Genomic DNA, 45770 nt, shown 5'->3' with positions numbered 1-45770 from the left:
GCGAAGACGAACTAAGCTCGCCTCTGTGCGAGCGCCATCGGCTTCCAGCATCGCCGACGCCAAAACGAACTAAGGCGGCCTCAGTGCCGCCGGACTGCTTTTGTGACCGAGCGTCACCGAGCGTCGCGTTCGAGAACGGTGCCGCCGTCGCCGACGGCGAGGGCGCGTGACCCGCCGACGGCGACGCCGTTGAGCGTCTCGGCCGTCGGAGTCACGGCGCGCTCCCAGTCTGCGGCGTCCGCTCGCTCGAAAACCGCGCCGTCCGCACCGCACGCGAGCCAGCGATCACCCCGACCGGCCACGGACCGGAGCGCGGTGTCAGCGACCCGTTCCGGCGTCCACGAGCCCGAATCCGTCCGGTAGACGACGCCGGCGTCGGTGCCGACGATGGGTCCCGCTCCCGTCGCGGCCACGTCGGTCAGCGTCCCGGAGACGTCATCGATACCCGACTCGGTGAACGACCGTCCGGCGTCGTCGGTCTCGAACACACGCTGGCTGGTATCGCAGACCCAGCCAGCGTCGCCCCCGAGGGCGAGGCCGGCGAGGCTCGACCCGCTCCCGGGCGTCACGGGCTCGCGCCAGGCGACGCTCCCGTCGCGGTAGTCGCCCCGGCGGACCCGCCCCGACCCGTCGCCGAGCAGGACGCGCTCGCCGTCCGGCCCGGTCGTCGCGGCCACGGCGACGAGGTTCGACGTGTCTCCGGCCGGGTCAGAGTGGTCGACGTGCCGCCCGGTCTCTGGGTCGATCCGGGCGACCGTCCCGCCGTCGCCCGTGATCCAGACGCCGCCGTCGCCGACCGCGTCGACCCCGCGGAGCGGCTGTGACTGGGCGCGCGGCCCATCGGAGAGCACCGTCTCCCAGCCCGCACCGGTGTCCGCGACGAGGGTGCCGTCCGCGCCGACGGCGTACGCGCCCGCATCGGTCGACGCCGCGTCGTGCAGGCGGGCGTCGGTCGGGACCGACGCGGCCGTCCACCGAGATTCGCCGGCAGACGCGGCGTCGGTGGCCGACGACGTGGCCGCGCCTGGCTCGGACTCCGCCGACGGAGGGCCACCCCTCACGGACTCAGCCGACGTGTCGGCCTCCGCGCCCGTGCCGGCCTCTCCGTCGGCGCTGAGGTACAGCGCGACGGGCGGGACGACGTACGCCGCGATGGCGACGGCGGCGAACCGGTTGTCGACGACGGTCAGCGTCCCGAACGCCGTCAGCGCCGCCGTGGCGACGGCGTGGACCCACGTCTTCGTGTATCGGCGCGCGAACGTCGCCGGCCCGTCTCGACCGTCCAGTTCCGTCATTGACAGGACCTTGCGGCTCCCCACGGTCAGGTCTTTCCCCGACGTGCGCAGGGCGTCACCTCAGATGACGTCGTCCGGGTCGTGGGCCTCCGCCATCCGCGTCGCCTCGGCGGCGTACTGGGCTTGCGAGTCCGCATCGTCGACGCGCCCGAGGTTCTCGGGGTCGGCGTCGACGGCGGCGGTCGTGTCGCGCACGTCGGAGAAGGAGGTCAAGGCGCGCTCTTTGCGGAAGTAGCGCTCGCCGTCGGTCGTGGCGTACGTGAGGATGATCAGGTTCTGCTCGTCGTCGGAGTACGTCCGCTCCACCAGCCAGACGCGGACGGTGTCGCCGTCGGCTTCCATGGCCCCGACTTCGGGCCGCGGGACCGTGAATACTTGGCCGGGACCGTCGCCGCCCCCCGACGTTTTACGGGGACGCACGGCGTACGGGGTTGCCATGGGATACCACCACATCGCCGTCGAGGACATCGAGACGACGCCAGAGCGGCCGTGCACGCGGCGGTCAGTCAGCGAGGCCGCCGGGCTGGAGAGCCTCGGGGCGAACGTCTACGACGTCGCGCCCGGCGAGCAGATTCCGCTGGCCTACCACACCCACGACGAGCAGGAGGAGGTGTTCTACGTCAGCTCGGGGACGCTCCACGTCGAGACGCCGGAGGAGACTTTCGAGGTGGGGGCCGAGGAGGTGTTCGTCGTCGAACCCGACAGCCCGCAGCGGGCGTTCGTGCCGGAGTCGGCCGACGAGCCGGCCCGCGCGTTCGTCGTCGGTGCGCCGGCGGTCGACGACGCCCACGCCTACGAGGACTGACGATGAGCGGCACAGACGACGCGCCGTCGGACGAGGTGGAGCCCGCGCGGGCCGAACGCCCCGAGTGGGACGACCAGTACGTCGACGCCGTCGCCGACCGACTCGCGTTCAACTACGACCTCGAACGGGACCACGACGCCGGGGGAGAGCGGTTCGACCTGTACGGCCGCCTCACCATCGAGAGCCAGAAGCAGGTGCTCCACCAGTCGCTGAACTGGGCCAACTACGAGACCGTCGAGCACCTGTTCGCCCGGCGCGTGGACGGCGTCTCGGAGGCCGACCTGGACGCCCTCGTCGACCTGGGCCACGACCTCGCGGAGGAGCGCATCGACGCCGACGAGGAGCACCACGGGACGGAGTTCACGTTCGTCCTCGTCGCACCCCGCATCCCCGAGTCGGTCCGGGAGTTCGTCAGCGGCTTCCGCGACCGCACGCTCCTGAAGTACGGCTACTACGGGGCCTACGAGGTCAACCTCGTCGTCGTCGCCCCCGACCGGGAGGACGCCGTCGCCAGCGCCGAGGCCGACGTGGCGGCGGCGTTCGAACTGTGGCGCGACCTCGACGCGGCCGAATCGCGCGGACTCCTCGGACGGCTCCGCACGTGGCTCGGCTGAGCCGGGGTATCGAGATCCGTCAGGAGGACGGGTATCGTGGCTGGGATTTATACGGATTGAGATCGAGGAATTCGTATGGACGGGGCCTCGCTCGGGCAACGTCGTGACTTTCGGGCACTGTTCGACGAGGTCGACGGCGTGGCGCTCTGGACGGCGACCGAACCCGGCGAATTCGACTACATCAGCGCTGGCTTCGAAGACATCTGGGGCATCCCGCCCGACGACGTCAAGGACGACGTCAGCAGCTTACTCGCCACCATTCACCCCGACGACCGGGACCGCGTTCGCGCAAACATGGAGGCATCGACGACCGAACTCCGTGACGCCGCCTACGAGGGGCGCATCGTTCGACCGGATGGGGAGGTCCGCTGGACGCTCACCCGGCAAGTTCTCCTGCGAGATGATGAGGGGAATGTCTCGGAAGTCGTCGGGATCTGCACCGACATCACGGAACAAAAGCGCCGCGAACAGGAACTCGAACTGCTGAACCGGATCGTCCGCCACGATATTCGCAACGATATGGCGGTCGTCCTCGGGTGGGTAGAGATACTGACGGACCACGTCGATGACGAGGGGGCGGAGTACCTACAGAAGATTCTCGCCAGCGGCGAACACGTCGTCGATCTGACCGAGACCGCGCGCGATTACGTCGAGACGGTCACGTCGAACGAGGACGTCGCAGTAGAGCCGATTTCACTCGATTCGATTCTCGAGACCGAACTGTCGCTTCGGAGGGAGTCCTACCCAGCTGCTGAGTTCGTACTGAACGGTTCGCTTCCAGAGGTCACGGTCGCTGCCGATAGCATGCTCAGTTCGGTCTTCCGGAACCTCCTCAACAACGCCGTCCAACACAACGACGAGGACACCCCCCATGTCGAGGTGTCGTGTGTGGTTCGTGACGAGGCGGTCAGGGTTCGAATAGCCGACAACGGGCCCGGAATCCCCGACGATCAGAAAGACATCGTCTTCGGCAAGGGAGAGCGGGGACTCGGGAGTCCCGGGACGGGAATTGGACTCTACCTCGTCGAGAGATTAGTTACCCAGTACGGTGGCGAGGTCTGGGCCGAAGACAACCAGCCGACGGGAACCGTCTTCGTCGTCGAACTGCTACGTGCAGACTGAGCCAGACGCGGCCTCTCCGTTCCACGTCGACGGCGTTCCTCGCTCGCGGTAAGCGAGAGCGCAGGCGTGACCGGTGGGTGCGCGTGGAACTTCGGGACACAGAGACGCATCAAGTGTCAGAGAACCCGCGTTGGTCATACGAAACGAGGTGTACGAGCGTCTAGAGCCGTAACGACGGCGACTCAGTCGTCGGCTGGCGTCGCGCCGGGTTCACGGCGGACCGACTTGATGTTGTTGTAGCCGATCCAGACCAGCGACAGCGCGAGACCGACGAGCACGAGCGCCAGGACGATCTGCGCGGCGACGGAGACGCGAGCCACGATGCCCGCTTCCGGCGCGAACCCACCCTGCACGAACTGCTGGTAGAGGTTCTGATAGAGCGCGAGGTACAGCAGCGCGATGACGGTGATGAGCGTCATCAGCGCCATCGGGACGCCGGTGCTGATGAGCTGTTTGTTGTCGTCCCAGTTGGCCAGCCACACCGTCGCGGTCAGCAGGGCCAGCGCGGCGAGCAACTGGTTCGCGCCGCCGAACAGGGGCCAGAGGCTCGCCCACGATCCGCTGGCGACGAGCGCGTACGCGACGAGGCACTGGATCGCGGCGTTGCTGTAGCGGTTGATGCCGACGGACTGGACCTGCCGGACGGCCGACGAGGAGGCGGTCGGCGTCCCGACGATCTCCTCGGCCATGTAGCGGCCGAGTCGAACCGCGGTGTCGGTCGAGGTCAGCAGGAAGCTCACGAGGACCAGCGCCATGAACACCGCGCCGATCTCGAGCGGGATACCGAAACTCGACAGCATCACCGCGCCGCCGCTGGCGAAGTTCGGGAGGGCGCGACCGATGCCGCCGCCGGCCGTGACGCCGGCGATGGCGACCGTGCCGAGCGCCACCGTCGCCAGCAGCCCCTCACCGAGCATGCCGCCGTAGCCGATGGGGCGGGCGTCGGACTCCTTGTTGAGTTGCTTCGCCGTGGTGCCCGAGGAGACCAGCGAGTGGAAACCGCTGATGGTCCCGCAGGCGATGGTCACGAACAGTAGTGGGAACAGCGGGAGCCCCGCGGTCCCCATGAAGCCGTAGTACGGTTCGAGCGAGATGGTCAGCGGTTCCGCCGAGGTCCCCAGTAGCGTGCCGACGATGACCGCGAGCAGCGCGCCGCCGACGCCCGCGTACAGCAGGAACGACGAGAGGAAGTCGCGCGGCTGGAGCAACATCCACACGGGCAGGACCGACGCGATGGCTGCATAGAGGAGGATGACCGGAATCCAGCCGGCGGTGTTCGCCCCGAGCGTGCCCGCCGCGGGCACGAGCGAGGCCAGTCCAGAGCCGAACAGGACGATGGTCTCCGGCGCGTACGACGACCCTTCCGCGGCCGGGAACAGCGCGATCGGGAAGTTGAGGCCGACCCAGACGCCACCGAACACCGCGGCGACGAACACGGCCGTCCCCGGGATGAACGGCAGGTCGAACTGATAGAGGTAGACGCCGAAGACGAGCGCGAGCGCGATGTAGACGAAACTGGCCGTCGCGGCCTGCGGATAGGCGTTGAACACGATGGCGACCACGAGCGCGAACACCGCGACGACGAGGATGATCGTCAGGAAGGCGAACCACAGCAGCATGTTCTTGCCGCGGTCGCCGACGTACTCGCCGATGATGTAGCCGATCGACTTGCCCTCGTGTCGCAGGCTGCCCGACAGCGACACGAAGTCGTGGACGCTCCCCAGCAGCGGGTTGCCGATGGCGATCCACAGCAGCGCCGGCACCCACCCCCAGACGACGCCGGCGGTGATCGGGCCGACGATGGGCGCGCCGCCGGCGATGCTGGAGTAGTGGTGGCCCAGCAACACCGGTTTCTTTGCCGGGACGTACTCCTGGCCGTCCTCGTACTTGTGCGCCGGTGTCTCGTTGCTGTCGTCGAGTTCGACGAACCGTGCGAGATACCGGGAGTACCCGACGTATCCCACCGTGAACGTTAGCAGCGTTGCGATGACGAGCCAGATGACTTGTACCATGGTAGTGAACCTCACATATCGTTGCGTCCAATACTCACTTAATAATTGCTGACGATTATTTATAACAGACTCTGAATACTCAGGCCCGATCCCTGGGTCGGACCCGAGTCAGGGGTCGAAAAGAGTCGTGTCCGCGACTGAACCGAGATTACTCTCACGAGGGAAACGGTCCCTACCCCTGTTCCGGCGGCGCGGCCGTCACGTCGATGTCGAGTTCGGCAGCGATCTCGTCGAGGAGGCCACCCTTGATCTCGGCGACGCGCTGTTCGATGACGGCGACGATCGGCTGGTCGAACTCCCGTTCGATGCGGTCCAGTCGGTCGCGCTCGGTCCGGTGGCGCTCCCGCAGGAACGTCGCGCCGGTCCCGCTCTCCTCGGGGTCAGGTTCGGGTGCGACCTTGTTGACGACGAGACCGCCGACGCTCAGCCCCGCCGATTCGAGGTCGTCGACGGCGCGGTGGGACTCCTCGATGGAGAGTTCGTCGGGGTTCAACACGAGGAAGAAGGCGGCGTCCTCCCGGAGCGTCTCGCCGGCGAACGCGAACTGCTCCTTGCGCTCTGCCAGGCGCGCCAGGATGGGGTCGTCGGCGAGTTTCGCGCGGGCTTCCTTGTCGCCGATGGCCGCCTTCTCGAACAGGTCGACGCTCTCGGCGCGCTTCTCGCGGAGGCGCTCGACCCACGATTCGAGGAATTCGGGGAGCGACAGCAGGCGCAGGGTCCCGCCGGTCGGCGAGGTGTCGAAGACGACGCGGTCGTAGTCCTCGCTCGACCGCATCACGTCGATGAGGCGGTCGAACAGCGCCGCCTCGTAGGCCCCGGGCGTTCGGTGGGCGAGTTCGATCTGGCGGTCGATCTCGTTGACGATGGCCGGGCTCACCTGATCTGACATCGTCGCCTTGATCTCGCGCATGTGGCGGTCGATCTCGGCCTCGGGGTCGATCTCCATCGCCCAGAGCCCGTCGTGGCCGGAAACCGCGGTCGGCTCGTCGCCGAACTGCTGGTCGAACACGTCCGACGTGCTGTGGGCGGGGTCAGTCGACACCAGCAGGGTTTCCAGTCCCGCGCGAGCGCAGTTCAGCCCGTAGGCGGCCGAGACGGTGGTCTTGCCGACCCCGCCCTTGCCGCCGAAGAAGACGAACCTGTTCATCTCAGAAGTGGTACTGCTGGCCCTTGCGTTCGAGCAGCGACTGTCGGTCCCACATTCGACGCTCCCACTGGGTGAACTCGTCGGTGAGATAGGGCAGGAGTTCGGCGGTGTAGTACGAGACGGGGCTGGGGATGCCGAAGGCGTCGGCGAAGCAGGCGAACATGAACACGTCCGCCGTGTCCTCGGCCTCCTTCTCGATCTTCTCGACCGACGGGTGCTCGATCATCCCGTGGTACAGCCCGTGCAGCCACTCTTCGAGCGCGTCGAGGTACGCATCGATGCGTTTGTCCACGTCCATGGGCGGTCAGCACGCGCACCCGGTGGAGCTCGGCGAGCGCTCGAAGCGCATCGTCTCGCCACAGGTCGGACACGCGGGCGGGCCGTCGCCGTCGGCGTCGACGTCGCGGATCCGCTCGTCGCAGTCGTCACACCAGTACGCCCCCTTCGAGGCCGTGCCCGTTCCCTCGCCGCGGTCGGCCGACTCGGTGGACGCCCGCAGCACGTCTTTGACGGTCTGTAGCACGCTCATGCGTGAACGGTCGCCCGGAATTCCCATAAACGTTCGTCCAAGACCGGGCCGCGAGAACCGACTCCCCGTCGTCGCCTTTAGGCGGCCGCCGCGCGAAGGGAGCCCATGTACGACGAAGTCGCGGCCCTCCCGCTGACCGTCGAGGACTGCAGTTTCGAGCGCCGAGAGCGCGCCACGTCGAGCGGCTTCGACCGGGCGACGACCACGATTTCTCTCGAAGGCAACGGCCTGGCGGGTCGCGGCGAGGACGTGACCTACGCCACGGCGGCCCACGACGCGCTTGCGGGTCACGAGGTGTCGCTGTCGGGCGAGTACACGCTCGACACGTTCTCGACGGCGCTCGACGAGGCCGACCTCTGGCCGGAGCCGCCCGAAGAGGAGCGGTTTCGCCACTACCGGCGCTGGGGGTTCGAGAGCGCCGCGCTGGACCTCGCGCTGAAGCAGGCCGACACCTCCCTCGGGGCGGCGGTCGGGCGGTCCTACGACCCCGTCTCGTTCGTCGTCTCGACGCGGCTGTCGGACCCCGGCGACGACGCGCCCCCCACAGCCGACCGGCTGGCGACGCTGTACGACCGCTACGGCGACCTCGCGTTCAAGCTCGACCCCACGCCGTCCTGGGACGACGGCCTCGTCGCGGAGGTGAGCGAGTACGACGTGCGCGTGCTGGACCTGAAGGGGCTGTACGACGACGGTGAGGTCGGCGTCGACGCCGACCCCGCGTTCTACCGCCGCGTCGTCGACGGCGTCCCGAACGCGCTGATCGAGGACCCGAACCTGACCGACGAGACCCGCCCGGTGTTCGACGGGTGGGAGGAGCGGGTCACCTGGGACGTGCCCATCACCGGCGTCGAGAGCATCGAAGACCTGCCGTTCGAGCCAGAGTGGCTCAACATGAAGCCGTCCCGGTGTGGCACCGTCGAGTCCGTCCTGGACACCATCGCGTACTGCGAGCGCAACGACATCGACCTCTACGGCGGCGGCCAGTTCGAACTCGGGGTCGGCCGGGACCACATCCAGGCGCTCGCGTCGCTGTGGTATCCCGACGGCCCCAACGACGTGGCACCGGGCGGCTACAACGACCCGGACCCGGACGCCGACCTGCCGACGAGTCCGCTGGAACCGCCGGAATCGCCCGTCGGCATCGGGACCGGTTTCCGCTGATCCGGCGGCCATGAGAGCGCAGGGAACATATTGGGAAAGTTACAATACCAGGGGCGTGCTACGCACTGCTATGCGCTGTCAGACCTGCGGCGAGCGCATCGAGGACGTGTTCGAGGCACACGCCCGAGAGGCCTGCCCGCACTGCGATGCGCCGCTCAACGAGAAGCCAGCACAGCCCCGGTGACCGTCACTCCTCGGCGAGATAGTCGTCCTGCACGTCGATCACGTCGCTCGAATCCGCACAGTCAGCGTAGCGCCGCAGCGGTTCCTCGTTCAGTTCCAGAAACGTGTGGCCCCAGGAGAACGGCGAGAGGATGCGTTCGGCGTGGTCGCGTTCGCCGAGGATGGCGAGCGCGCCGGCGAAGGCCTCGACGGTGTTCAGCTGGAACGCCGTCCCGAAGTTGACGGGATTGCCCGCGACCAGAAACGGCAGCGAGCGGTGGACGCCTTCGAGGTCGAACGCCTCCCGCTCGGCCGTCTCCCACGAGCAGTCGAGAGCGACGACCCGGCTGTGTCGCGCGCCGTCGCCGGGGGCCGGTCGGTCGGCCGGCGAGAGCGCCTGGTCGGCGAAGGGGTTGAGGACGATACCCGGCGGTGTCGAGCGCGTCGCGCGGTGGAGTTCGGCCTCGTCCAGGCGGGACAGCTTCCGCGCGCTGCACTTGTCGGGGTCGTCGTCGCCCTCGTAGCGGACGTGCAGTTCCACACCGTGCGTAGCGCGCTGGGCGGTAAAAGGGGCTCGCTCCGTGATAGCGGGCAAACACTGTTATAGACGGGGCTGATTTGTCTGCGTGTGCTTTCGGAGGGGACAGCCGCACCGGCGTTCGAACTGCCGGCGCTGGTCGACGGGGAACGCAAGCGGGTCGCGCTGTCGGAGTACCTCGGCGAGGACGTGGTGGTCCTCGCATTCTACCCGGCGGACTTCAATCCGGCCTGCGACGAGACCTCGTGTGACCTCGGCGAACTCGACCTCTTTACGATGCAGAAGGACGTGACCATCCTCGGAATCAGCCCGGACTCGGTGTACAGCCACCGGGCCTTCGCCGACCGCTACGACCTGAAGATCCCGCTGCTCGCGGACACCGACCACGAGGTCGCCAGCGAGTACGGCGTCGAATTCGTGGACCCCATCGGCCAGCGCCTCGTCGAGCGGGCCGTCGTCGTCATCGACCACGACGGGGTGGTTCAGTACGCCTGGAGCACGGACGACCTCCGGGAACTGCCCCGCGTCGAGGAGGTCAAGGACGCCATCGCGGACACCGGCGGCGGCGACACCGCCTTCGCCCGCTACCGCGTCGGCCACGCCCACTACACGGAGGGACGACGGGCATTCACCGCGGCGATGGACGGCTTCCGTGACTCGGAGTGGGTGGTCGCCCAGGGCGACTTCCAGCGAGCTCGCGAGGAGTTCGAAGCCGCCGAGGACCACTTCGACACCGCCGTCCGGTTCGGCGACGACGGGTCGCTGGCGCCGATCTACGAGGGCGCGAAGGCCAAGGCCAACGCGCTGTGGCAGGCCAGCGACTGGCTCACGCGGGCCGCGAGCGCCTACTCCAGCGGCGAGGGCGCGGAGGGCCAGGAGCTCCGCGACGACGCCGAGTGCCCGCTCGAAGACGCGCGCGGCTACCGGGAGCCGCCCGACCCCGACGAGCAGTGGCCCCCGGGTATCGAATCACTGGAGAAGGACGAACCGACCGACGAGTCCTTCCTCCCGACCGAGGAGGAGGACGTCGACACCTCCCTCGGCGTCGACATCGACGACGAGGTCGAACGGGGCGACGGAGAGGCGGTCGCTGCGGCCGACGACGGGCCGGCGGTGGACGAGACCGGAGCGCCGACGGCGTCGGAAGCCGAGGCTGGTACGTCGGGCGACCGGACCGGGGCTGACAGCGATGTCGCGCGGGCGGCGGTCGCCGACGGCGACGGCGAACTCACCGACGTCGACGAGACGGACATCGAGGAGATACAGGCCGAACTGGCGGCGAGCGAGGCGGAGACCCAGCCGACCGAACCGCTCGACGAGACCCCGACGGCGATGGTCGACGCGCCGCCCGAGCCGGTCGGTTCGGACGAGTCGCGGGAGGGCGCCGACGCGGGGGACGCGCCGACCCAGACCGAATCAGACGACAGTCCGGCGCCGTCCGAGCCGAGATCGTATCCCTCGGCCGAGACCGATGACGGGACGGGAGACGGATCTGCCGAACTCGACCTCACCGATCCGACGGCCGACGACGGCGACGTGAGCGAGACGAACCGCGACGACGAACCCGACGCCGAGGCCCGAGCGGGCGGCGAGGAGCCGGGGCGGGACGCGTGACTGGGGACGACCGCGCCGAGCGCGCACGATCGTACTACGAGGCCATCGACGGCGGCGACTACGACCGGCTGGCGTCGCTGCTCGCCGAGGGATTCGTCCACGACCGGCCGGACCGGACCATCGAGGGGCGAGAGCGCTTCGTCCGCTTCATGCGCGAGGAGCGCCCACAGCCGGACACGAGCCACCCGCTGGACGGGCTCTACGGCCCGGCGGGCGACGAAGCTGCAGACGAGGTCGTCGCCCGCGGGCGACTGCTCGACAGCGACGGCGAGCGCATCGTCGGCTTCGTCGACGTGTTCTCGCTCGCGGACGGAGAAATCGAGCGCATCGAGACGTACACGCGGTAGCGGCGGAGAAAACGGTGGGTCGAGCGACTATCGCGTCCGCGGCGGTCGCTTACTCCTTCTCGCCGGCCCCGACGGCGCTCTCGCCGACGGGCTCGTGGCCCTCGATGACCTCCTGACCGCCCATGTACGGACGCAGCGGTTCGGGGACCGTGACCGTGCCGTCCTCGTTCTGGTAGTACTCCATGATGGCGACCAGCACGCGCGGGACGGCCAGCCCGGAGCCGTTCAGGGTGTGGAGGTACTCGGCGGACTCGTGGCGCTCGGGCCGGAAGCGCAGGCCGGCGCGCCGCGCCTGGAAGTCCTCGAAGTTCGAGACCGAGGAGACTTCGAGCCAGCGGCCGCCGATCTCGGGACCCTGGTCCATGTCGTCGCCGGGGGCCCACACTTCGATGTCGTACTTCTTGGCCTGCGTGAAGCCCATGTCGCCGGTGCACATGTCGAGCACGCGGTAGGGGAGGTCGAGGCGATCGAGCACCTCGGCGGCCTCGTCGAGCAGCCCCTCCAGCCGGTCGTAGCTGTCTTCCGGGCGGACGAAGTTGACGAGTTCGACCTTGTGGAACTGGTGGACGCGAACGTAGCCCCGCGTCTCGGTCCCGTGCTCGCCGGCCTCGCGGCGGAAGTTCGGCGAGAACGCCTGGTGTTTGACCGGGAGGTCGTCGTCCAGCAGGATCTCGTCGCGGTACATGTTAGTGACCGGGACCTCCGCCGTCGGGAGGAGCCAGAGGTCGTCGCTGTCGTAGTCGTCGTCCTGGCGCGCGCCGACGCGGTAGGCGTCCTCGGCGAACTTCGGGAGCTGTCCGGTCCCCTCCATCGAGTCGGAGTTGACCGGGATCGGCGGCAGCACGTCGACGTACTCCTGCTCTCGGTGCACGTCGAGCATGAACTGGACGAGCGCGTGTTCGAGGCGCGCGCCGTCGCCCTTGACGAACTGGTAGCCGCCGCCGGTCACCTTCGCGCCGCGCTCGAAGTCGAGCAGGTCGAGTTCCTCGCCGAGGTCGTAGTGGGGGACGACCTCGTCGGGCAGGTCTCGCAGGTCGTCGAACCCCTCGCGGGAGCGCTCGACATTGTCGGCCTCGCCCTCGCCGGTGGGGACCGACTCGTGGGGGACGTTCGGCAGTTCCAGCAGCGCCGCCTCCAGCTCCGACTCCAGTTCGTCCGCGCGGTCCTCGACGTCCTGCAGTTCGTCTTTGAGCTCCTGGGAGCGCTCGATGGCCTCCTGGGCGGCCTCCTCGTCGCCCTCCTGTTTGTACTGGCCGATCGCGCTGGAGATGTCGTTGCGCTCCTGTCGCAGCCCGTCGCCTTTCGCCTTCAGTTCGCGCCACTCCTCGTCGATGGCGAGGATCTCGTCGAGGTCGACGCCCGTGACGCCCTTGCGCTCGATGGCGTCCCGGACCGTCTCGGGGTGCTCCCGGACGAACTGTCTCGATAACATGGCCGACGGTTCTCGATGGCGGAAATTAGGCGTGTCGGTCCGGGGCGGGGGAACCGCGCGGGGCGGTTCGCGGCGGCGCGACCCTGCGGCAGCGCGCGACTACTCGTCGGTCTTGACCGCGAGCACCGGGACCGGCGAGGCGCGGACGACCGTCTCGGTGACGCTCCCGATGAGCTCCCGGGAGGTCCCTGTCCGGCCGGCCGTCGCCATCACGACCACGTCGATGTCCTCGGCCGCGACGTAGTCCACGATTTCCTCGTGGGCCACGCCCCGCTCGACCGACGACTCGACGACGGTGATGTCGGCGTCCGCGGCCCGCGCTTCGATTTCTTCGACGGCCTGCGTGCCGGCGTCTTCGAGGCGGTCGAAGATGCTGGTCTCCTCGAAGTCCTCGAGCTGGTCGATGGCGTGGGACGTTTCGAGGACGTACAGCGCGTGCAGGGCGGCGTCGTGGCGCTCGGCCAGGTCGATGGCGTGGTCGGCCGCGAGTTCGGAGCCCGCGGAGCCGTCGGTCGGGAGGAGCACGGCGTCGTACATACCGCAGTGTTTCCGATACCCGGTGAACCCTCTTGCGGTTCCAGACAGGTGTCTGTCACGTTTCCCGGCACAACGGTTTTGCCCGCGCCGGTCGGGAGAGTGGGTATGGCAATCGGTGACGTTTACGAGGTGACGGTCGGGAGCTGTACGGACGTTCACTACGTCGACACCGGGATGTACGACGTGCCCGAGTACGGGTCGGTGTACGTCGTCGACGCGGAGCGTCCGGCGGTCGTCGACACCGGCATCGGCGCGCGCCACGAGAACATCGTCGCAGCGATGGAGTCGGTCGGCATCGCCCCCGAGGACCTGGAGGTCATCGCGGTCACGCACGTCCACCTCGACCACGCGGGCGGGGCCGGCTACCTCGCCGAGGCGTGCCCGAACGCCACCGTCTACGTCCACGAGATCGGGTCGCGTCACTTGGTCGACCCCGAGCGGCTCTGGGAGGGCACCAAGTACGCGGTCGGGGACCAGATTCAGTACTACGGCGAGCCGAAGCCGGTCCCCGAGGCGCGCATCGAGGAGCTGACCGACGGCGACGTGATCGACCTCGGCGACCACGAACTCCGCGCGCTCCACGCGCCGGGGCACGCCCCCCACCAGGTGGTGTTCCACGACCCCGCCATCGACGGCGTGTTCACCGCCGACGCCGCCGGCATCTACACGCCGTCGACCGACGAGGTCCACGTCACGACGCCGCCGATCAACTTCACGCTGGAGGGCGCGCTCGACGACGTGGCGATGATACGGGACCTCGATCCGGAGACGCTGCTGTACGGGCACTACGGGCCGGCGCTGGCCGGCGACAAGCTGGAGACCTACGCCGAAATCCTGCCGGAGTGGGTCGACAGCGTCGCACAGAAGCGCGAGGAACTCGGAGACGACGAGGCGGTCGTCGACCACTTCGTCGAGCGAGCCGACGCCGGTCTCTGGGGCGAGCGGAAGGGGCGCGCGGAGGCGCGGCTGAACGTCCGCGGCGTCCTCGTTGCGCTCGACAACCGCGAGGAGTGACGGCGGCAGACGCGCGACAAGCCGGTAACTGCGGGAGGGAGTGAGTGCGTTTATACCGGGGGGACCCGTTCGCCCCGACAGATGGAGGCCAATCGTGGCTGGTAGCTCGACGCTGCTGATTCCGCTGGTCGCCGGCATCATCGGACTCGGCGTGCTCGCGCAGGTGTTAGCGGCGCGGTTGCGCGTCCCGAGCATCATCTTCTACCTGCTGGTCGGCGTCATCATCGGCCAGCCGGGCCTTGGAATCATCGACAGCAGTACCTTCGGCGGGGCGCTCTCGGCGATCGTCGGGCTGGCGGTGGCGATCATCGTCTTCGAAGGGGCCTATCACCTCCGCTTCGACCGCTTGCGGGAGGCCCCGACGGCGACGTTCCGACTCGTGACTATCGGCGCGGCCATCGCGCTCGTCGGAACGGCCATCGCCGTCAAGTTCGCCTTCTCGTCGCCCGCGGTGTCCTGGAAGCTCTCCTTCCTCGTCGGCGCGCTGCTGGTCGCCACCGGACCGACGGTCATCACGCCGATCCTCAACGTCGTGCCGGTCAGGGACCGCGTCGCCGCCGCGCTGGAGACGGAGGGCATCGTCAACGACGTGACCGCGGCCATCATCGCCGTCGTCGTCTTCGAGACCGTGAACCCCGCCGTCTCCAGCGACGGCCTGCTACAGGCGTTCGCGCTCCGGTTGGGGACCGGGCTGCTCGTCGGTCTCATCGTCGCCGGCGTCGTCTACTACCTCCTGCAGTACGTCGACCTCTCGCCCGGCGACGCCCCGCGGAACTCCCGCCTGCTCGTGCTCGCCGGCGCGCTCATCGCCTACGCGGGCGCGAACACCATCGCGACGGAGGCCGGCGTCGCCGCCGCCGCGACGGCCGGAATGGCGCTCGGTAACGTCGACCATCCCTACGAGGAAGACATCGAGGCGTTCAAGGGCGACATCACCCTGCTCGTGCTCTCGTTCGTCTTCATCGCGCTGGCGGCTCAGCTAGAGCTGGCGGCGCTCATGGACGTGGGGGTGGCCGGCCTGCTGGTCGTCCTCGCCGTCGCGCTCCTCATCCGCCCGCTGCTCGTGTTCATCTCGACGGTCGGCGACCGCTTCACCACGAACGAGAAGCTGTTCGTCAGCTTCGTCGGGCCGCGCGGCATCATCCCGGCGTCGGTCGCGACGCTCTTCGCGGTCGAACTCCACAGCGCGGCCGAGGAACTCGGCGGCGCGCAGGCCGAACTGCTGAATCAGCAGGCCGAAATCCTGCTGGGGACCGTCTTTCTGGTCATCTTCGCGACCGCCCTGTTCGAGGGCGGCCTCGCGCGCTACATCGCGGAAAAACTGGACGTGATACCAATGCGAGTCATCATCGTCGGCGGCGGACAGGTGGGCCGAGCGCTCGCCGCGCGCCTCGAAGACCGGGGCGAGAACGTCGTCATCATCGAACAGGACGAAGAGGCAGTCGAACGAGCCCGGAACGCGGGCTACGCCGTCGAGATCGGCGACGGCACGGACACGGACATCCTCCGGTCTGCCGGCGCGGACAACGCCAAGACCGTCGTGGCCGCGACCGGCGACGACGACGCGAACCTGCTCGTCTCGCAGCTCGCGAGTTCGAAGTTCGACGTCGAGCGCGTCATCGCCCGCGCGAACAACCCCGACAACGTCGAGGCCTTCGAGGACCTGGGCGTGCGGACCATCTCCTCGGCGATGGCGACGGCGTGGGCCATCGACAACCAGATCGAGCGTCCGGCCATCGCCCACTGGATGACCGACATCGGCCGCAGCGGCGACGTTCAGGAGGTCGAGGTCGAGAACCCGGAGCTCATCGGTAAGTCGATCCGCGAGGTCGGCCCGATGCTGCCCGAAGCCTGCCTCGTCGCGCTCGTCAGCGGCGAACTCCACGAGAACGCGGAGGTCCCGACCGCCGACTACGTGCTCGAAGAAGGCGATATGGTGACCCTGCTCGGCCGGCGCGAGTCGGTCAGAGACGGGATGAAACTGGTCAGCGGGAACTAGTCGTTTTCGAGTCGCTCGATGGCGGCCTGGTCGACGCCCTCGGTCCACGGCGAACCGTCGCCGTCGCCGCCGGTCTTGTACGTGCCGCGAGCGCTGGCGACGTGGTGGCCGTCGTCGTCGTACACCTCTACGTCCACGACGGCGACGCTCCCACCGTTTCTGACGACCTCTGCCTCGGCCCGCAGGTCGGCGGTCGCCGGCGCGAGGTAGTCGATCCGCATGTCCACGGTCGGCGAGATGGACCCGGACAGCGAGACGACCGCCGCCCCGCCGACGGTGTCCACGAGCGAGTACGTGACGCCGCCGTGGGCGACGAGCGATTCGGGGTTCGAGGAGTGACTGCGCTCGAGCGAGAGCGTCCCCGCGGCGTGTCCGTCGTCCACGGTCGTGATCTCCATCCCGAGGCGTTCGACGAAGGGGATGTCGTTAAATAGCGTCTGCAGGCCCATGGCTACCGACAGGGCGTCGGTGCGGATAAACACCGCAGAACGGCCGGCAACGGGAAAACAGTGGTCTCGCCGGTCAGTCGCTCGCCGCGACGGTAGTCGTCTCGTCCTCGTCGTCGGCCGCGTCCTCGGGGAGGAGGTGTTCCGGTCGACGCAGGTAACTCGGCTTCTGTGCGAACGCTTCGATACGATCCCACTCGTCGGACGTCAGATGGCGACCCATTACCGATTATTCCGGCCCCCCAGTACTTAATTATGGATTCGATAACCGGGATTCAGTTCGTGATATTCGCGAGAAGGGACCGTCACGTGTCGCTCCAGCAGAACAGCAGGTGGTCGGCGGCGTCCTCCACCGCGTTCGGGACGGCGTCGAGCGACTGCAGCAGGGCGCGGACCACCAGCGCGTCCGCCGTCGAGTGCGCCTCGAAGGCCCGCGAGAGCACGTCGTTGCGGAACTGGTCGCACTGCGACTCCAGTTCCGAGATGCGGTCGACGGCCGCGCCGACCGGCGGGTTCGGCCCATCCGTCAGGAGTCCCTCGACGTACGTCTCGATGGCGTCGGTCAGCAATTTGACCGCGCTGAGCGTGAGCGCGGCGACGTCCTGGAGCGTGGTCAGCGTCGCCTCCGAAAGCGACGGCGACATCGCCTCGAAGTCGCGGACGAACCGCTCGGCGGCGTCCGGAATCGCGTCGACCATCGAGAACAGTTCGGCCAGGTCGGCCGCGCGCAGGTACACGTCGGTGTAGTTCGGTCGCGACCGACCGATGGCTCCGCAGAGCCGACGCCGGTGGTCGTCACAGACGGACTCCTGTTCGACGAGCGCCGCGCTCGCGTCGGTGAGTGACCGGCCGTCGTCGGCGGCCGACAGGGCCTGGGGTAACAGGACGAGACAGTCTTCGACGGCGGCGAGGTACGTTCCCGTTTTCTCGGCGACGATCTCGGCGTACTCGGGCGAGCGCGTTGCCATCAGTGTAGTAGTGCCAAAATCTAGCCTAAAGCGCTACTATGAGGGATATATAGCGATACGGTGGGAGACGGACGCGACACGCACGACGGGAGCGCGTCGGCGGCGTCGCGTGTGGCGATCCCCCGAACGAGATACAATCACATATTATTCCTCTAGGAGCATATTTGAGTAGCACTATACGTTCGGCCATCTGATACGATGACATGAACGCCGATCGCGTAACGTACGTGAAGAAAGCCTGCGCCTACATCACCCGAAACGGGTCCGAGCTGTTGGTGTTCGAGGGACCGGGCCACGACGGCCTCCAGGTGCCGAAAGGAACCGTCGAACCCGGCGAGTCGTCGCGCGAAGCCGTCCAGCGGGAGGTCGCTGAGGAGAGCGGGCTGGCCACTTTCGAGGAACTACAGCATCTCGTCACGGACGTGTGGACGCGACGCGAGTCGCCGCCGAAGCGCTACGTCCGCTCGTTCTATCACGTCCCCGTCCACGAGTCCCGCGACGAGTGGGTCCACACCGTGACCGGAACGGGCGAGGAGCGCGGCGTGGAGTTCTCGTTCTCGTGGATCGACCTCTCGACGGACGCCCGGTTCGCTCTGGACCTCGACGACTACCTCCACACCCTGTCCGGCGGCGCGACCGAACCCCCCGCCGTGGACGCGCTCGCCGACTGACTGGGCCGCTACGGCAGGCGGAACTCGATGGCCGCGCCCTGACCGAACCCGACGCACTCCGTCGCCAGGCCCAGGTCCGCGTCTCTGCGATCCGTCTCCACCTTTTTCGTCGTCGGGTTCCAGACGCGCTCTCCGAGCGCGCTCGAACCACTCCTCGAAAAACGTGGGCGAAAAATGCGCGACCCGCATCGCGATGCGGGTCGCGTGAAGCTGTCGCTTCGACGTGGGGAACCTACGGCAGGCGGAACTCGATGGCCGCGCCCTGACCGAACCCGACGCACTCCGTCGCCAGGCCCAGGTCCGCGTCTCTGCGATTCATCTCGTGGACGAGCGTCACCGGGAGGCGCGCACCGGAGGCTCCGAGCGGGTGGCCGATGGCGATGGCCCCGCCGTTGACGTTGTAGATGTCGTCATCGAAGCCCAGTTCGCGCTGGCAGTACAGGCACTGGCTCGCGAACGCCTCGTTGAGTTCCACCAGGTCGTAGTCGTCGGTCTCCCGGCCGGTGCGCTCACACAGCCCGCGGACGGCGGGGACCGGTCCGATTCCCATCACGGTCGGGTCGACGCCGGCGACCTCGTGAGAGCCGATCTCGGCGAGGACGTCGAGGCCGTTGTCCTCGGCGTACGCCCGTGAGGTGACCAGCAGCCCGGCCGCGCCGTCGGAGACCTGCGAGGCGTTACCCGGCGTCACGGTGCCGTCGGACTTGAACACCGTCGGTAGGCCCGAAAGCTTCTCCAGCGTCGTGTCTCGGCGGATTCCCTCGTCTTCCTCGACGCGGCCGTCGTCGGTGTCGACCGGGACGAGTTCGTCGTCGAATCGTCCAGAGCCGGTCGCGTCGGCGGCGCGCTCGTGGCTTCGGAGGGCGTACTCGTCTTGCTCGCGGCGGCTCACGTCGTGCTCGTCGGCGACCTTCTCGGCGGTCATCCCCATCTGGAGTTCGCCGACGTTGTAGTGCTCGGCGAGACGGGGATGGACGTTGTGGGTGTTCTCGCCCATCTGCACGCGGGACATCGACTCGACGCCGCCGGCGATAAGCACGTCGCGCTGGCCCGCCGCGACGGCGTCCGCGGCCCGCATCAGCGCCTCGGCGGAGGACGCACACCAGCGGTTGATGGTCGAGGCGGGGACCTCCTCGCCGAGGTCCGAGAGGAGGGCGACGACCCGCGCCATATTGTTGCCCTGCTCGCCGCGTTGTTGGGCACACCCCCACAGCAGGTCGTCGACCTCGTCGGACTCGATACCTGTCGACGCGAGCAGTTGGTTCACGAGCGGCACCGAGAGGTCCTCGCTCCGAACGTCAGCGAGCGCGCCGTCTTCTTTCCCCTGCGGGGTCCTGACCGCGTCGACGATGACTGGCGTGGGCATGGCCGACGGAACGGCGCGCGCCGTGTTAAAAGCTCACAAACTCGCGACCGCGGGGGATGCGTTGTCGGGACCTGCCCCCCTCACTCGATGTCGAACCCCGGCGGCAGGCCGGTGTGTCTGATGCCCCGCTGCGTGTCGATGCGGAACCGGTAGACCGCTACCTTCCCGGTCTCGATGGCCCGTTCGAAGAGGTCCGGTCGCCACGCCGAGTCGAGCACGTCCCCGACCGCGTCCCACTCGGTCTCGGGCACCGCGTCGATGGTCCCGTACAGGAGGACGCTCTCCCAGTGGAACATCGATTCGACCTGGTAGACGAGGACGCTGGCGTCGTCGGCCGCGTCGGTCAGCCGCTGTTTCCGACTCTCCGGCCCGCCGATGAACGTGAAGTACAGCGCGGCCTCGTCCGGGTCGTACCCGTACGACAGCGGCACCATGTACGGCCCGGCGTCCGTCGGCAGTCCAAGGACGCCGACCCGACGGCCGGCCAGGAACGCCGCGATGGCGTCGTCGTCCATCCGCGTGAGCCCCGCGTCTTCGAGTGAAGATACTGTCATATAGTTGTGATTTCGGGCGAACGGGCCTTAATCAGTTCGGGGATTCTACGGGAAAGAGAATCGGCGATTCGGCGGCCGAACCCACCGAACCGGGCGTCACTCCGTCTGGTCCGCGCCCGGCGCGTGGCGCTTGATCCGCCCGATGGCCGCGACGGCCTTGTTGCGCTCGGCGTAGCCCTCACCACTGTCGGCGATGATCTCGCCGTTGCGGTGGCGCAGTCGCCAGCGGAACTCCCCGCCCCTGTCCTCGAACACCTCGAAGGCCGCGGTCCCGATGGCGAGCAGGTCCGCCTCCGCGGCGTGGGACTGGACGCGCTCGACGGCGTCGATGGCCTTCGAGCGGTTCGAGTACCCCTGCCCGCTGTCGGCGACGAGTTCGCCGTTAGCCGCGCGCAGCCGCCAGCGCCAGTCGCCGCCGGCGTCCTCGTACACCTCGAAGCCGTCGTCGACCGCCGACTCCGGAGCCAGTTCGCCGACGCGACGGGCCGCGCGGCGGGCGTTCGACCGCGTGCTGTACCCCTCGCCGCTGTCGGCGAGGATGCGGCCGTTCCGGTGGAGGAGGCGCCAGCGGAACTCCCCGGCGGCGTCGGCGTACACCTCGAAGGCGACCGGGTCGAGCGCGAGGTAGGCCGCGCCGGGGACCTCCGCGCGGACGCTCTTCAGCGCCCGCCTGACGTTCGACTTCGAGGCGTAGCCCTCGCCGCTGTCGGCGATGATCTCGCCGTTGTCGTGGCGCAGTCGCCAGCGGAACTCCCCGCCCTTGTCCTCGAACATCTCGAAGGTCGCGGCGCTCTCGGGAGCCGGGACCGCCGGCACGTCCTCGGCGGTGTCGTCCTCGGTCGCGTTCTCGAAGAAGACGACCGCACCGCCGGCGGCGTTGGACTGAACGCTCCGAAGCCCCTGCATCGCCTTCTGGCGCGAGGCGTATCCCTGCGCGCTGTCGGCGATGACGTTGCCGTTGCGGTGGCGGAGCCGCCAGCGATACTTCCCGGCGGCGTCCGCGTACAGTTCGAACGTCGCCTTGCTGTCCATCGCGGCCGCGATGGTCGCCTGTGCCGCGGCGAGTTCTGCCTCGGTGGCCTCGGCGACGGCGGCGACGTCGGCACGCGCCGCCTCGCTGGCCGCCAGTTCCTCGGCCATCGTCTCGCGCTCGCGGGTCGCCCGCTGTGCGGTCTCGGTCTGTCGCTGTGCCGTTTCGGTGGCCTCCTCGGCCGCCCGGCTCGCGTCTTCGGCCTCCTGGCTCGCGCTCTCGGCCTCCCGCGTCGCTCGTTCGGCCGTCTCGGTCGCCGCTTCGGCCGTCCGAACCGCCTCCTCGTAGGCCTCTTTTCGACCGGTCAACAGCGGCGCGGCGACGGCCCCGACGGCCATCAGCGCCAGGCCGACGATGTACAGCGACACCGCCGGGTTCCCCTCGGGACCGGACCAGTTGCTCGGGTAGAAGGTGGTGAACCACACGGTGCCGAGCAGCGCGACGACCGCCCCGGCGTACGTGAGAAACAGGCCGCGACGCGTCAGCGGGAGCCGAATCGTCGGCCCCGCGAACAGGCAGATGAGCCCGATGGCACCAAGGAGATAGCCGAACTGGCGCGGCGTGCTCCGGGAGGCCGTGAGCGAGAACAACAGCAGGCCGACGATGCCGAGGACGATGCCGAACACGAACAGCCAGTAGCCGTATGCCTCGTCGTCGGTCGTCGGTTCGCCGATGCGGTCACGATAGACGTCGATGAGCCTGTTGCTCGCTACCATACAACAATCATACACAATTGATGTATATTATCCTACTGCCCGACGGCGCGCTTCGAGTGACTTATACAGGTCGCGTGGTAACGTTAGTGGGAATGAGCAATCCGGAACTGGACGTCATCGAGTTTCTGTTGACGGCCACTCTCTACGGCGAGCGACAGGACCTCGAGCCCGACGACCTGCCGCCCGCGTACCGGTCAGTGTTCTGGAGCGACGGTGAGATCGAACGCCCGCTGTCGGTGACGAACACGACCGCGAGCGAGGCGACCGGGGTCGAGCGCCCCTGGGCCGCCGTCTCCGGACTGATGTTCACCGACCGCGACGACTTCTCCGGGAGCATCTCCTTTACCGATCGCGACCTGGCAGAGGAGTGGTTCCTCGAACGGGTCGACGCCGACCACCTGGCCGAGAACCCCGTCCTCGCCGCGGTGTACGAGGACCAGGTCGACGGGCTGGACTACGAGCAATCGCGCGCCGCGAACCGCCCGTCCCGGGCCGACCGCGCGTTCATCGACGCCAGGCTGGAGGAGGCGTTCGACACCGACGACGAGGAAGAAGAGGAGATGCTCGACCTCGTGGACGTGCGCGCGCCAGAAGAGGTCGAGATGACCCTCAACGATCTCGTGTTGACCCACGACCAGGAGGACGAGATCCAGAAGATCGTCAAGGCCATCGAGCACCGGGACTACCTCGCCCAGATCGGTCTGCGCGAGATCGGGAAGCTGCTGTTCGTCGGCCCGCCGGGGACCGGCAAGACGAGCGTCGCCCGCGCGCTGGCCCACGACCTCGACCTCCCGTTCGTCGAGGTGAAGCTGTCGATGATCACGAGCCAGTACCTCGGCGAGACGGCCAAGAACGTCGAGAAGGTGTTCGAGGTGGCAAAGCGGCTCTCGCCGTGTATCCTCTTCATGGACGAGTTCGACTTCGTCGCGAAGACGCGCTCCTCCGACGAGCACGCCGCCATCAAGCGCGCCGTCAACACCCTGCTGAAGTCCATCGACGAGATCTCGCTGATCCAGGACGAGGTGCTGCTCATCGGCGCGACGAACCACCCCGATCAGCTCGACGCCGCGGCCTGGCGGCGCTTCGACGAGATCGTCAACTTCCCCAAGCCCGACAGCGGGATGCGCGCGGACATCCTCCGCATCGTCACCCGCCAGATGGACATCGTGGACTTCGACCCCGAGACGCTGGCGGACCTGACCGAGGGCCTGACCGGGAGCGACCTCCGACTCGTCCTCCGGGAGGCCGTCCTCAACGCCTTGACCGAGGAGCGGACGACGCTGACCCAGCAGGATCTCAAGGACGCCATCGTCGACTTCGAAGAGCGCGACAACCTCAAGAACATGGACATGATGGACGGGGACCACGAGGCGCTGGTGGCCGGCGGTGACTTCTCCGGTGACGGCGACAGCGGTCACGACCACGACCACGATCACGACGACTGAAACGGACAGTCGTCTGGACGAGTCGTCGGCGCGCTACTGCGCCGCCGACTCGGGCAATCGGCGGACGATCACCACGTCGTAGGCCACGTCCGCACTGACGCGCTCGCCGACGCTACTGAGCCGTCTCGTGAGTCGTCCGGCGGAGTCCGATCCGATGAACACCATCGTCGCGCCCTCCTGTCTGGCGAACTTCCGAATCGGCCTGGCGATCGTGTTGCCAGAGACTTCTCGTGTGCACGTCTCGTGATGGAACGATGCCAGGGGCGCGACCTCGTGGACCTGTTCGGCGAGCGTGTCGACGACCGCGTCGAGATCGAACGGCTCGCCGGGACCGAGCCAGCCCCTCTCCCGAGCGTACCGGGCGTTATTTCGGGGTACGACCGTCACGGCCTGCACAGTCTCGTCGACGGCGGGGGCGAACTCGCGAGCGCGGACGAGCGCGGCCTCGGCGTACGCCGAGCCATCGAAGGGGACGACGAACGTCATACCCGAGAGAGGCGACGATAATATTTAAGCTGTGAGTCATCGACACCGTTGGATCGCCGGACGGCGGCCGCATCCTGTCGGACAGAGTGAGAGTTTATGGGAGTCGGTGACATCTAGCAGTGCGATGGGAGACGACGTGTTCACCGAACCAGACGAACCGGCCGACGAGTGGGTCGACGTGCGGATGACCGACCCCGACGAGGGAGAGTGGGACATCGACGTGGTCGTCGCCGACGGCAGGGTGGAGTTCGTGGATCTGCGGGTTCGGCCCGCGCTCCTCGAAGGGTTCATCGAGTGTCTCGTCGACGACGTGGCCGACGAGCGGGCGAGGGCCATCCTCGCCGAGACGGCAAGCAGGAAGGGACTCGACCTCGACGACCTGACGGCCGAGGAGTGAGATCGATCGCTGGCAACACCGGTCCGTCTGAGAACGGGGCCGTCCCGAAGCGAGGGGCTTAGGCCCGTCCCGCGCTGACCCCCACGCGATGGAGGTCACGCTGCTCGGGACCGGCGACACGACGGGGACGCCGACGGTCGGGTGCGACTGCGACACCTGCGAACGCGCGCGCGACCCCGACGCGGAACTGCGAGAGCGGGCCCGCGAGCGCGGCCTCGACCCGTCCGGCGGGGTCGAGCGCTCGCGCTTCTCGGTCTACGTGCGAAACGACGAGACGGGCGAGTCGCTGCTGGTGGACGCGAGCCCGGACTTCCGCCACCAGTTCCTCCGCGAATCGGTCCCGCTGCCGGACGCGGCCGTGATCAGCCACGTCCACTTCGACCACCTCGACGGCCTCGGGAACGCCTATCGCCTGTTCGACCACCTGCCGGTCCACGCCGCCGACGAGACGGACCCGGTGACCGACGAGAGCGTCGCCGAGACGGTCCGCCGGCGCTACGACTACCTCGACACGGTGTCGGTCAGCGCCGAGACGCCCTTCGAGCCGTTCTCGGCCGCCGGCTTCGAGGTGACGCTCGTCCCGGTGACCCACCCGCCGCTGCTGTGTTACGGCCTCCGGATCGAGGAGCCACAGACCGGCGCGGTGCTGTTGCTGTCCGGGGACACGTGCTACGACGTGCCCGAGCGCTCGAAAGCGGCGCTTTCCGACGCGGACCTCGCGCTGGTCGAGGGCATCGTCCACCCGGAGGCCTGCGAGTTCCACCCGAAGGGCGGGGCCGACCACGCCGCCGACGGCGTTCCGCGGACCTTCGGGACCAAGCACATGACGCTGCGGGGCGCGCGGGACTTCGCCGGCGACATCGAGGCCGCCGAGTACCGCATCGTCCACACCGCCCACTACGTCCCGGCGGACCTGGCGTTCGCCGACGACATCGCCCTCGACGGCGAGCGGTTCACGCTCTGAGACCGACTGTCGTCCACCGGTTTCCGACCGCAGATCGTCCTCGTCATCGAGAACTGAGACTCGTCTGAGCCGGCGATTCGGGAGCGTGAAACGGTCCATAGCTTATAGGCGGAGAACGCCGTAGACGGGGGCATGGACAGGCGCGGACTCGCCGAGGTGGGGGGCGCGGCGCTCGGGAGCGGCGGCCTCGCGGCCGTCGGGCTCCTGGTCGTCGTCGGGCGACTCGACTGGGTCCTCATCGTAGGCCTCGCGGCCGGCGTCGCCATCGCCGCCGCGGCGAACTACCGGGCGCGGACGAAACACGCCGCGAAGGTGGCCGACGAAGCGCCCGCGGTGACCGAAGACAACTACGAGCGACACGGCCGGGTGACGGCCGGCGACGGCGGCGTCCCGGCCGACGATTGCTCACAGACGGACGACGAGACGTCGGACGGTCGCCGAGGCGGTCACTGATACCCGGGCTCGGCGGACGGCGCGGTGTCGGGCACGACCGATATCTGCCCGTCGGCGTCGACAGTGACGAACGAGTCGCTGAACGTGAACGAGACGCAGCCGCGCTGGGCCGACTCGTTCCCGCGGGCCGATGCGAACAGGGCGTCGAGGGCGTCGGCATCGACGGTTTCGTGTAACGGGGCGAGCGCGATCGGGTCGCGCTGTTCGAACGTACTCACCGCCCGCACGACCGCCGCGCTCACGGGTTCTTCCGGCTCGATATCGTATTCCATTAGCTACTCACAGCGGCTTCTCCGGCATAAGGACCCGGATCCGAGTGAATACGTACCGGCCCACACGCACCGCTCAGCCGAACCGGTCGAGCCCCGACTGACGACGCCGGCGGCCGTCGGGGTCCGGCACCCACGGCGTCCGGTCGGCCCGGAGCGCGTCGCCGTCGACCGTCGGCGGCGACGCCGCTTCGTAGCCGTCGCAGTCCGACCCGCACTCCTTGCTCGCGAGCACGTCCCGGCCCTTCCAGGCGCACCGGGGCCGCCCGTCGCCGTCGGGGTCACAGCTCGCACAGGCCGGGTAGTCGAAGCTCCGCCACCCCTTCGCGTAGGCTCGCTCGGCCAGCGCGCGCCGCGCCCGCGCCTTCTCCGCCGCCGAGACGACCCGCACGTCCGTCCGAGATGGGCGCTCGTCCAGTAGTTCGACGCCGGGCTCGTCGGTCGGCAGCGGCGTCGGCTCGCGGACGACCTCGCGCGTCTCCGACTCGGGGTCGAATCGCCAGACGCCGACCGCGTCGGGGATGCGATTGAGGTGCGCACCGGTGACGTAGGAGGCCGTCGCCAGCACCACGCGGTCCGCGAGCGCGAGCGACACGTCGGTCCGCAGCTGCGCTTCGAGGTCGCCGGGCCGCCCGAGGTCCGGCTTGTTCTCGACGGCGAGCAGGCCGCCGATCCAGTCGGGGTAGCGCGTCGTCTGTCGGACGTACGTCCGGCCGCCGCGGCGCTCGCGCTCGAAGAAGCCCCGTTCGACGGCCAGTTCGACGGCCCGCTCGGCCCGGTCCGGGTGGCAGTCGAAGGCGTCCTTCCAGTAGCGCGCCCGACCGGGGCCCACGTCGCTCTCGACGGCCGCCGTCGGGATGCGGTCGGCGGTGATGGCCGCCCGCTCGTCGAACTCGGGGCCGGGCTCGACGACCACCGTGTCGAGGACCCGCCGCCCGTGGACGTGCCCGCCGAGCTGGCGGCTCACCAGCCGTCCCTCGCGTTCGAGGTGGGCACACAGCGCCAGTTCGAAGTCGAACTCCCGCACGCCCCGAGACAGGGCCGGGACGGGCAAAAGCGACGCGGCTGTGCCGGGAGCCGGCCGCGGACGACCAGCCTCTCGCATCCGCGACCGTCGGCGGCGGCGCTCGCGAAAATCATCACGACCGATGATTGAGAAATAATGTAGATTCGAGTGAACTTTTATTACGAGCGCGTGCCAGGCCAGAACTGATGTTTGAAGAAGAAAATCAACCCAATTCGAAGCAGAGCCGGCGGCAGTTCCTCGGCGGGGTCGGCTCGCTCCTCGCCGCGTCCGCGTTCTCCGCGTCGGTCCCGGAGCAGACGGCGGCACAAGTCACCGAGGGCGACGACTCCCCGACCAGAACGGTGACATCGCCGGACGGGAACGTCGCGCTCACGGTCGACGTGTCCGACGGCACGGCGACGTATCGACTCGCCCACGAGGGGGCCACGGTCGTCGAGGACTCGGCGCTCGGCTTCGAGTTCCGCAACCAGGAGGCGTTCCGGGACGGCCTGACGGTCACCGGGAGCGAGCGCTCCGAGACGGACGCCTCGTGGACGCCGGTGTGGGACCGGTACGACGAGATCCCCGAGCGCTACACCGAACTCAGGCTTGGGGTCGAAGAGACCGCGGAGCCGGGCCGCTTCGGCACGTTCGTCTTCCGCGTGTTCGACGACGGCGTCGGCTTCCGGTTCGTCTTCGGGGACCCGTTCGGCGAGCAGTTCGTCGTCACGTCCGAGCGGACCGAGTACCGCTTCGCGGGCGACTACGACTCGTGGTGGATTCCCAACGACTACAACAACTTCGAGGTCGAGTACGAGGCGACCGCGCTGAGCGAGGTCGCCGCCGAACTCGACGACACGCCCTTCGACGGTGTCCACACGCCGATGACGATGCGAACCGACGACGACCGTTACCTCGCGGTCCACGAGGCCGACCTGACGGACTACGCCTCGCTCGCGCTCGCGCCGTCGGAGGCCGGCGACGCCGCTTTCGAGTCGACGCTCGCACCCCTGCCAGACGGGACGAAGGTCTCGGCGTCGGCCCCGCACGTCACGCCCTGGCGGACGGTCCAGGTCGGCACCAGCCCCGGCGACCTCGTCGAGTCGAGCCTCGTCGTCACCCTCAACGAGGACCACGACGAGGATGTGTTCACGCAGGGCGTCGACTGGATCGAGCCCCAGAAGTTCGTCGGCGTCTGGTGGCTGATGATCACCGGCCGGGCGGACTGGGAGTACACGGGGCCGAACTCGGGCAACCACGGGGCACAGACCGGCCGCGCCACGCAGTACATCGACTTCGCCAGCGAGCACGACATCCCCGGCGTCCTCGTCGAGGGCTGGAACGAGGGGTGGGCGAGCTATCCCGGCGACGGCAGCGCCTTCGACTTCGATCAGCCCTACCCGGACTTCGACCTGCAGGCGGTGACCGACTACGGTCCCAGCCTCGACCCGCCGACCCAGCTGACGATGCACAACGAGACGGCCGGCGACTTCGAGAACTACGCGTCCCAGCTCGACGAGGCCTACCCGCTGTACGACGACCTCGGTGTCAGGACGATCAAGACCGGCTACGTCTCCGATAGCGGGGACCTCGCCGGCGAAGGCCACAACCATCACAATCAGGTTCTCGTGAACCACCACACGCTCGTCGCCGAGACCGCGGCCGCCAACCGCCAGATGCTCGACGTACACGAGCCGATCCACCCGACCGGCCGCCGTCGGCAGTACCCGAACCTCATGACCCGCGAGGGCGTCAAGGGCCAGGAGTACGACGCCTTCGGCGACGTGAGCCCGTCCCATCACGTCACCATCCCGTTCACGCGGATGCTGGCCGGCCCCATGGAGTACACGCCGGGCATCTTCGATATGGACTCGGGCTCGGGCGGCATCGAGACGACCCGCGCGAAGCAGTTGGCGATGTACCCGACGTACTTCAGCGGCCTCCAGATGGTCGCCGACCTGCCCAGTTCCTACCTGGCCGACCAGCCGTCGACGGCCGAGGTCGGGGCGGTCGCACAGGCCGAGTGGGGCGATATCGACGGTTTCTCGACGGCGTCTCGCTGGCCCAACGCGCAGGGCGAGCGCTACGTCGCCGTCGACCCCAACGGCGCGTCCCCGGGCGCGAGCGTCGCCTGGACCGTCGAGGGCGCGAGCGAGGGCGAGTACGACCTCCACCTGCGCTACGCCAGCGACGCCGAGAACAACGCCGTCCCGGCGGACACCGACCGCACGGCGACGGTCCTGGTCAACGGCAGCGAGGCCGCGCAGGTCACGTTCCCGCCGACCGAGTACTGGAACGACTGGGACGCCGTCTCGACCACCGTCTCGCTGTCCGGCGGCGACGACGAGATCGCCGTCGCGTTCACCGGCGACGACACCGGTGGCGTCAACCTCGATTCAGTCGCCGTCACCGAACCCGGCGCGTCGATGCCGGAACCGGAGACCGCGCCCATCCGCGGCGAGACGGTCGACGCCTTCCAGTTCGTCGAGGACGTGCCGGCCGCCGGCTGGGACGACACCCGCGTCGTCGACGCGGCCATCGGTGACTACGTGGTGACCGCACGCAAGAAGGACGAGGAGTGGTTCCTCGGCGCGATGACCGACGAGGGCGGCCGCGCCGTCGACGTGCCGCTCGACTTCCTCTCGCCGGCGTCCAAGAGTGACGGGCGAGGGCGCGGCAACGGGAGCGGACGCGGGAACGGGAACAGCAACGGTAACGGGCCGAGGGGCCCGAAGTACGTCGCCGAGATCTACACCGACGGCGTCGAGGCCGGCTACGACGAGAACCTGACCGACGTTCGCGTCACGGAGGCCGTCGTCGACCCCGGGACGACGCTGCTCGCGTCGATGGTCGGCAGCGGCGGGACCGCGGTCCGCCTCCGGCCGGCGCGGGGCCAGGAGATCACCGACCTGCCCGAGTACGAGCGTCCGGAACAGGACTTCGAGGTCAGCGTCGCCGACGAGGCGTTCGTTCAGGAACCGTTCATCGAGGCGACAGGCGACAACGACGGCGCGTTCGTCGGGGGGACGACCACCGAACTGTTCGTCGACGGCGAGTTCGTCCGCACCGAGAACGTCCGCATCCCGCCGGAGGCGAGCGGCTACACGGACACCGTCGGCTACGCCATCGACGAGGCCGGCGAGTACGAGGTGACGGTCGCGCTGCCGGACGGCACGACGCTCGCGAGCGAGACCGTGACGATCAAACCGCCCGCGACGGTGGCCGACCTCGCGGACCCCTCGGGCGACGACCACGGCCCCGGGGGCTACACCTACCCGACAGCCGACGCCTTCCAGTCCGGCGCGTTCGACCTGCGTTCGGTGACGGTCGAGCAGACGCCGAGCCTCGCTCGCTTCACCGTCGAGGTGGAGACGCTCTACAACGCCTTCGGCAGCAGCCGCGGCTTCTCGCCGCAGTGGTTCGTCCTCTGGCTCCGCGACCCGAGCGCCGACGGCGGCGCGACCAGCAGCCTCGACGACCTCGGCGCGAACGTGGACTTCGAAGCGCCCTGGCAGTACCGCCTGGAGATCAGCGGCTACTCGAAGAGCGCCGTCGACGCCAGCGGGGCCCCGCTCACCGACGGCGAAGGGAACGGCGTCTCGGTCGGCGAAGCGGTCGACACAGACGCCGGGACGGTCACGCTGAGCGTCGACCGCGCGGCCTTCGACGGCGTCGACGCCGCAGACCTCGAAGTCGTCGCGATGGTCCAATCCGAGGACCGCGGCTCGCTGCGCCCCGTCGCGGAGACGGCCGAGGAGTACGTCTTCGGCGGCGCGAAATCCGGTGCGGTCGAGAACGCGCCCCGCGTCATGGACCTGGTGACGCCCGACGGCGTGAGCCAGGCCGACGCGCTCGCCTACGGGGCCAACGCGCGGGCGACGCTCCCGTTCGTCTCGCTCGACTAGGACTCGGCCACGGCGTCCATCGCCGCTTCGAGGGTGAACTCGCCCTCGTAGAGCGCGCTGCCGACGACGACGGCGGCCGCGCCGGCCCGCTCCAGCGCCAGCACGTCGTCGATGGTCGCGACGCCGCCGCTGGCGACGACCGGGATGTCGACGGCCTCGACCAGCCGTCGGACCGGATCGGTCCGCACGCCGTCGAGTCGCCCCTCCACGTCCACGTCGGTAAAGAGGATGCCGCCGGCACCCAGGTCCGCGTACCGCTCGGCCGCCTCGGCCGGGTCCAGCCCCGTGCCCTCGGTCCAGCCCGAGACGACGACCTCGCCGCCCTTCGCGTCGAGGCTCACCAGCACGCTCTCGGGGTGGGGCTCGCTGATCTCGGCGACGATGTCGGGGTTCTCGACGGCCGCGGTCCCGAGGATGACGCGGTCGAGCCCCCGATCCAGCAGGGAGATCGCGTCCTCGGCAGTGCGGATGCCCCCGCCCAACTGCACCGCGGCGTCGTCGCCCACGGCGTCGAGGACGGCGTCGATGGCCGCGGCGTTCCGCCGCTCGCCCTCGAACGCGCCGTCGAGGTCCACGAGGTGCAGCGTCCGCGCGCCGGCGTCGACCCAGCGCCGCGCCGCCTCGACCGGGTCGCCGTAGGTCTTCTCCGTGCCGCGCTCGCCGCCGACGAGCTGGACCACCTGTCCGTCCTGCATGTCGACCGCGGGGACGACCTCGAACTCGGGGAACATGGGCGTGGCTCGGTCGGCGGCGGTCGAAAGCGTGTCGGTCGCGAGGGACCGAAGGACCCTCGACTCGATGAGCGGGCCCTCGGCCCACGAACCGGAGCGAGGGTGGTCTGGCTGTTCACGTCTAACTGGGTGTCCGGAACACGCCGAACCGGCCCAACAGTTAGGCCGCTGCCGACGGAACTAGACCTATGAGCCTCGATCAGGTGTTCGGGCGGATTCCGGACCCGGGGTCGTACTCCTTCCCGGAGTACTCGCTGCCGCAGGGCGACCCGGTCCGACCCATCGCGGTGACGGCCGAGGAGCTGTCGACGCTGCTCGACCTGTACGAGTCCGTCGCCGCCGTCGACCCGACCGGGATGGACGCGAACCCGTTCCTCCGAGCGACCAGCGACTTCTTCCAGCAGACGTTCGGGACGCCGCTGACGCGGCCGGACGAACGGCTCAGCGACGACATCGCGAGCATGCTCAACGACTTCTCGGACGACCTCGGCGGGAAGCGCCTCGGCGTCGTCGACGCGACGCCGGCCCACCACCGGACGCTGTACTTCTTCCTGACGACCTGCAAGGCGTATCACCTGGCCCCGCACCTGCAGTTCAGCCCCGACCCCGCCGCCGTCGAGACGCTGTACGATGTCTACGAGCGCGTCACCGAACAGGAGTTCTACCTCAAACGTCCCAAGAGCGTCCTCGAATGACGGTGCGGCCGCGACGGTCGAGAACAGCGGCGTCGCCCGTCGAAGGGGCCGACGGCGGCCGCCAACCCGAGTTTATTTGAGCGGGTGGGCGCAACCGTCGCCAATGACCGACAGCGAGGGACCGGAGATTCCGGTCGTCTGCGAGGGGTGTGGCACGCGAACGGCGGTCCCGTTCGACGAGGTCGAGGACGCGGTCGCCCGGCACAACGAGCAGCTCCACGACGGCGACCCGGTGGCGGAAGTCGATCCGGACGTGCTGGAGGAACTCGCGGACCGGTTCGCGCGGGACAGCGGGTTGCTGGAGTGAGGTGAGTGAGACGCGGGCGGCGGCTTACTCCCGAGTGTGGAGCGAGTAGGCGATGAACAGCACGCCGACGAACTGGAAGGCGCGAGTGACGAGCGTGAGCGGTTGCTGGAAGCGGACGGGGAGGACGCCCTGTCTGAGGAGGAGCGACCCGACGAACGCGACGGCGAAGGCCACCGCGGTGAGACAGAACAGGCCGGCCGAGAGGTACCGCATCGAGCGGCTGTCGTGGCGGCGGTAGCCGCGGTAGGCCTGGTAGCCGACGTACCCGCCCAGGAGGGTGGAGCCGAAGGCCAGGCCGACGATGAGCCACTCGACGAGGGTCGGGATGGCGACCATCTCAGAGGTTCTCCCACATCTTCGTGAATCGGTCGGCCGTGTCCTGTTCGTCCTGCCCGGGGAACGCCGGTGACTCCGTCCGCTCGACGGCGGCGTCGAACGCCCCGTCGTCGAGCGCGAGCGAGAACTCCGAGAGCGTCGCGGCGAAGACGCTGTAGTCGTTGCCGCCAGTCTCGATACGGGTCTGTTCCTCGATGAGGCCGTGCTCCCGGAGCCACTCGACCCGTCGGTACACGGTCGGCTGTGACATCTCACACTGTTCGGAGAGCTGTTTCGCAGACATAGGTTTGACACTCGTTGCTGCGAGGATATCCCGGGCGTACTCGTCGCTGAGCAGATCGAGGAGATCGCCCACGTCCGGGTCCTCACTCACGTCCCGGACCACGAACCGTCGGCGAATAAAAGGTCCTGCCAGTTTCCGGGTCAGAAGTCAGGGCTCGGGAGGGCGCGATGCGACAGCGGAGACCGGTCCAGAGGCGGGCCGAAATCGCCGCCCGGGAACTGTCAGAGGCTTGGAGGGCCCAGGCGGCGATCCACACCCCACCTCGAGGACCGATGTGTGACCCATTTCCCCCAGGGTGGACGGCCCGGATCGCTCCGGGGCATGGTGGTGGACAGACAGCGGCGATGACCGGACAGCATGGCGGTTCGGGATCATCAGGCCCGCTGCATTCACAGGGACGCACGGTTGGATAATATAACGACCAGTCGAACTTCTGACCCAGAAAACAGGCCCCTGATAGCTGTCGGCGCGGCGGTCGCGGCGGTGGAATCCGGCGGTTCAGCCGCTCGCGGAACATCCGACCGACCGACCGATGGCGACGAGCCGGTCCGCGGAGACGCCCTGGCCGCGGATCGTGTACCGGTACTCGCCGCAGTTCCAGGAGAGCGACGACGTGAGACCGCGCGAGAGCGACGCCGTCCGGCCGTCGATCGTCACCTGCTCGTCACCCTTCGGTGCCCGGTACGTGAAGTTGTACTTCGCGACGGTGATTCGACTCGTGCGGTTCACGTAGCTGAGGCCGACCCCGTGGATCCGGCCCCGCGTCTGCGTCGCGTAGGCCAGTTCGAACGACGGTGGGAGGTCGACGTCGGGGACGCGAACGTCGGTGTCGGCTTCGAGCGCGTCGACCGTCCGGTAGGTCCGCGTCTCCGGCGTCTCCGGGGCATTTACCGTCGTATTCGCCGGGAAGTCGGGGACGAACGCGTCGTCGCCCACGCCGGTGTCGTAGCTGACGTTCTCGTACGTCGTCGTCACCACCGTTCGCCGCCCGTCGGCCATCCAGACAGTGCGCTGTTTCAGCGGGAAGAACCGCTCTGCGTCGAGCCACAGCGTCTGTTCGTACGCCGCCGACCCGTTCTCGGGCGCGACGTGGACGACGTAGGTCTCCCGCCCGTCGACCGTCTCCGTCCCGCGGTAGCTGACGCCCATCTCGGTCCCCGACGCGACGGCGGCGGCAGCCGGCTGGCGGCCGCCGTGGGGGACCACCGGCAGCGGTTCGACCGTCCGCGGCCGGCCGTCGGTATCCGTCATGTTCAGCCGCTCGAGCAGGCGTTCGAGGCGCGCGCCCTGGTCGTGTGACCCGCCGCTGAGCGAGATACGCGTCGCGTTCCCACGGTCGCGGTCGTACAGCCACAGGGTCGAACCGTTCGACACCCGCAGGTCGTAGCGCGTCGCCGTACTGGAGACGACTTCGAGGCGCTGCTTCCCCGTGCCCGGCCGGAGCGTCGCGTCGTAGACCGTTCGACTCGAAACGGACCCGTTACGCGTGATGGTCGTCGTCCGGGTCGCCTCGACGCCGTCGATGGCGTCGTACTGCGTCGCGACGTCGGCGTCGACGGTCGGACGCGGGGTCGCCGTCGCGCTCGGGACCGCCACCGACCAGGTCGCGGCGGCGAGCACGCTGACGGCGACGACGGTCGCGAGGGTGAGGACGAGCCGTTCCGTTGTGAGGTGTCGAGAGGCCATGTGTGGGCGGCGACTGCGCTCTGTGCGAGCGTCCGGTCTATCAGGAGTGCCAACGTGTCGCCGGACCGTAAAACCTCCCGGTTCGCTCGCGGTCAGTAGTCGCCGAGGACGCCGAGGCGTCTGGCCCGCCGCGTCGTGTATCGGAACACGACGTAGCCGAGCAGGACGTAACCGACGGCGACGCCGACGAGCAGCGCCAGGTCCGCCGCCGGGAACGCCCAGAGGCGCGTACCGTCGACCATCGCCCGCTGGAGGAGCGCGCTGCCGTGAGCGAGCGGGAGCAAGCGGGTCCACCCGAGGTCGAACACCGGCGCGGAGATGAGGAGGATGAACCCGAACTGGAGGAGGTTCAGCCAGTTCCCGATGCGCTTGTAGAGGACGGCGACGCCGCCGGCGGCGAAGCCGAGCCCGAGCACCGATGCGATGGTCAGCGACGCGACCGCGACCACGGTGACGGCGCTGAGCTGGAGCGTCGTGTCGGTGATGAGCAACATCACTGCGAGGATGATCGTCGACGTGAGGAACGTCCGGACCACTTTCGCGACGCCCTTGAACAGGGCGACGGGCGCGAAGCCGAACGGCGTCATGACGTGGCGTTCGAGCGTGCCCCACTGGGCCTCGCTGGCGATGTCGCTTGAGATGGACTGGTACGCGCCGACCGACAGCGTCCAGAGGAAGTAGCCGACCACGATTCCCTCGATGGAGTCCGTGACCGCGCGCCCGGCCAGCATCCGACCGCCGTAGAACAGGAGCGCGAAGAAGAACACGGAGATGACGATGCCGCCGACGGCGTTTGCCGGGTAGCGGACGAACAGCAGGTACTCGCGGTACAGGACGGCCCGGGCGAGGTCCAGGTAGCCCGCTCGCTCTCCGACCGTCGTTGCGTCGTCCGCGCCGTCGGCGGTCATCGCTCGCGCCCCGTCAGTTCGACGAACACGTCTTCTAGGTCCGGTTCGACGGTGCCGACGGCCTCCAGCGTCACGCCGCGCTCGCGACAGCGGTCGAGCAGGCGATAGAAGCCGTCGCTGTCGGTCGCGACCTCGACCCGCGTCGCGCCGTCGACCGCGGTCGTCTCGACCACGTCGAAGCGCGCCCGGAGGTCGTCGAGCAGGTCGTCGGTGAAGTCCGCACTGGTGACGGAGAACCCCGTCGCGGCGTACCGGCGGAGCAGGGCCGACACGCTGTCGTCGGCGATGACCCGCCCCTCGTTCATCACGATCACGCGGTCGCAGACGTCCTCGATCACGTCCATATCGTGGCTGCTGACGACGGCCGTCAGGTCCCGTTCCTCGACGATGCGGCGCAGTTCCCGCCGGAGCGTCAGCGAGCTCTCCACGTCGAGGCCGAGCGTCGGTTCGTCGAGAAACACCACGTCGGCCTCGCTCGCCAGGACGCTCGCGAGCGACACTTTCTGTTTCATCCCGCGCGAGAGGCTCCGGACCGGCTCGTCCGCCTTCTCCAGCAGGTCGAGTTTCTCGAGCAGGCGTTCGTGGCGGTCGGTCAGCGAGCGCGGCTTGACGCCCTTGATCGTCGCGAAGTACCGGAGGTTCTCCCGGACGGTCAACCGCCAGTAGTCGTTTCGCGCCCCCTCCAGCATGGCGTCGACGTGCCGGTACGCCGTCCGCGGGTTCGCGTGGACGTCGATGCCGCGGACCCGGGCGCTCCCGGCGTCCGGCAGCACCAGTCCCAGGATCGACTTGATCGTCGTGGTCTTGCCCGCGCCGTTGGGGCCGAGCAGGCCGACGACTGACCCGCGGTCGATGGTAAAGGACACGTCGTCGACCGCCGTCACGGCGTCCGCACCGCTTCCGAAGCGCTTCGTCAGCCCCTCGACGGCGAGCGCGGGCGGCGACTCGCTCGCGTCGGTCGACGCCGACGCCCCAGTGGACTCTCGCGGTCGCGTTCGCTGGGGTGGCATAGGTCACTCTGCGTGCCTCGGACGGAAAAGGGCGGCTACGGGCGGACCCATCTCGACGCGGCGGCGAACGCCGATTCGCGCGGACCGCTGTCGTCAGTTCTACGTCGAGGGCCCCACAGTCTGGCTGCCGTCACGGGAACGGGGACAGCAGTCCGTCTCAGGCCGTCCCGACGCCCGTGATCTCGAAGCGCGCGCCGCCGTCCTCGCTCTCGGTGACGGAGACCGTCCAGCCGTGGTCGTCGGCGATGCGGCGGACGATAGCGAGACCGAAGCCGGTGCCGTCGGCGTCGCCGGAGTATCGCGTCTCGAACACCCGGTCGCGCTCGTCGGCCGGGATGCCCGGCCCGTCGTCGGCCACGTAGAAGCCGCCGTCCGCGTCGCCGACGGTCACGGTCACGTCGCCGGCGCGTTCGACGGCATCGTCAGAACGCGTTGCGTTCTGACTGCTCGTGGAGCCATGCTCCACGGCGTCCTCGCGAGTGTGCGAGCGGGGATTCGTCGAACCGTGTTCGACGGTATTTCGAAAGAGGTTCTCGAGGAGTCGCCGGAGCTTCGCCGGGTCGGCGCGGATCCGGCGGTCGGTCGCGACGGCGAGCGTCGCGGCGTCCGTCCCGACGCTCTCCCAGCAGTCGGCGGCCGCGTCTCCGAGCGAGACCGGTTCGACCTCGGTCGCGGACTCGCCCTCCCGCGCGAACGTCAGGAGGTCCTCGATGAGCGACCGCATCCGATCGTGGGCGTCCGCCACGGTTTCCAGGTGCTCGCTGTCGTACTCCTCGCGGGCGAGGTCGAGGTGGCCGGAGGCGAGCGCCAGCGGGTTCCGGAGGTCGTGGCTGACGACGCTGGTGAACTCGTCGAGCCGTTCGTTCTGCCGCGCGAGCCGCTCTTCGCGCGCTTTTCGGTGGGTGATGTCCCGGCCGATGCCGACGACTCCGGAGCGGTCGCCCTCGGGGTCGGTCAGGCGCGCGCCGGTGAACTCGTAGGGGAACCGCTCGCCGTCGGCGGTGCGCAGGTCCGCTTCGACGGTCGTCCGCCCTGTTTCGAGCGCTTCGTCGACCGCCGCGACGACCGCGTCGACCTGGTCGTCCGGAAAGAGGTCGGTGACCGACAGGGCCGCGAGTTCGGCGTCGGCGTATCCCGTGACCGCGGGCACGCGGTCGTTCCACCGACGGATGTCGCCCTCCGGGCCGACGACGTAGAACAGGTCGTCGAGCGTGTCGAGCGCCTGATCGACGAACGCTCGCTCCGCGCGGAGTTCGCGCTCGCGGTCGAGGCGGTCGAGCGCCGTCGTCGCGTGGACCGCGAGCATCCGAGCGAGGGACGCGTCCGTCTCGTCGAACGCGGTCGCCTCGCAGGACCCGACGAGGAGGACGCCGTGGTCGTCGAGCGGGAGGAGGAGCTCGCTTCGCACGTCCGTCTCCGAGTTGAACCGGCCGGGATTCGTCGACACGTCGTCGTGGACCCGCGGCTCGCCCGCCTCGAAGGCCTCCCACGCGAGCCCGTCGCCGGGACCGATCACCGGCGGCGTCCCGACGATGTCTTCGACCCGATCGGTCCAGGCGACCGGCCGCAAGTCGCCGTCGTCACCGTCGGCGAAGTGGACCGCGTTGGCCGGCATGTCGAGGATGTCGCGGGCCGACTCGACCGTGATCCGCGCGATTTCGTCTTCGGTCGTGGCCTGCAGGAACGCCCTGGCGGTGGCGTGGAGTTCCTCGATCGCCTGCTCGCGCCGCCTGCGATCGGACGCGTCCCTGACGGTGCAGACGAGTTCGTCGTGGTCGGTCCTCGCGAGCGTGTGGTCCTCGACGAAGGTGCTCCCGTCGGCGCGAACGCCGATCGTCTCGCCGTGCCAGTACCCGGTCTCGTCGATTTGCGGGATGATCTCGTCCCAGACGCGATCGATGTCCTCGTCGCGATAGAGCACTTCCCAGTGCTCTCCGAGCAGGTCCGCGGGGTCGTAGCCGTAGAGGCCGGCGTAGGCGTCGTTGACGTAGATGAACTCCCCGCTCTCGTCGAGGATGCTGATGCCCTCCCGCGCGGTCTCGATCGCTTCGAGGTGGCGCTCGCGGGCCCGCTCGGCGCGCGCTCGCTCGACGGCGTTGACGACCTTGTTCGCCAGCAGCGCGTACTGGTCGGAGCCGGGGGCCTTCTGGAGGTAGTCGGTGACGCCCGCCGAGATGGCCTCGCTCGCGACCGCCTCGCTCCCCTTTCCAGTGAAGAGGACGAACGGCAGGTCGGGGGAGCGCTCGCGAACGGATTCCAGGAACTCGACGCCGTTGCGACCCGGCATGTCGTAGTCCGAGACCACGCAGTCGAACTCCCCGTCCCTGACTCGTTCGAGCCCGGCGGCGGCGCTCGCCTCCGTCTCGACGGTGATAGAATCACGCTCCCGTTCGAGGAAGGTGGCGGCCACGTCGGTGAAATCCGGGTCGTCGTCGACGTGGAGAACGCGGATCCCGTCGGTCATTACACACGATAACGATGAGCACGGTATAATGGTTTTGGGCGCGAGTATCTCCGGTGAGAACCGCGCCCACGGCCGCTACGCGCCCTCGAGGTCGTCCTGCCAGTTCTGGACTTTCGCCAGGAGTTCGACCGGCGGCGTCTCGTTGACGTCGAGGTCCCGGAGTTCCGACAGCACGGCCTCGGCCTCGGGGTCGAGCCCGCCCGCGTCGTCGGCCGGGGAATCCGCCGGAGCCTGTTCGCGGCTGCCGTCGGTCGCCACCGGCTCGTCTGTCGGCTCCGACCCGCCGCTCGCGAACTGGCCCGAACTGAGGTCGAAGACGGCCTGGGTCGTCCCGCCGCCGTCCCGGTCGCTCCCGCGGACCTCGACGGCCTCCTCTTCGCGCAGCCTGTCGAGCACCTCCCGCGAGCGGTCGACGACGGGGGCCGGAACGCCCGCCAGATCGGCGACGTGGACGCCGTAGGAGCGGTCGGTCGGGCCGTCCCGCACCGTCCGGAGGAAGGTCACGTCGCCGTCCGTCTCGTCGGCCGCGACGTGGACGTTCTCGACGGTGGGCAGTTCGTCGCCCAGCGCCGTCAGCTCGTGGTAGTGGGTCGCAAAGAGCGTCTTCGACCGGACGGTGTTGGCGATGTACTCCGTCGCGGCCCACGCGATGGAGATGCCGTCGAAGGTCGCCGTCCCGCGGCCGACCTCGTCGAGGATGACCAGCGACTCGTCGGTCGCGGAGTGGAGGATGTTCGACAGTTCCTGCATCTCCACCATGAACGTCGAGCGGCCCTGGGCGAGTTCGTCCAGCGCGCCGACGCGGGTGTAGATGCCGTCGACGAGGCCGACCGACGCCGACCGCGCCGGGACGAAGCTCCCGACCTGTGCCAGCAGCGTCACGAGCGCGGCCTGGCGCATATACGTCGACTTCCCGCTCATGTTCGGCCCGGTGACGATGAGAAAGCGCCGGTCCTCGTCCATGTAGAGGTCGTTCGGGACGAACTCGGTCGTCTGCTCGACGACGGGGTGCCGGCCGGCCTCGATGGAGAGGGCCTGCCCGTCGTGGACCTCCGGTCGCGTCCAGTCGTTCTCGACGGCGTGGACCGCGAACGACGACAGCGCGTCCACCTCGGCGAGCGCTCGGCCCACGTCCTGCAGGAGCGTCGCGCGCTCGGCCACGCGCTCGCGAAGCGCCTGGAAGCGCTCGTACTCCATGTCGTGGCGGCGCTCCTCCAGTCGCAGCACCTCCCGCTCCTTCTCGTCGAGGTCGGGGATTGTGTAGCGCTTGGAGTTCTTCAGCGTCTTGACGTGCTCGTAGGACTCGGGGACGGCGTCGGTCTCGCTCTTGCCGACCTGGATGTAGTAGCCGTCTGTCTTGTTGCGGTCGACCGAGAGGTGCGTGATACCGGTGCGCTCCTTCTCGCGCTCCGGAAGCGTGTCCAGCCACTCCAGGGCCGCCTCGTGCTCCTCGATGACGGCGTCCAGGTCGTCGTCGTAGCCCGTCCGGAACAGCCCGCCCTGTGTTACGGTGCCCGGCGGGTCGTCGACGAGCGCGGCGTCGAGGTCCGCCGCGAGGTCGTCGGCCGCCGCGCGGTCGGCCCCGGCCACCGCGTCGGCGAGCGGCGACTCGGCCAGTCGCTCCGTCTCCGTGACCGCGTCGGCCACCTTCCCCAGGACTGAGAGGGTCTCCTGGGCCGCCCGGAGGTCCCGCGCGTCGGCGCTGCCCGACGTGGCCCGCGAGGCCAGCCGTTCGAGGTCGTAGGCGTCCGACAGCGTCTCGCGGATGCGCTCGCGGGCCATCGCCGACTCCGCGAACGCCGCGACGCAGGACTGCCGGCGCGCCAGTTCGCCCCGGTCGCGCCGCGGCCGCTGGAGCCACCGCCGGAGCAGTCGCCCGCCCGCGGCGGTGACGGTGTGGTCGAGGGCGTCGAACAGCGACCCCGAGCGGTCGCCCTGCATCGTCTCCGTGAGTTCGAGGTTGCGCTGGGTCGTCGCGTCGAGGTCGACGTACTCCCGCGCGCCGTAGGTCTGCAACCGGGTGATGGCCGCGAGCGTCCCGACGCCCGTGTCCTCGACGTAGGACAGCACCGCGCCGGCGGCCCGGACCGCGGCGTCCCGTTCGCCGACGCCCACGCTGTCGACCGCCTCGCCGCCGAACTGCTCGCGGACGGCGTGGCTCGCCCGCCCCGGCGCGAACGACTCCGAGTCGTGCAGCGTCAGCGCCGCGTCGGTCCGCTCGCGCAGGCGGTCGAGGAAGTCGTCGTCGTTCCGGAGGTCCGGGCCGGGGAGCACCTCGGCGGGCGCGAAGGTGTACAGCTCCGTCAGCGCCGCGCCCGCGTCGGCGTCGTCCAGTTGCGTCACCTGGAACTGGCCCGTCGTCACGTCCGCGACCGCGAGGCCGTAGGTGTCGCCGTCGCCGCGTCCCCCCTCCCGGACGACCGCCGCGAGGTGCTGGGCGGACGCGTCGCCCGTCTCCAGGTGGGTCCCCGGCGTGACGACGCGCGTGATCTCGCGGGCGTGGCCGTCGGCCGTCTCGTGCTGGTCGGCGACGGCGACGCGGTAGCCCCGCTCCACCAGCGCGGAGACGTACGGCGTCAGGTCGTCGACCGGGACGCCGGCCATCGGGTACGACGAGCCGTGGGAGGACTTCTGGCTCACCGTCAGGTCGAGTTCGTCCGCGACGGTCTCGGCGTCCTCGCCGAAGAACTCGTAGAAGTCGCCGCACTGCATCGTCAGCAGGTCCGCGTCGGTCTCCTCTTTGAGCGAGAGGAACTCCCCGACGATGCCCGTCGCCTCTGTCATACGCGTCCGTGGGGTCGTCCGCGGCGTAAGGATTGCGGGTCGGGAGCGACGCTATCGAACCCTCCTCGCGGCCGTATATATTTGAACCACGACGCCGAACGTCCTGTATGGTAGAGACAGGTGAACCGACCATCGATGGCGTGAACGTCGATGCAATTCGCGACTACCTCGAAGAAGCGAGCCTCGTCTTCGCGGTGCTGTTCGGTTCACACGCACGTGGTTCGGCCCACGATACCTCAGATGTCGATATCGCGCTCCGGTTCCCCTCCGAGATGGACGCATACGAGCGGTTCACTCGTCGGAATCGAATCGACGCCGACCTCCAAGAGTACGCCGACGGCTTCGTCGACGTGAGCGACATCGAGTCCCTCCCGCTCCCGGTCGCGGTCGCCGCGCTTCGTGACGGAATCGTCCTCGTGGGCGACGAACGTGCCGTCACGGAGTACAAAAGACGAGTCGAATCGGACTACGACGAGCGGGCGACCGAAAGAGAGCGACTGGAGTTCATCGACCGACTCGCACGCGGAGACGGCTAAATGGTCGACGAAGCCGTCGTCGCGGACAAACTGCGCCACATCAACGACTACACGGACGACTTGAGAGAGATGCGCGGAATATCCAAAGAGCGCTATACCTCGGAGACACCGTTCTCCAGCGAGCGGTCGAGCGGACGTTCATGAATCTAATTCAGTCCTGTATCGACCTCTCACAGCACATCCGCGCTTCGGAAGATCTCAGCCCACAGGGGACCTCGAAAGCGGAGATCGAAGCGCTCGAAAAAAAACGACATCATCACGACGGAGACGCAAGCGAAGATATCTGAGGCGGTCGGCTTCCGAAACGTCCTCGCACACCGCTACGGCGACGTCGACCACGACGTAGTGTACGAAGTGTTGCACACGGACCTGCACTGGTTCGAGCGGTTCCAGCGCGAAATCGCACAGTGGGTCCAGAACCGACACGTCTGAACGCGAGGGATGGCAGTGAAACGACTGGACCCCGTATCCACCGATATGAACGCGACCGAGACCGTCGAGGCGTACTACGCGGCGCTCCGGGCCGGCGACCCGCTCGGGCCCTTCTTCGCCGGTGACGGCGACCGCGAGGTCGTCAAGTTCGGCCTCTCCGAGCGGCTGGTCGGGACCGAGGCCGTCCGCGCCGGCCTGCGGGAGCAGACCGAGACGACGGCCGACTGGACCGTCGACAGCCGCGCGCTCCGCGTGACCGAGCGAGACGGGTATGCGTGGTTCAGCGACGACGTGCGCCTGTGCTGGACCGACGCGGAGACGGGGGAACGCCACGCGTACGACACCCGCTGGAGCGGGACGCTCGAAGCGACCGGTGAGGCGCGTGACTGGCAGTTCGTCGGGCTGCACGTCAGCACCGCCGACGACCTGTCCGAGTGAACGGGCGGGCGAGTCCGCGGCTACTCGAACTCGGCCTCGACGCGGGCGAGCAGGCGTTTGAGTTCGCCGCGGCGCTTCCAGGCCGCCACGCGGTCGGTCAGCGACGCGAGCGGCAGGCCGAGGCTCACGGACGACCGGGCGGTGACGGTCGTGCCGTCGTCGCGGCCCGCCCAGGTCAGCGTGGTCTCCATCGCCTCGAACGGTCCGGCAGACCCCTGCTGGGCGTACTCGTAGCCGTCGGACCGCTCCTCGAAGGCGAACGTCGCCGTCATGCCGCTCGCCCGCCCGGTCACGACGGGTGGGTCCCCGGCGACGTCGACCACCGCGAACGTGCCCTCCGCCTCGACGACGGTCTCGGGCGTGAGAAACGTCTCCACCCGGACCGCCGACGCGGGAACGAACGTCGACGCCTCCACCGTGCGCATACCACTCCCTGACGGCCCGGGATAATGACTGTGGGGGCTGTCAAGCGGTCCGTGGTCCGGTGACGCCGTCACAGCAAGAGCGGGAGCGCCAGCAGGACGAGGAGACCACCGATCACCGCGGTCCCGTAGACGAGGCGCTGGAAGCGCAGCGACGCGGGGACCTCGCCGCGGAGCGCCGGGCGGACCGTCCAGCAGTAGCGGTAGAACGACGCGGCGACCGACGCAGCGGCGACGAGGGTCGTGGCCGCGAGCGCCGCCGTGAGCGGCGCGCCGAGATAGAGCAGGTACGACGGGAGGAAGACGTAGCTCAGGAGAATACCGGACAGCGCGACGACGAGAAACGGGACCGGGTCGACCGGCGTTCCGCGCCTGTTCGTGACATTCATCGAACTGGTCTTGCCGCGGGCGAACAAAAGCCCAACGACCCGGATATATATTGCGACAGGACGCGCCTGTTCGCACATGGCATCCGACGGGGACATCCGCGTGTTGCTCGCGCTCGACCTGCTGCTGTCGCTCGCGTTCAGCGCGGTCGCGCTGTGGGGACTGTCGTTCTTCGGGCTGGTACAGAACACGACGACGAACCTCGCTCTCGCCACGCTCGTCGTGGCGACCCTTACCTACCTGCTCGTCCTGCGCTAACGGACCAGCGAGACGGCCGCGAACACGCCGTAGCTCAGGCCGAACGCGAGCGCCAGCGACCCGGCCCAGGCGAGCACCGTCTTGCCCATCTTCTCGCGGCTGACCTCGCCCCCGCCCGCGGCGGCCCCGGAGCCGACGATGGCCGAGACGATGATCTCGTTGAACGAGACGGGGATGCCGAAGAACACGGCGGTCTGGGCGATGACGAAACTGGGGATGAGCGCCGCGATGGACCGGCGCGGGCCGAGCGAGGAGTAGTCCTGTGCCAGCGCCTTGATCATCCGCGGCGCGCCGGTCCAGGAGCCGATCAGGAGGCCGACGCCGCCGAACAGCAGGACGCCGGTGATGGGAATCGCCGCCGTCGGTCCGGTCCCGAGCAGCGGGAGCAGCGGACCGAGGGCGAGGCCGACCTGACTGCCGCCGGCCGAGAAGGCGACGAGGCCGCCCAGCACGAGCAGGAAGTGGCGCTGGCCGGCGGCCTCGTCGGCCCGCACGTCCCGGTACAGCAGCGCCGCCGCGACCGCGCCACAGCACAGCGTGATCGCCGCGATCGTCGGGAGCGGCGGCGCGTCGAGCGAGCGAGCGAGTGCCCGCGCGACGGACACCTGCTCGTCGCCGGGGGCCAGCAGGACGAACTCGACGTTGGCGAGAATAGCGCCGACGACGCCGGCCAGCAGGGGGACGAGCCGTCCCTCCTCGGTGGCCTCGTGGCGCAACAGCCAGGCGACGGCGAAGGCCATCCCGCCGCCGACGAAGGGAACCGCGACCCACAGCGAGACGATCTCGATGTACTTCGCCGTCGCGGGCTGGCCGCCCATCGCCAGGCCGACGCCGACGACCGCGCCGGTGACGGTGAACGCCGTCGCGATCGGGTAGCCGGTGAAGATGCCGACGGCCACCAGCAGGGCCGCCGTCAGGAGGGCGATGATTGCGGCCACCGCCGACAGGCCGGTGCCGTCTGGGAAGACGACCAGCCCGCTCCCGACGGTCTCGGTGACGTTCGCGCCCTGTAACACGGCCCCGGCCAGTCCGAGGATACCGACGAGAAAGCCCGCTCGCATGACCGAAATCGCGTTCGCGCCGACTGCC

At 69.0% G+C, this 45770-nt stretch carries 51 protein-coding genes (1 of these 51 only partly in view); 22 read left to right on the top strand and 29 right to left on the bottom strand.

The window, feature by feature from the left end; genetic code table 11:
* Positions 1 to 113 precede the first annotated feature (113 nt).
* Both GM656_RS10655 and GM656_RS10650 read right to left on the bottom strand, forming a co-directional pair.
* Positions 114 to 1295, bottom strand: coding sequence for a PQQ-binding-like beta-propeller repeat protein (locus GM656_RS10655; protein ID WP_162413641.1), 1182 nt, complete (start codon positions 1293 to 1295; stop codon positions 114 to 116).
* Between the two features lie 60 nt (positions 1296 to 1355).
* Positions 1356 to 1637, bottom strand: coding sequence for a hypothetical protein (locus GM656_RS10650; protein ID WP_162413640.1), 282 nt, complete (start codon positions 1635 to 1637; stop codon positions 1356 to 1358).
* Between the two features lie 94 nt (positions 1638 to 1731).
* Between GM656_RS10650 and GM656_RS10645 the strand changes: the two genes are divergently transcribed.
* From GM656_RS10645 to GM656_RS10635, 3 genes are all read left to right on the top strand, one after another.
* A complete protein-coding gene (locus tag GM656_RS10645) occupies positions 1732 to 2100 on the top strand; it encodes a cupin domain-containing protein (protein ID WP_162413639.1) in 369 nt (122 codons plus the stop codon).
* Between the two features lie 2 nt (positions 2101 to 2102).
* Positions 2103 to 2714, top strand: coding sequence for a hypothetical protein (locus GM656_RS10640; protein ID WP_162413638.1), 612 nt, complete (start codon positions 2103 to 2105; stop codon positions 2712 to 2714).
* Between the two features lie 75 nt (positions 2715 to 2789).
* On the top strand, positions 2790 to 3836 hold the full coding sequence (locus GM656_RS10635; protein ID WP_162413637.1) for a PAS domain-containing sensor histidine kinase: 1047 nt from the start codon (positions 2790 to 2792) through the stop codon (positions 3834 to 3836).
* A gap of 182 nt (positions 3837 to 4018) precedes the next feature.
* Here GM656_RS10635 and GM656_RS10630 read toward each other — a convergent pair whose 3' ends face one another.
* From GM656_RS10630 to GM656_RS10615, 4 genes are all read right to left on the bottom strand, one after another.
* Complete coding sequence (locus tag GM656_RS10630) at positions 4019 to 5848, bottom strand: carbon starvation CstA family protein (protein WP_162413636.1); 1830 nt, start codon at positions 5846 to 5848, stop codon at positions 4019 to 4021.
* 172 nt (positions 5849 to 6020) lie between these two features.
* A complete protein-coding gene (locus tag GM656_RS10625) occupies positions 6021 to 6995 on the bottom strand; it encodes an ArsA family ATPase (RefSeq protein ID WP_162413635.1) in 975 nt (324 codons plus the stop codon).
* A gap of 1 nt (position 6996) precedes the next feature.
* On the bottom strand, positions 6997 to 7293 hold the full coding sequence (locus GM656_RS10620; RefSeq protein WP_162413634.1) for a hypothetical protein: 297 nt from the start codon (positions 7291 to 7293) through the stop codon (positions 6997 to 6999).
* Positions 7294 to 7299: 6 nt separating this feature from the next.
* Positions 7300 to 7524: a hypothetical protein gene (locus tag GM656_RS10615; RefSeq protein ID WP_162413633.1), complete on the bottom strand. Its 225-nt coding sequence runs from the start codon at positions 7522 to 7524 to the stop codon at positions 7300 to 7302.
* Between the two features lie 105 nt (positions 7525 to 7629).
* On the opposite strand from GM656_RS10615, the gene GM656_RS10610 reads away from it, so the two are divergent.
* The gene (locus GM656_RS10610; RefSeq protein ID WP_162413632.1) at positions 7630 to 8685 is read left to right on the top strand and encodes an enolase-like domain-containing protein; all 1056 of its coding nucleotides are present in this window, start codon (positions 7630 to 7632) and stop codon (positions 8683 to 8685) included.
* Positions 8686 to 8872: 187 nt separating this feature from the next.
* Here GM656_RS10610 and GM656_RS10605 read toward each other — a convergent pair whose 3' ends face one another.
* Positions 8873 to 9388, bottom strand: coding sequence for a DUF367 family protein (locus GM656_RS10605; protein WP_162413631.1), 516 nt, complete (start codon positions 9386 to 9388; stop codon positions 8873 to 8875).
* A gap of 87 nt (positions 9389 to 9475) precedes the next feature.
* Here GM656_RS10605 and GM656_RS10600 point away from each other — a divergent pair, with 87 nt between their 5' ends.
* Positions 9476 to 10999, top strand: a complete 1524-nt coding sequence (locus tag GM656_RS10600; protein ID WP_162413630.1) for a redoxin domain-containing protein — start codon at positions 9476 to 9478, stop codon at positions 10997 to 10999.
* The gene (locus tag GM656_RS10595) at positions 10996 to 11346 is read left to right on the top strand and encodes a nuclear transport factor 2 family protein (RefSeq protein ID WP_162413629.1); all 351 of its coding nucleotides are present in this window, start codon (positions 10996 to 10998) and stop codon (positions 11344 to 11346) included. Before GM656_RS10600 ends, GM656_RS10595 begins: the two co-directional genes overlap by 4 nt.
* Before the next feature lie 49 nt (positions 11347 to 11395).
* Here the strand turns inward: GM656_RS10595 and serS are convergent, their stop codons facing one another.
* Entirely contained in the window at positions 11396 to 12778 is a 1383-nt protein-coding gene (gene serS / locus GM656_RS10590; RefSeq protein ID WP_162413628.1) for a serine--tRNA ligase, read from the bottom strand.
* A gap of 99 nt (positions 12779 to 12877) precedes the next feature.
* The gene (locus tag GM656_RS10585; protein WP_162413627.1) at positions 12878 to 13315 is read right to left on the bottom strand and encodes a universal stress protein; all 438 of its coding nucleotides are present in this window, start codon (positions 13313 to 13315) and stop codon (positions 12878 to 12880) included.
* 105 nt (positions 13316 to 13420) lie between these two features.
* Here GM656_RS10585 and GM656_RS10580 point away from each other — a divergent pair, with 105 nt between their 5' ends.
* Positions 13421 to 14329 carry an MBL fold metallo-hydrolase gene (locus GM656_RS10580; RefSeq protein WP_162413626.1) on the top strand — a complete coding sequence of 303 codons (909 nt, stop codon included), beginning with the start codon at positions 13421 to 13423 and terminating at the stop codon, positions 14327 to 14329.
* A gap of 94 nt (positions 14330 to 14423) precedes the next feature.
* Positions 14424 to 16328, top strand: a complete 1905-nt coding sequence (locus GM656_RS10575; protein WP_162413625.1) for a cation:proton antiporter domain-containing protein — start codon at positions 14424 to 14426, stop codon at positions 16326 to 16328.
* Here the strand turns inward: GM656_RS10575 and GM656_RS10570 are convergent.
* From GM656_RS10570 to GM656_RS10565, 3 genes are all read right to left on the bottom strand, one after another.
* Positions 16325 to 16777, bottom strand: coding sequence for a PaaI family thioesterase (locus tag GM656_RS10570; RefSeq protein WP_162413624.1), 453 nt, complete (start codon positions 16775 to 16777; stop codon positions 16325 to 16327). The genes GM656_RS10575 and GM656_RS10570 overlap by 4 nt on opposite strands.
* Positions 16778 to 16850: 73 nt before the next feature.
* Entirely contained in the window at positions 16851 to 16997 is a 147-nt protein-coding gene (locus GM656_RS19115) for a hypothetical protein (RefSeq protein WP_174242970.1), read from the bottom strand.
* Between the two features lie 82 nt (positions 16998 to 17079).
* Positions 17080 to 17742, bottom strand: coding sequence for a DUF47 family protein (locus GM656_RS10565; RefSeq protein ID WP_162413623.1), 663 nt, complete (start codon positions 17740 to 17742; stop codon positions 17080 to 17082).
* A gap of 203 nt (positions 17743 to 17945) precedes the next feature.
* On the opposite strand from GM656_RS10565, the gene GM656_RS10560 reads away from it, so the two are divergent.
* A complete protein-coding gene (locus GM656_RS10560) occupies positions 17946 to 18413 on the top strand; it encodes an NUDIX hydrolase (RefSeq protein ID WP_162413622.1) in 468 nt (155 codons plus the stop codon).
* A gap of 232 nt (positions 18414 to 18645) precedes the next feature.
* On the opposite strand, the gene GM656_RS10555 is transcribed toward GM656_RS10560, so the two are convergent.
* The 3 genes from GM656_RS10555 to GM656_RS10545 all read right to left on the bottom strand — a co-directional run bounded on the left by GM656_RS10555 (position 18646) and on the right by GM656_RS10545 (position 22079).
* Positions 18646 to 19779 carry a thiolase family protein gene (locus GM656_RS10555; protein WP_162413621.1) on the bottom strand — a complete coding sequence of 378 codons (1134 nt, stop codon included), beginning with the start codon at positions 19777 to 19779 and terminating at the stop codon, positions 18646 to 18648.
* 80 nt (positions 19780 to 19859) lie between these two features.
* Positions 19860 to 20333, bottom strand: a complete 474-nt coding sequence (locus GM656_RS10550; protein ID WP_162413620.1) for a pyridoxamine 5'-phosphate oxidase family protein — start codon at positions 20331 to 20333, stop codon at positions 19860 to 19862.
* A 96-nt stretch (positions 20334 to 20429) separates the two neighbouring features.
* Positions 20430 to 22079, bottom strand: coding sequence for an HVO_2922 family protein (locus tag GM656_RS10545; protein WP_162413619.1), 1650 nt, complete (start codon positions 22077 to 22079; stop codon positions 20430 to 20432).
* Between the two features lie 92 nt (positions 22080 to 22171).
* On the opposite strand from GM656_RS10545, the gene GM656_RS10540 reads away from it, so the two are divergent.
* Positions 22172 to 23524, top strand: a complete 1353-nt coding sequence (locus GM656_RS10540) for an ATP-binding protein (protein WP_162413618.1) — start codon at positions 22172 to 22174, stop codon at positions 23522 to 23524.
* Between the two features lie 33 nt (positions 23525 to 23557).
* On the opposite strand, the gene GM656_RS10535 is transcribed toward GM656_RS10540, so the two are convergent.
* Entirely contained in the window at positions 23558 to 24010 is a 453-nt protein-coding gene (locus tag GM656_RS10535; RefSeq protein WP_162413617.1) for a universal stress protein, read from the bottom strand.
* Positions 24011 to 24134: 124 nt separating this feature from the next.
* Between GM656_RS10535 and GM656_RS10530 the strand changes: the two genes are divergently transcribed.
* The 3 genes from GM656_RS10530 (at position 24135) to GM656_RS10520 (ending at position 25824) form a co-directional block, all read left to right on the top strand.
* Positions 24135 to 24407 (top strand): hypothetical protein, encoded by a 273-nt coding sequence (locus GM656_RS10530; RefSeq protein ID WP_162413616.1) that lies wholly within the window; start codon positions 24135 to 24137, stop codon positions 24405 to 24407.
* A gap of 88 nt (positions 24408 to 24495) precedes the next feature.
* Complete coding sequence (locus GM656_RS10525; protein ID WP_162413615.1) at positions 24496 to 25371, top strand: MBL fold metallo-hydrolase; 876 nt, start codon at positions 24496 to 24498, stop codon at positions 25369 to 25371.
* Between the two features lie 132 nt (positions 25372 to 25503).
* Positions 25504 to 25824 carry a hypothetical protein gene (locus GM656_RS10520; protein WP_162413614.1) on the top strand — a complete coding sequence of 107 codons (321 nt, stop codon included), beginning with the start codon at positions 25504 to 25506 and terminating at the stop codon, positions 25822 to 25824.
* Here the strand turns inward: GM656_RS10520 and GM656_RS10515 are convergent.
* Together GM656_RS10515 and GM656_RS10510 are read right to left on the bottom strand one after the other, a co-directional pair.
* Complete coding sequence (locus tag GM656_RS10515; protein WP_162413613.1) at positions 25818 to 26096, bottom strand: HalOD1 output domain-containing protein; 279 nt, start codon at positions 26094 to 26096, stop codon at positions 25818 to 25820. The genes GM656_RS10520 and GM656_RS10515 overlap by 7 nt on opposite strands.
* 73 nt (positions 26097 to 26169) lie before the next feature.
* Positions 26170 to 27120: a DUF5787 family protein gene (locus GM656_RS10510; RefSeq protein WP_162413612.1), complete on the bottom strand. Its 951-nt coding sequence runs from the start codon at positions 27118 to 27120 to the stop codon at positions 26170 to 26172.
* Positions 27121 to 27305: 185 nt separating this feature from the next.
* On the opposite strand from GM656_RS10510, the gene GM656_RS10505 reads away from it, so the two are divergent.
* The gene (locus GM656_RS10505) at positions 27306 to 31004 is read left to right on the top strand and encodes a glycoside hydrolase family 97 catalytic domain-containing protein (RefSeq protein ID WP_162413611.1); all 3699 of its coding nucleotides are present in this window, start codon (positions 27306 to 27308) and stop codon (positions 31002 to 31004) included.
* Here the strand turns inward: GM656_RS10505 and hisA are convergent.
* Entirely contained in the window at positions 31001 to 31735 is a 735-nt protein-coding gene (gene hisA / locus GM656_RS10500) for a 1-(5-phosphoribosyl)-5-[(5-phosphoribosylamino)methylideneamino]imidazole-4-carboxamide isomerase (RefSeq protein WP_162413610.1), read from the bottom strand. The genes GM656_RS10505 and hisA overlap by 4 nt on opposite strands.
* A 188-nt stretch (positions 31736 to 31923) precedes the next feature.
* Here hisA and GM656_RS10495 point away from each other — a divergent pair, with 188 nt between their 5' ends.
* Both GM656_RS10495 and GM656_RS10490 read left to right on the top strand, forming a co-directional pair.
* Complete coding sequence (locus GM656_RS10495) at positions 31924 to 32430, top strand: hypothetical protein (protein WP_162413609.1); 507 nt, start codon at positions 31924 to 31926, stop codon at positions 32428 to 32430.
* Positions 32431 to 32533: 103 nt separating this feature from the next.
* Complete coding sequence (locus tag GM656_RS10490) at positions 32534 to 32737, top strand: hypothetical protein (RefSeq protein WP_162413608.1); 204 nt, start codon at positions 32534 to 32536, stop codon at positions 32735 to 32737.
* Positions 32738 to 32761: 24 nt separating this feature from the next.
* On the opposite strand, the gene GM656_RS10485 is transcribed toward GM656_RS10490, so the two are convergent.
* From GM656_RS10485 to mutS, 7 genes are all read right to left on the bottom strand, one after another.
* Positions 32762 to 33073, bottom strand: a complete 312-nt coding sequence (locus GM656_RS10485; RefSeq protein ID WP_162413607.1) for a DUF7521 family protein — start codon at positions 33071 to 33073, stop codon at positions 32762 to 32764.
* Between the two features lies 1 nt (position 33074).
* Positions 33075 to 33446 (bottom strand): ArsR/SmtB family transcription factor, encoded by a 372-nt coding sequence (locus GM656_RS10480; protein WP_162413606.1) that lies wholly within the window; start codon positions 33444 to 33446, stop codon positions 33075 to 33077.
* A 408-nt stretch (positions 33447 to 33854) separates the two neighbouring features.
* On the bottom strand, positions 33855 to 35042 hold the full coding sequence (locus GM656_RS10475; RefSeq protein ID WP_162413605.1) for a LolA family protein: 1188 nt from the start codon (positions 35040 to 35042) through the stop codon (positions 33855 to 33857).
* Positions 35043 to 35134: 92 nt separating this feature from the next.
* Positions 35135 to 35950, bottom strand: a complete 816-nt coding sequence (locus GM656_RS10470; protein WP_162413604.1) for an ABC transporter permease — start codon at positions 35948 to 35950, stop codon at positions 35135 to 35137.
* Complete coding sequence (locus GM656_RS10465) at positions 35947 to 36960, bottom strand: ABC transporter ATP-binding protein (protein ID WP_162413603.1); 1014 nt, start codon at positions 36958 to 36960, stop codon at positions 35947 to 35949. Before GM656_RS10465 ends, GM656_RS10470 begins: the two co-directional genes overlap by 4 nt.
* 157 nt (positions 36961 to 37117) lie before the next feature.
* Complete coding sequence (locus GM656_RS10460; protein ID WP_241692748.1) at positions 37118 to 39424, bottom strand: PAS domain S-box protein; 2307 nt, start codon at positions 39422 to 39424, stop codon at positions 37118 to 37120.
* Between the two features lie 75 nt (positions 39425 to 39499).
* A complete protein-coding gene (gene mutS / locus GM656_RS10455; protein WP_162413602.1) occupies positions 39500 to 42208 on the bottom strand; it encodes a DNA mismatch repair protein MutS in 2709 nt (902 codons plus the stop codon).
* A 107-nt stretch (positions 42209 to 42315) separates the two neighbouring features.
* Here mutS and mntA point away from each other — a divergent pair, with 107 nt between their 5' ends.
* From mntA to GM656_RS10440, 5 genes are read left to right on the top strand one after another with little or no spacing between them, the layout of a single operon-like run.
* Entirely contained in the window at positions 42316 to 42744 is a 429-nt protein-coding gene (gene mntA, locus GM656_RS10450) for a type VII toxin-antitoxin system MntA family adenylyltransferase antitoxin (protein WP_162413601.1), read from the top strand.
* A complete protein-coding gene (locus GM656_RS19235; protein ID WP_206673701.1) occupies positions 42745 to 42888 on the top strand; it encodes a hypothetical protein in 144 nt (47 codons plus the stop codon).
* On the top strand, positions 42825 to 43031 hold the full coding sequence (locus GM656_RS19615; protein ID WP_367397971.1) for a HepT-like ribonuclease domain-containing protein: 207 nt from the start codon (positions 42825 to 42827) through the stop codon (positions 43029 to 43031). Before GM656_RS19235 ends, GM656_RS19615 begins: the two co-directional genes overlap by 64 nt.
* Positions 42940 to 43176 (top strand): DUF86 domain-containing protein, encoded by a 237-nt coding sequence (locus GM656_RS19610; protein WP_206673705.1) that lies wholly within the window; start codon positions 42940 to 42942, stop codon positions 43174 to 43176. The genes GM656_RS19615 and GM656_RS19610 overlap by 92 nt, the downstream gene beginning before the upstream one ends.
* A gap of 45 nt (positions 43177 to 43221) precedes the next feature.
* Entirely contained in the window at positions 43222 to 43614 is a 393-nt protein-coding gene (locus tag GM656_RS10440; RefSeq protein ID WP_162413600.1) for a nuclear transport factor 2 family protein, read from the top strand.
* Between the two features lie 20 nt (positions 43615 to 43634).
* On the opposite strand, the gene GM656_RS10435 is transcribed toward GM656_RS10440, so the two are convergent.
* Positions 43635 to 44039, bottom strand: coding sequence for an SRPBCC family protein (locus GM656_RS10435; protein WP_162413599.1), 405 nt, complete (start codon positions 44037 to 44039; stop codon positions 43635 to 43637).
* A 68-nt stretch (positions 44040 to 44107) separates the two neighbouring features.
* Positions 44108 to 44425, bottom strand: a complete 318-nt coding sequence (locus tag GM656_RS10430) for a hypothetical protein (RefSeq protein WP_162413598.1) — start codon at positions 44423 to 44425, stop codon at positions 44108 to 44110.
* 76 nt (positions 44426 to 44501) lie between these two features.
* On the opposite strand from GM656_RS10430, the gene GM656_RS10425 reads away from it, so the two are divergent.
* The gene (locus GM656_RS10425; RefSeq protein ID WP_162413597.1) at positions 44502 to 44681 is read left to right on the top strand and encodes a hypothetical protein; all 180 of its coding nucleotides are present in this window, start codon (positions 44502 to 44504) and stop codon (positions 44679 to 44681) included.
* Here the strand turns inward: GM656_RS10425 and GM656_RS10420 are convergent.
* A protein-coding gene (locus tag GM656_RS10420) for an inorganic phosphate transporter (protein ID WP_162413596.1) crosses the window boundary here: on the bottom strand, positions 44678 to 45770 show its 3' portion. 107 nt of this gene lie beyond the right edge of the window; only the last 1093 of its 1200 coding nucleotides appear in the window; its start codon lies beyond the right edge, outside the window; it ends in the stop codon at positions 44678 to 44680. The genes GM656_RS10425 and GM656_RS10420 overlap by 4 nt on opposite strands.

Source organism: Haloarcula salina, assembly GCF_010119195.1.
Lineage (GTDB): Archaea > Halobacteriota > Halobacteria > Halobacteriales > Haloarculaceae > Haloarcula > Haloarcula salina.
This window is presented reverse-complemented; position numbering and strand designations above follow the sequence as displayed.

Bases quoted from the DNA above. Each gene is read 5' to 3' on its own strand.
- GM656_RS10655 (WP_162413641.1), bottom strand. From the start codon at position 1,295: ATGACGGAACTGGACGGTCGAGACGGGCCGGCGACGTTCGCGCGCCGA.
- GM656_RS10650 (WP_162413640.1), bottom strand. From the start codon at position 1,637: ATGGAAGCCGACGGCGACACCGTCCGCGTCTGGCTGGTGGAGCGGACG.
- GM656_RS10645 (WP_162413639.1), top strand. From the start codon at position 1,732: ATGGGATACCACCACATCGCCGTCGAGGACATCGAGACGACGCCAGAG.
- GM656_RS10640 (WP_162413638.1), top strand. From the start codon at position 2,103: ATGAGCGGCACAGACGACGCGCCGTCGGACGAGGTGGAGCCCGCGCGG.
- GM656_RS10635 (WP_162413637.1), top strand. From the start codon at position 2,790: ATGGACGGGGCCTCGCTCGGGCAACGTCGTGACTTTCGGGCACTGTTC.
- GM656_RS10630 (WP_162413636.1), bottom strand. From the start codon at position 5,848: ATGGTACAAGTCATCTGGCTCGTCATCGCAACGCTGCTAACGTTCACG.
- GM656_RS10625 (WP_162413635.1), bottom strand. From the start codon at position 6,995: ATGAACAGGTTCGTCTTCTTCGGCGGCAAGGGCGGGGTCGGCAAGACC.
- GM656_RS10620 (WP_162413634.1), bottom strand. From the start codon at position 7,293: ATGGACGTGGACAAACGCATCGATGCGTACCTCGACGCGCTCGAAGAG.
- GM656_RS10615 (WP_162413633.1), bottom strand. From the start codon at position 7,524: ATGAGCGTGCTACAGACCGTCAAAGACGTGCTGCGGGCGTCCACCGAG.
- GM656_RS10610 (WP_162413632.1), top strand. From the start codon at position 7,630: ATGTACGACGAAGTCGCGGCCCTCCCGCTGACCGTCGAGGACTGCAGT.
- serS (WP_162413628.1), bottom strand. From the start codon at position 12,778: ATGTTATCGAGACAGTTCGTCCGGGAGCACCCCGAGACGGTCCGGGAC.
- GM656_RS10585 (WP_162413627.1), bottom strand. From the start codon at position 13,315: ATGTACGACGCCGTGCTCCTCCCGACCGACGGCTCCGCGGGCTCCGAA.
- GM656_RS10580 (WP_162413626.1), top strand. From the start codon at position 13,421: ATGGCAATCGGTGACGTTTACGAGGTGACGGTCGGGAGCTGTACGGAC.
- GM656_RS10570 (WP_162413624.1), bottom strand. From the start codon at position 16,777: ATGGGCCTGCAGACGCTATTTAACGACATCCCCTTCGTCGAACGCCTC.
- GM656_RS19115 (WP_174242970.1), bottom strand. From the start codon at position 16,997: ATGGGTCGCCATCTGACGTCCGACGAGTGGGATCGTATCGAAGCGTTC.
- GM656_RS10565 (WP_162413623.1), bottom strand. From the start codon at position 17,742: ATGGCAACGCGCTCGCCCGAGTACGCCGAGATCGTCGCCGAGAAAACG.
- GM656_RS10560 (WP_162413622.1), top strand. From the start codon at position 17,946: ATGAACGCCGATCGCGTAACGTACGTGAAGAAAGCCTGCGCCTACATC.
- GM656_RS10555 (WP_162413621.1), bottom strand. From the start codon at position 19,779: ATGCCCACGCCAGTCATCGTCGACGCGGTCAGGACCCCGCAGGGGAAA.
- GM656_RS10550 (WP_162413620.1), bottom strand. From the start codon at position 20,333: ATGACAGTATCTTCACTCGAAGACGCGGGGCTCACGCGGATGGACGAC.
- GM656_RS10545 (WP_162413619.1), bottom strand. From the start codon at position 22,079: ATGGTAGCGAGCAACAGGCTCATCGACGTCTATCGTGACCGCATCGGC.
- GM656_RS10540 (WP_162413618.1), top strand. From the start codon at position 22,172: ATGAGCAATCCGGAACTGGACGTCATCGAGTTTCTGTTGACGGCCACT.
- GM656_RS10535 (WP_162413617.1), bottom strand. From the start codon at position 24,010: ATGACGTTCGTCGTCCCCTTCGATGGCTCGGCGTACGCCGAGGCCGCG.
- GM656_RS10530 (WP_162413616.1), top strand. From the start codon at position 24,135: ATGGGAGACGACGTGTTCACCGAACCAGACGAACCGGCCGACGAGTGG.
- GM656_RS10525 (WP_162413615.1), top strand. From the start codon at position 24,496: ATGGAGGTCACGCTGCTCGGGACCGGCGACACGACGGGGACGCCGACG.
- GM656_RS10520 (WP_162413614.1), top strand. From the start codon at position 25,504: ATGGACAGGCGCGGACTCGCCGAGGTGGGGGGCGCGGCGCTCGGGAGC.
- GM656_RS10515 (WP_162413613.1), bottom strand. From the start codon at position 26,096: ATGGAATACGATATCGAGCCGGAAGAACCCGTGAGCGCGGCGGTCGTG.
- GM656_RS10505 (WP_162413611.1), top strand. From the start codon at position 27,306: ATGTTTGAAGAAGAAAATCAACCCAATTCGAAGCAGAGCCGGCGGCAG.
- hisA (WP_162413610.1), bottom strand. From the start codon at position 31,735: ATGTTCCCCGAGTTCGAGGTCGTCCCCGCGGTCGACATGCAGGACGGA.
- GM656_RS10495 (WP_162413609.1), top strand. From the start codon at position 31,924: ATGAGCCTCGATCAGGTGTTCGGGCGGATTCCGGACCCGGGGTCGTAC.
- GM656_RS10490 (WP_162413608.1), top strand. From the start codon at position 32,534: ATGACCGACAGCGAGGGACCGGAGATTCCGGTCGTCTGCGAGGGGTGT.
- GM656_RS10485 (WP_162413607.1), bottom strand. From the start codon at position 33,073: ATGGTCGCCATCCCGACCCTCGTCGAGTGGCTCATCGTCGGCCTGGCC.
- GM656_RS10475 (WP_162413605.1), bottom strand. From the start codon at position 35,042: ATGGCCTCTCGACACCTCACAACGGAACGGCTCGTCCTCACCCTCGCG.
- GM656_RS10470 (WP_162413604.1), bottom strand. From the start codon at position 35,950: ATGACCGCCGACGGCGCGGACGACGCAACGACGGTCGGAGAGCGAGCG.
- GM656_RS10465 (WP_162413603.1), bottom strand. From the start codon at position 36,960: ATGCCACCCCAGCGAACGCGACCGCGAGAGTCCACTGGGGCGTCGGCG.
- GM656_RS10460 (WP_241692748.1), bottom strand. From the start codon at position 39,424: ATGACCGACGGGATCCGCGTTCTCCACGTCGACGACGACCCGGATTTC.
- mutS (WP_162413602.1), bottom strand. From the start codon at position 42,208: ATGACAGAGGCGACGGGCATCGTCGGGGAGTTCCTCTCGCTCAAAGAG.
- mntA (WP_162413601.1), top strand. From the start codon at position 42,316: ATGGTAGAGACAGGTGAACCGACCATCGATGGCGTGAACGTCGATGCA.
- GM656_RS19235 (WP_206673701.1), top strand. From the start codon at position 42,745: ATGGTCGACGAAGCCGTCGTCGCGGACAAACTGCGCCACATCAACGAC.
- GM656_RS10440 (WP_162413600.1), top strand. From the start codon at position 43,222: ATGAACGCGACCGAGACCGTCGAGGCGTACTACGCGGCGCTCCGGGCC.
- GM656_RS10435 (WP_162413599.1), bottom strand. From the start codon at position 44,039: ATGCGCACGGTGGAGGCGTCGACGTTCGTTCCCGCGTCGGCGGTCCGG.
- GM656_RS10430 (WP_162413598.1), bottom strand. From the start codon at position 44,425: ATGAATGTCACGAACAGGCGCGGAACGCCGGTCGACCCGGTCCCGTTT.
- GM656_RS10425 (WP_162413597.1), top strand. From the start codon at position 44,502: ATGGCATCCGACGGGGACATCCGCGTGTTGCTCGCGCTCGACCTGCTG.